Source organism: Mycobacterium sp. DL99 (assembly GCF_004762045.1).
In the GTDB taxonomy this organism is placed as follows: domain Bacteria; phylum Actinomycetota; class Actinomycetes; order Mycobacteriales; family Mycobacteriaceae; genus Mycobacterium.
In genome coordinates this window covers 598832-655016 of the sequence record NZ_SJOM01000007.1, presented here as the reverse complement: position 1 = coordinate 655016, position 56185 = coordinate 598832, and the positions used below count along the sequence as shown (strand labels likewise).

General features: G+C 65.4%; 59 protein-coding genes (2 of these 59 cut by a window edge). 30 read left to right on the top strand and 29 right to left on the bottom strand.

Going from position 1 to position 56185, the window contains the following annotated elements:
* The 3 genes from EYZ64_RS03295 to EYZ64_RS03285 form a co-directional block, all read left to right on the top strand.
* Positions 1–718, top strand: the 3' portion of a protein-coding gene (locus tag EYZ64_RS03295) for an AraC family transcriptional regulator (protein WP_135459782.1). The gene continues 293 nt to the left of window position 1, outside the view; only the last 718 of its 1011 coding nucleotides appear in the window; its start codon lies off the left edge, out of view; the stop codon is at positions 716–718.
* A gap of 154 nt (positions 719–872) precedes the next feature.
* Entirely contained in the window at positions 873–1241 is a 369-nt protein-coding gene (locus EYZ64_RS03290; RefSeq protein WP_286175251.1) for a heme-binding protein, read from the top strand.
* The gene (locus EYZ64_RS03285) at positions 1241–1552 is read left to right on the top strand and encodes a hypothetical protein (RefSeq protein WP_135451842.1); all 312 of its coding nucleotides are present in this window, start codon (positions 1241–1243) and stop codon (positions 1550–1552) included. The genes EYZ64_RS03290 and EYZ64_RS03285 overlap by 1 nt, the downstream gene beginning before the upstream one ends.
* A gap of 94 nt (positions 1553–1646) precedes the next feature.
* On the opposite strand, the gene EYZ64_RS03280 is transcribed toward EYZ64_RS03285, so the two are convergent.
* Positions 1647–2861, bottom strand: coding sequence for a CaiB/BaiF CoA transferase family protein (locus tag EYZ64_RS03280; RefSeq protein WP_135459780.1), 1215 nt, complete (start codon positions 2859–2861; stop codon positions 1647–1649).
* A 208-nt stretch (positions 2862–3069) separates the two neighbouring features.
* Here EYZ64_RS03280 and EYZ64_RS03275 point away from each other — a divergent pair, with 208 nt between their 5' ends.
* Both EYZ64_RS03275 and EYZ64_RS03270 read left to right on the top strand, forming a co-directional pair.
* On the top strand, positions 3070–4959 hold the full coding sequence (locus EYZ64_RS03275; protein WP_135451841.1) for an acyl-CoA dehydrogenase family protein: 1890 nt from the start codon (positions 3070–3072) through the stop codon (positions 4957–4959).
* Positions 4960–5135: 176 nt separating this feature from the next.
* Complete coding sequence (locus tag EYZ64_RS03270; RefSeq protein WP_286174596.1) at positions 5136–5417, top strand: hypothetical protein; 282 nt, start codon at positions 5136–5138, stop codon at positions 5415–5417.
* Positions 5418–5426: 9 nt separating this feature from the next.
* Here EYZ64_RS03270 and EYZ64_RS03265 read toward each other — a convergent pair whose 3' ends face one another.
* Together EYZ64_RS03265 and gabT are read right to left on the bottom strand one after the other, a co-directional pair.
* Positions 5427–6881 carry an NAD-dependent succinate-semialdehyde dehydrogenase gene (locus tag EYZ64_RS03265; RefSeq protein WP_135451839.1) on the bottom strand — a complete coding sequence of 485 codons (1455 nt, stop codon included), beginning with the start codon at positions 6879–6881 and terminating at the stop codon, positions 5427–5429.
* 34 nt (positions 6882–6915) lie between these two features.
* Positions 6916–8262 carry a 4-aminobutyrate--2-oxoglutarate transaminase gene (gene gabT, locus EYZ64_RS03260; RefSeq protein WP_135451838.1) on the bottom strand — a complete coding sequence of 449 codons (1347 nt, stop codon included), beginning with the start codon at positions 8260–8262 and terminating at the stop codon, positions 6916–6918.
* A 112-nt stretch (positions 8263–8374) separates the two neighbouring features.
* On the opposite strand from gabT, the gene EYZ64_RS03255 reads away from it, so the two are divergent.
* Positions 8375–9853, top strand: coding sequence for a PucR family transcriptional regulator (locus tag EYZ64_RS03255; RefSeq protein ID WP_135451837.1), 1479 nt, complete (start codon positions 8375–8377; stop codon positions 9851–9853).
* Here the strand turns inward: EYZ64_RS03255 and EYZ64_RS03250 are convergent.
* Positions 9843–10649, bottom strand: coding sequence for an acyl-CoA thioesterase (locus EYZ64_RS03250; protein WP_135451836.1), 807 nt, complete (start codon positions 10647–10649; stop codon positions 9843–9845). The genes EYZ64_RS03255 and EYZ64_RS03250 overlap by 11 nt on opposite strands.
* A gap of 134 nt (positions 10650–10783) precedes the next feature.
* Positions 10784–11944, bottom strand: a complete 1161-nt coding sequence (locus EYZ64_RS03245; RefSeq protein ID WP_135451835.1) for an acyl-CoA dehydrogenase family protein — start codon at positions 11942–11944, stop codon at positions 10784–10786.
* A 78-nt stretch (positions 11945–12022) separates the two neighbouring features.
* On the opposite strand from EYZ64_RS03245, the gene EYZ64_RS03240 reads away from it, so the two are divergent.
* From EYZ64_RS03240 to EYZ64_RS03225, 4 genes are read left to right on the top strand one after another with little or no spacing between them, the layout of a single operon-like run.
* Positions 12023–12577, top strand: a complete 555-nt coding sequence (locus tag EYZ64_RS03240; RefSeq protein WP_135451834.1) for an RNA polymerase sigma factor — start codon at positions 12023–12025, stop codon at positions 12575–12577.
* Positions 12570–13184 (top strand): methylated-DNA--[protein]-cysteine S-methyltransferase, encoded by a 615-nt coding sequence (locus tag EYZ64_RS03235; protein WP_135451833.1) that lies wholly within the window; start codon positions 12570–12572, stop codon positions 13182–13184. The genes EYZ64_RS03240 and EYZ64_RS03235 overlap by 8 nt, the downstream gene beginning before the upstream one ends.
* Positions 13181–13900: a 2OG-Fe(II) oxygenase gene (locus EYZ64_RS03230; RefSeq protein ID WP_135451832.1), complete on the top strand. Its 720-nt coding sequence runs from the start codon at positions 13181–13183 to the stop codon at positions 13898–13900. Before EYZ64_RS03235 ends, EYZ64_RS03230 begins: the two co-directional genes overlap by 4 nt.
* Positions 13897–14160 carry an Ada metal-binding domain-containing protein gene (locus tag EYZ64_RS03225; RefSeq protein WP_135451831.1) on the top strand — a complete coding sequence of 88 codons (264 nt, stop codon included), beginning with the start codon at positions 13897–13899 and terminating at the stop codon, positions 14158–14160. Before EYZ64_RS03230 ends, EYZ64_RS03225 begins: the two co-directional genes overlap by 4 nt.
* On the opposite strand, the gene EYZ64_RS03220 is transcribed toward EYZ64_RS03225, so the two are convergent.
* Together EYZ64_RS03220 and EYZ64_RS03215 are read right to left on the bottom strand one after the other, a co-directional pair.
* Entirely contained in the window at positions 14150–17059 is a 2910-nt protein-coding gene (locus tag EYZ64_RS03220; protein ID WP_167857690.1) for an MMPL/RND family transporter, read from the bottom strand. The genes EYZ64_RS03225 and EYZ64_RS03220 overlap by 11 nt on opposite strands.
* A complete protein-coding gene (locus tag EYZ64_RS03215) occupies positions 17056–17472 on the bottom strand; it encodes an MmpS family transport accessory protein (protein ID WP_135451830.1) in 417 nt (138 codons plus the stop codon). Before EYZ64_RS03215 ends, EYZ64_RS03220 begins: the two co-directional genes overlap by 4 nt.
* A gap of 322 nt (positions 17473–17794) precedes the next feature.
* Between EYZ64_RS03215 and EYZ64_RS03210 the strand changes: the two genes are divergently transcribed.
* Entirely contained in the window at positions 17795–18421 is a 627-nt protein-coding gene (locus EYZ64_RS03210; protein WP_286174593.1) for a sigma-70 family RNA polymerase sigma factor, read from the top strand.
* 24 nt (positions 18422–18445) lie between these two features.
* Here the strand turns inward: EYZ64_RS03210 and EYZ64_RS03205 are convergent, their stop codons facing one another.
* On the bottom strand, positions 18446–19060 hold the full coding sequence (locus tag EYZ64_RS03205) for a sigma-70 family RNA polymerase sigma factor (protein ID WP_286174592.1): 615 nt from the start codon (positions 19058–19060) through the stop codon (positions 18446–18448).
* Positions 19061–19222: 162 nt separating this feature from the next.
* Positions 19223–19393, bottom strand: coding sequence for a hypothetical protein (locus EYZ64_RS31940; protein WP_167857689.1), 171 nt, complete (start codon positions 19391–19393; stop codon positions 19223–19225).
* A 49-nt stretch (positions 19394–19442) separates the two neighbouring features.
* Here EYZ64_RS31940 and EYZ64_RS03200 point away from each other — a divergent pair, with 49 nt between their 5' ends.
* The 3 genes from EYZ64_RS03200 (at position 19443) to EYZ64_RS03190 (ending at position 22405) form a co-directional block, all read left to right on the top strand.
* A complete protein-coding gene (locus tag EYZ64_RS03200; protein WP_135451829.1) occupies positions 19443–20855 on the top strand; it encodes an NCS2 family permease in 1413 nt (470 codons plus the stop codon).
* 68 nt (positions 20856–20923) lie between these two features.
* Complete coding sequence (locus EYZ64_RS03195) at positions 20924–21886, top strand: DUF808 domain-containing protein (protein ID WP_135451828.1); 963 nt, start codon at positions 20924–20926, stop codon at positions 21884–21886.
* Between the two features lie 315 nt (positions 21887–22201).
* A complete protein-coding gene (locus EYZ64_RS03190) occupies positions 22202–22405 on the top strand; it encodes a cold-shock protein (RefSeq protein WP_029106149.1) in 204 nt (67 codons plus the stop codon).
* Positions 22406–22468: 63 nt separating this feature from the next.
* On the opposite strand, the gene EYZ64_RS03185 is transcribed toward EYZ64_RS03190, so the two are convergent.
* The 5 genes from EYZ64_RS03185 to EYZ64_RS03165 form a co-directional block, all read right to left on the bottom strand.
* Entirely contained in the window at positions 22469–22960 is a 492-nt protein-coding gene (locus EYZ64_RS03185) for a DUF5994 family protein (protein ID WP_135451827.1), read from the bottom strand.
* Positions 22961–23295: 335 nt separating this feature from the next.
* Positions 23296–23922 carry a TetR/AcrR family transcriptional regulator gene (locus EYZ64_RS03180; RefSeq protein WP_286174590.1) on the bottom strand — a complete coding sequence of 209 codons (627 nt, stop codon included), beginning with the start codon at positions 23920–23922 and terminating at the stop codon, positions 23296–23298.
* Positions 23923–23936: 14 nt separating this feature from the next.
* Positions 23937–26828 (bottom strand): MMPL/RND family transporter, encoded by a 2892-nt coding sequence (locus EYZ64_RS03175; RefSeq protein ID WP_135451825.1) that lies wholly within the window; start codon positions 26826–26828, stop codon positions 23937–23939.
* Positions 26825–27253, bottom strand: a complete 429-nt coding sequence (locus EYZ64_RS03170; RefSeq protein ID WP_135459776.1) for an MmpS family transport accessory protein — start codon at positions 27251–27253, stop codon at positions 26825–26827. Before EYZ64_RS03170 ends, EYZ64_RS03175 begins: the two co-directional genes overlap by 4 nt.
* Positions 27254–27364: 111 nt before the next feature.
* A complete protein-coding gene (locus EYZ64_RS03165; RefSeq protein ID WP_135451824.1) occupies positions 27365–28033 on the bottom strand; it encodes a TetR/AcrR family transcriptional regulator in 669 nt (222 codons plus the stop codon).
* Positions 28034–28134: 101 nt separating this feature from the next.
* On the opposite strand from EYZ64_RS03165, the gene EYZ64_RS03160 reads away from it, so the two are divergent.
* Positions 28135–29205 (top strand): NAD(P)H-dependent amine dehydrogenase family protein, encoded by a 1071-nt coding sequence (locus tag EYZ64_RS03160; RefSeq protein ID WP_135451823.1) that lies wholly within the window; start codon positions 28135–28137, stop codon positions 29203–29205.
* 295 nt (positions 29206–29500) lie between these two features.
* Complete coding sequence (locus EYZ64_RS03155; protein WP_502703004.1) at positions 29501–32782, top strand: NAD-glutamate dehydrogenase domain-containing protein; 3282 nt, start codon at positions 29501–29503, stop codon at positions 32780–32782.
* 7 nt (positions 32783–32789) lie between these two features.
* Here EYZ64_RS03155 and EYZ64_RS03150 read toward each other — a convergent pair whose 3' ends face one another.
* Genes EYZ64_RS03150 through EYZ64_RS03140 form a run of 3 tightly spaced genes read right to left on the bottom strand, consistent with a single transcriptional unit; the run spans position 32790 to position 34788 of the window.
* Positions 32790–33269, bottom strand: a complete 480-nt coding sequence (locus EYZ64_RS03150) for an OsmC family protein (RefSeq protein WP_135451822.1) — start codon at positions 33267–33269, stop codon at positions 32790–32792.
* Between the two features lie 34 nt (positions 33270–33303).
* Positions 33304–34170, bottom strand: a complete 867-nt coding sequence (locus EYZ64_RS03145) for a LysR family transcriptional regulator ArgP (protein ID WP_135451821.1) — start codon at positions 34168–34170, stop codon at positions 33304–33306.
* Between the two features lie 9 nt (positions 34171–34179).
* On the bottom strand, positions 34180–34788 hold the full coding sequence (locus EYZ64_RS03140; RefSeq protein ID WP_167857687.1) for a TetR/AcrR family transcriptional regulator: 609 nt from the start codon (positions 34786–34788) through the stop codon (positions 34180–34182).
* Positions 34789–35016: 228 nt separating this feature from the next.
* Here EYZ64_RS03140 and EYZ64_RS03135 point away from each other — a divergent pair, with 228 nt between their 5' ends.
* The 3 genes from EYZ64_RS03135 (at position 35017) to EYZ64_RS03125 (ending at position 37211) form a co-directional block, all read left to right on the top strand.
* A complete protein-coding gene (locus EYZ64_RS03135) occupies positions 35017–35259 on the top strand; it encodes a hypothetical protein (RefSeq protein ID WP_135451819.1) in 243 nt (80 codons plus the stop codon).
* 75 nt (positions 35260–35334) lie between these two features.
* The gene (locus EYZ64_RS03130; protein WP_135451818.1) at positions 35335–36552 is read left to right on the top strand and encodes a sensor histidine kinase; all 1218 of its coding nucleotides are present in this window, start codon (positions 35335–35337) and stop codon (positions 36550–36552) included.
* Positions 36549–37211 (top strand): response regulator transcription factor, encoded by a 663-nt coding sequence (locus tag EYZ64_RS03125; RefSeq protein ID WP_135451817.1) that lies wholly within the window; start codon positions 36549–36551, stop codon positions 37209–37211. The genes EYZ64_RS03130 and EYZ64_RS03125 overlap by 4 nt, the downstream gene beginning before the upstream one ends.
* A gap of 27 nt (positions 37212–37238) precedes the next feature.
* Here the strand turns inward: EYZ64_RS03125 and EYZ64_RS03120 are convergent, their stop codons facing one another.
* Together EYZ64_RS03120 and ctaD are read right to left on the bottom strand one after the other, a co-directional pair.
* The gene (locus EYZ64_RS03120) at positions 37239–37487 is read right to left on the bottom strand and encodes a WhiB family transcriptional regulator (protein ID WP_353653701.1); all 249 of its coding nucleotides are present in this window, start codon (positions 37485–37487) and stop codon (positions 37239–37241) included.
* Positions 37488–37609: 122 nt separating this feature from the next.
* Entirely contained in the window at positions 37610–39331 is a 1722-nt protein-coding gene (gene ctaD, locus EYZ64_RS03115; protein WP_135451816.1) for an aa3-type cytochrome oxidase subunit I, read from the bottom strand.
* A 256-nt stretch (positions 39332–39587) separates the two neighbouring features.
* Here ctaD and EYZ64_RS03110 point away from each other — a divergent pair, with 256 nt between their 5' ends.
* The 6 genes from EYZ64_RS03110 (at position 39588) to EYZ64_RS03085 (ending at position 44896) form a co-directional block, all read left to right on the top strand.
* Positions 39588–41087: a bifunctional aminoglycoside phosphotransferase/ATP-binding protein gene (locus EYZ64_RS03110; protein ID WP_135451815.1), complete on the top strand. Its 1500-nt coding sequence runs from the start codon at positions 39588–39590 to the stop codon at positions 41085–41087.
* 175 nt (positions 41088–41262) lie between these two features.
* Complete coding sequence (gene crp, locus EYZ64_RS03105; RefSeq protein ID WP_135451814.1) at positions 41263–41937, top strand: cAMP-activated global transcriptional regulator CRP; 675 nt, start codon at positions 41263–41265, stop codon at positions 41935–41937.
* 61 nt (positions 41938–41998) lie between these two features.
* Positions 41999–42499: a MarR family winged helix-turn-helix transcriptional regulator gene (locus EYZ64_RS03100; RefSeq protein WP_135451813.1), complete on the top strand. Its 501-nt coding sequence runs from the start codon at positions 41999–42001 to the stop codon at positions 42497–42499.
* 14 nt (positions 42500–42513) lie between these two features.
* A complete protein-coding gene (locus EYZ64_RS03095) occupies positions 42514–42930 on the top strand; it encodes a DUF5313 domain-containing protein (RefSeq protein ID WP_135451812.1) in 417 nt (138 codons plus the stop codon).
* A gap of 62 nt (positions 42931–42992) precedes the next feature.
* On the top strand, positions 42993–43640 hold the full coding sequence (locus EYZ64_RS03090; RefSeq protein WP_286174588.1) for a GntR family transcriptional regulator: 648 nt from the start codon (positions 42993–42995) through the stop codon (positions 43638–43640).
* The gene (locus tag EYZ64_RS03085; protein ID WP_135451810.1) at positions 43637–44896 is read left to right on the top strand and encodes an MFS transporter; all 1260 of its coding nucleotides are present in this window, start codon (positions 43637–43639) and stop codon (positions 44894–44896) included. Before EYZ64_RS03090 ends, EYZ64_RS03085 begins: the two co-directional genes overlap by 4 nt.
* Before the next feature lie 187 nt (positions 44897–45083).
* On the opposite strand, the gene EYZ64_RS03080 is transcribed toward EYZ64_RS03085, so the two are convergent.
* Positions 45084–45755 (bottom strand): DUF4262 domain-containing protein, encoded by a 672-nt coding sequence (locus EYZ64_RS03080; RefSeq protein ID WP_463740669.1) that lies wholly within the window; start codon positions 45753–45755, stop codon positions 45084–45086.
* Between EYZ64_RS03080 and EYZ64_RS03075 the strand changes: the two genes are divergently transcribed.
* Positions 45637–47163: a serine hydrolase domain-containing protein gene (locus tag EYZ64_RS03075; protein WP_502703003.1), complete on the top strand. Its 1527-nt coding sequence runs from the start codon at positions 45637–45639 to the stop codon at positions 47161–47163. The genes EYZ64_RS03080 and EYZ64_RS03075 overlap by 119 nt on opposite strands.
* Here EYZ64_RS03075 and EYZ64_RS03070 read toward each other — a convergent pair.
* From EYZ64_RS03070 to EYZ64_RS03055, 4 genes are read right to left on the bottom strand one after another with little or no spacing between them, the layout of a single operon-like run.
* Positions 47160–47456 (bottom strand): cytochrome C oxidase subunit IV family protein, encoded by a 297-nt coding sequence (locus EYZ64_RS03070; protein ID WP_210115455.1) that lies wholly within the window; start codon positions 47454–47456, stop codon positions 47160–47162. The two genes, EYZ64_RS03075 and EYZ64_RS03070, sit on opposite strands and share 4 nt — an antisense overlap.
* 3 nt (positions 47457–47459) lie before the next feature.
* Entirely contained in the window at positions 47460–48035 is a 576-nt protein-coding gene (locus tag EYZ64_RS03065; protein WP_135451807.1) for a cytochrome c oxidase subunit 3, read from the bottom strand.
* Positions 48032–48829 carry a hypothetical protein gene (locus EYZ64_RS03060; protein ID WP_135451806.1) on the bottom strand — a complete coding sequence of 266 codons (798 nt, stop codon included), beginning with the start codon at positions 48827–48829 and terminating at the stop codon, positions 48032–48034. The genes EYZ64_RS03065 and EYZ64_RS03060 overlap by 4 nt, the downstream gene beginning before the upstream one ends.
* Entirely contained in the window at positions 48826–49533 is a 708-nt protein-coding gene (locus EYZ64_RS03055; protein ID WP_135451805.1) for a hypothetical protein, read from the bottom strand. Before EYZ64_RS03055 ends, EYZ64_RS03060 begins: the two co-directional genes overlap by 4 nt.
* Before the next feature lie 165 nt (positions 49534–49698).
* Here EYZ64_RS03055 and EYZ64_RS03050 point away from each other — a divergent pair, with 165 nt between their 5' ends.
* On the top strand, positions 49699–50217 hold the full coding sequence (locus EYZ64_RS03050) for a TetR/AcrR family transcriptional regulator (protein WP_286175250.1): 519 nt from the start codon (positions 49699–49701) through the stop codon (positions 50215–50217).
* Positions 50218–50246: 29 nt separating this feature from the next.
* On the opposite strand, the gene EYZ64_RS03045 is transcribed toward EYZ64_RS03050, so the two are convergent.
* Positions 50247–50615 (bottom strand): DUF2834 domain-containing protein, encoded by a 369-nt coding sequence (locus tag EYZ64_RS03045; RefSeq protein ID WP_210115454.1) that lies wholly within the window; start codon positions 50613–50615, stop codon positions 50247–50249.
* Between the two features lie 105 nt (positions 50616–50720).
* On the opposite strand from EYZ64_RS03045, the gene EYZ64_RS03040 reads away from it, so the two are divergent.
* The gene (locus EYZ64_RS03040; RefSeq protein ID WP_135451803.1) at positions 50721–51326 is read left to right on the top strand and encodes a TetR/AcrR family transcriptional regulator; all 606 of its coding nucleotides are present in this window, start codon (positions 50721–50723) and stop codon (positions 51324–51326) included.
* A gap of 26 nt (positions 51327–51352) precedes the next feature.
* Positions 51353–52564, top strand: a complete 1212-nt coding sequence (locus tag EYZ64_RS03035; protein ID WP_135451802.1) for an acyl-CoA dehydrogenase family protein — start codon at positions 51353–51355, stop codon at positions 52562–52564.
* A gap of 12 nt (positions 52565–52576) precedes the next feature.
* On the opposite strand, the gene EYZ64_RS03030 is transcribed toward EYZ64_RS03035, so the two are convergent.
* Positions 52577–52843: a YdeI/OmpD-associated family protein gene (locus EYZ64_RS03030; RefSeq protein WP_135451801.1), complete on the bottom strand. Its 267-nt coding sequence runs from the start codon at positions 52841–52843 to the stop codon at positions 52577–52579.
* Positions 52844–53041: 198 nt separating this feature from the next.
* Here EYZ64_RS03030 and EYZ64_RS03025 point away from each other — a divergent pair, with 198 nt between their 5' ends.
* Positions 53042–53710, top strand: coding sequence for an SDR family oxidoreductase (locus EYZ64_RS03025; RefSeq protein WP_135451800.1), 669 nt, complete (start codon positions 53042–53044; stop codon positions 53708–53710).
* 73 nt (positions 53711–53783) lie between these two features.
* On the opposite strand, the gene EYZ64_RS03020 is transcribed toward EYZ64_RS03025, so the two are convergent.
* The 3 genes from EYZ64_RS03020 to EYZ64_RS03010 all read right to left on the bottom strand — a co-directional run.
* Complete coding sequence (locus EYZ64_RS03020) at positions 53784–53966, bottom strand: hypothetical protein (RefSeq protein WP_135451799.1); 183 nt, start codon at positions 53964–53966, stop codon at positions 53784–53786.
* Between the two features lie 164 nt (positions 53967–54130).
* A complete protein-coding gene (locus tag EYZ64_RS03015) occupies positions 54131–54985 on the bottom strand; it encodes a thioesterase family protein (protein ID WP_135451798.1) in 855 nt (284 codons plus the stop codon).
* A protein-coding gene (locus EYZ64_RS03010) for an MMPL/RND family transporter (protein WP_135451797.1) crosses the window boundary here: on the bottom strand, positions 54982–56185 show its 3' portion. Its footprint extends 1709 nt past the window's final position; 1204 of the gene's 2913 nt are visible here — the last part of the coding sequence; its start codon lies beyond the right edge, outside the window — the gene reads right to left on this strand; the stop codon is at positions 54982–54984. Before EYZ64_RS03010 ends, EYZ64_RS03015 begins: the two co-directional genes overlap by 4 nt.

The window sequence follows — 56185 nt, the reverse complement described above, 5'->3', positions numbered from 1 at the left end:
ATTCATGGCGGCCTACAGCCCTTCGATCACCGCACGGGTCACCACACATCTCGACCCGCAACTACCGCGCTTCGAATTCGAATTCCACCTCGACCCGTCACCCCCGCAAGCCCAAGCGATCGAACTGTCACTGGGAGTCACGCTGCGGGTACTGCGGCTGTTTCTCGGCGCCGCTTACCGGCCCATCGCGGTGCACCTACCCCGCCCCGCGTTGACCCCCACCGACGACTATCAGAGCTACTTCGGCTGCCCGCCCAGTTTTTTCGAACCGGTCGCAGGCTTCACCCTGCGCACCGCCGATCTGCAACGGCCACTGCCCGCCGATCAACTCGCCCAACAGACCGCGGTCGACTACCTCGCCCAGCTCATGGGCGACTTCGACCCCGCGACCAGCCAACGGGTGCGCAGCCTGGTGCGCCCACTCCTGCCCACCGGGGCCATCGGCCCGTCCGACATCGCCGGTCACATCGGCCTGCACCCGAAGGCGCTGCAACGGCGACTGCGCGCCGAGAACGCCACGTTCGCCGACCTGGTCGACCAGACACGCCGCGACGTCGCTCAACGCCTGCTGCTCGACACCGATGTCGGCCTCGACCAACTCTGCCGCCAACTCGGCTATGCCGAGCAGAGCGTCCTCACCCGCTCCTGCAAACGCTGGTTCGGCGCGACTCCCACGACCTACCGCAACGCACGGGTCGGGTCGCCGCCGCGGCCATAAACGCCGGGCTACCAAGCCAAGCCACGTCCTTGCCGAGCGAAGGATTCGTCGCCCATACCCCGCCCCACCTGCTACAGTTCGGCCCGCCGGGCGATGCAATCGGCACCTGCCCGCCTCGGGAAGGAGTCCCGCTGTGTCCCGCACACTGTCCAACATGCGCTACGCATTGGTCCCGGCTTTCGCCGCCGGTGCCGTCGGGGTCGCCGTCGGTCTGTTCAGCCCCATGACCGCTGCGGCCGATCCGCCGCCGCCGCGCCCGCCCGACTGCACGGCTGCCGACCTCGCCAACATTGCCTCGGGCGTCGCCGCATCGACGTCGACGTACCTGTTCACCCACCCGGACGTGAACGACTTCTATACGAGCCTGCGGGGCCGTCCGGAGGAAGAGGTGCCGGACGCCACACGGGCTTACTTCGACGGCAATCCCCAGGCCCACGCTGACCTCGCCGGGATCCGTCAACCGCTGACCGATTTCCGCAATCGTTGCGGAATCAAGCAGCCCGACCAGCCGTTAGGACAATGATGCACAAGACAACGTCGCGATCATCGTGGCTTCGCGCGGCCACGGTGGTGCTCTCATTCACGGCGCTGCCCGGCGCCATCGTCCTGGCCGCCCCGGCCGGGACGGCCAACGCCGACGTATGCGCCAGCGCCGGCCGCCGGATTTCTGTCGGCGGTTGCGTCAACATCGCCGACGCGGTCGCCCCTTACGTTCCCCCGCCCACGTACTACGCCCCGCTGCCGGAGGACCCGCCACCGCCGCCGCCCGGATCGAACATCAACGGCTGCATCGGCTGGAACGGCCGGTGGGTCAACGCGAGCGGCTGCAACTAGCTCAGGAACACACCACCGCCACCGCTTTTCTACGCGGGGGTGTGATCGCGGCCGGTCAATAGCCCTCACGTAGAAAACGGTGCCCGCAACCAGCTCAGGCGATCGAGCCTGAGTCCTTGAGCTCGCTGATCCGGTCCCAGTCGATGCCGAGTTCCATCAGCACGATCTCGGTGTGCTCGGAGGCCTGGGGTGCGCGCGTGGTCTCCAGCGGTTCGTGATTGAACTGCACGGGCCCGCGCACCACCTTGAACGGCTTGCCGCCGTCGGTGGCCTCCACCTCGACGATCATGTCGTTGGCGACGGCCTGGTCGTCACTCGCGAGCTCAACCAGGCTCTGGAACGGCGCCCACTGGCCCTTCATGGTCTTGAGGTGCTGACGCCAATACTCGAACGGCTTGCTGCGGATCGATTCGGAAATCAGTTCGGCTGCCGCTTCGGCATTTTCGATCAGCGGAAGGACATCGGAGAACCTCGGGTCGTCGGCCAGCTCGGGCAGGCCGAGGTGCTCAAACGCGTCGCGAATGTATCCGGTCGGGCTGACGATGCACAGATTGATGGTGCCGCCGTCGGAGGTGAGGTAGTTACCGAGGAACGGGTTCACCGTGGGGCCGATGGAATCGGGCATCACCGAACGCATCGTCTCCCCGGTCTCCATGCCCTGGGTGACACTGGCTCCGGCCGCCCACCACGCGGTGCTCAGCAGTGACACGTCGACCTCGAGCGCTTCCCCGGTCCGGTCGCGGTGGAACAATGCCGCCGAGATACCGCCGGCGATGTTCATCCCGCCGATCGAATCGCCGAACGCCGGAATGCCCTGGGACAGTGCCCCGCCCAACTCCTCGGGGGTGAGGGCATGTCCGACCCCGCTGCGGGTCCAGAACGCGGTGCCGTCGAAACCGCCGACCAACCGCTCGGGCCCCTTGTCGCCGTAGGCGCTACCGCGGGCGTAGATGATGTTCGGGTTCACCGCGCGGATGTGCTCGACATCGAACTTGTTCTTCTGCCGGGCCTGGGGCATGTAGTTGGTCAGGAACACGTCGGCCGTCTTGGCGATCTCGTACAGGATCTCCTGGCCACCAGGGGTCGAGACGTCGATGCCGACGCTGCGCTTTCCGCGGTTGGGATGCTCGATGAGCGGATGCCGATTCGGGTCGAGTTCGAATCCGCCCATATTGATGAAGCCGCGCTGGGTATCGCCGCGCACCGGGTGCTCCACCTTGATGACGTCGGCACCCCAGTCGGCGAGGATGGCGCCGGCCGCGGGCACGAACGTGAACTGTGCGACCTCCAGCACCCGGATACCCTGCATTACCTTGATCAACGCGGCCCCTAACCGTTGTACTTACGGTAAGTGTAGCGAGACCGTTTCCGGCTCACCGATCCCCGCCGAAACCGCATTCCGGCAGAAGAAGTTCGAGAGCCGGCCTGCTGGAATACCGTTTCGCCGAAATATTGCGGGGTATGCCACCACCGAATGGGGTTACCGTCGAGTAGGGCCCGACGTATGGAGGCCGGTGATGACCGCTACCGGAGAAGTCAACGAACGACAGGCCAGGCAGGTCGCCGAGCAGGCGCGGGAAGCGCAGTGGCGCCAGCCCAGCTTCGGTAAGGAACTGTTCCTCGGCAGATTGCGATTGGATCTGGTCCATCCGTACCCACGGGGTTCGGCCGAGGCGACGGAGCGGGGCAAGGCATTCCTGGCCAAGCTGCGGGCGTTCTGCGAGACGCAGATCGACGCCGCGGTCATCGAACGCGACGCGCAGATCCCGGACAAAGTGATCCGGGGATTGAAGGAACTCGGCGCGTTCGGCATGAAGATCTCCGCCGAGTACGACGGACTCGGCCTGTCGCAGGTGTACTACAACAAGGCGCTCACCCTGGTGGGTTCGGTACACCCCGCGCTCGGGGCCTTGCTGTCGGCACACCAGTCGATCGGGGTACCGCAGCCGGTGTCGATGTTCGGGACAGCCGAGCAGAAGCGCACCTGGCTGCCCCGGTGCACGCGGGAGATCAGCGCGTTCCTGCTGACCGAGCCGGATGTCGGCAGTGACCCGGCCCGACTGCACGCCACCGCCACGCCGGACGGCGACGACTACCTGCTCAACGGCGTCAAACTGTGGACTACCAACGGTGTCATCGCCGACCTGCTCGTGGTGATGGCCCAGGTGCCGCCAAGTGACGGGCATCGCGGCGGTATCACCGCATTCGTCGTCGAGGCGGATACGCCCGGCATCGTCGTCACGAACCGCAACGCATTCATGGGGTTACGCGGAATCGAGAACGGTCTGACCAAGCTGACCGACGTGCGGGTGCCGGCCGCGAACCGCATCGGCCGCGAGGGAGAAGGCCTCAAGATCGCCCTGACCACGCTCAACGTGGGCCGCCTGTCGCTGCCGGCGGTGTGTACCGGATCGGCGAAGTGGAGTCTGAAGATCGCCAGGGAATGGTCGAAGGAACGCGTGCAGTGGGGCCGGCCGGTCGGTGAGCACGACGCGGTGGCCGGCAAGGTGGCGTTCATCGCGGCCAGCGCCTACGGCATCGAGTCGATGGTCGAGCTCGCCGGCGAACTGGCCGACGCCGGGCGCACCGACATCCGGATCGAGGCCGCGCTGGCCAAGCTCTACGGCTCCGAGATGGCATGGCTGATCGCCGACGAGCTGGTGCAGATTCGTGGCGGCCGCGGCTTCGAAACCGCCGAGTCGCTGGCCGCCCGCGGGGAACGCGGCGTGCCCGTCGAGCAGGTCCTGCGCGATATGCGGATCAACCGGATCTTCGAAGGTTCCACCGAGATCATGCATCTGATGCTGGCCCGCGAGGCGGTGGACGCGCACCTCTCGGTGGCCGGCGACATCATCGACCCCGAGGCCGACCTCAGACACAAGGCGAAGGCCGCCGCGCAGGCCGGCAGGTTCTACGCGCGCTGGCTGCCCACCCTGGTCACCGGAAGAGGCCAGCTGCCAACGTCATTCACCGAGTTCGGGCCGCTGGCCGAGCACCTGCGGTATGTCGAACGGGCCAGCCGCAAGCTCGCCCGCAGCACCTTCTACGCGATGTCACGGTGGCAGGGCAGGTTGGAACACAAGCAACGCTTCCTCGGCCGGATCGTCGACATCGGGGCAGAACTGTTCGCGATGACGGCGGCCTGCGTCCGGGCCCGCAGCGGCGCACCAGACTCCGCTGTCGACCTCGCCGACGCGTTCTGTCGCCAATCCCGAGCACGGGCCGAGCGGCTGTTCACCGAACTCTGGGACAACAGCGACGACTCTGACCGCACGCTGGCGCACGAGGTGCTCGCCGGTAGCTACACGTGGCTGGAGGACGGAATCATCGATCCGTCGATCGAAGGGCCGTGGATCGCCCAGGAGGGCGGCGACGTGACGGAGGACGTGCACCGGGTCATCCGGTGAACAAGTACTTGCAGACGTGAACAATCCACGGGCGCAGACTTCCTCACGACCAGGGACGCTCGTAGACTCAATAGGTTATGACGACCCCGTCGAACGCGCACGGCCGCGGATGGGGACAGCGGCCGCATTCGTTGGATGCGCTCGATCACCGCCTCTCCCGAAGACAGGCACGTCAGATGAGTCGGCGATTCGCCGGGGTCGGCGTCGGCATCGCCGCCGCGCGCCTTCGCGAAATATCCTGCGGCGCACCCGCCGCCGACGCTGAATTGGAACGTGTCGAATTCGCGGTCGTCGCAGATGAACTCATGCACGACGAGCGGATCGCGAAACTGGCGCGCGGCAAGCAGCGCTGCGCGTCATGGTTCGTAATCGTCGTCATGGGGCTGATCATGTTCAGCTCGCTGTTGTGCATGGTCGTGCTGATGTTGAGCCTGATGCAGCACTCGGCGCCGTTCTGAGCGGACCGCTCAGTCGAACGCCACGCTGAAGTACTGCGTCTCCTGGAACTCGTGCAGACCTTCCCGGGCACCTTCGCGACCGAGCCCGCTCTGCTTCATCCCACCGAACGGGGTCGACGGGTCGGAGACGATGCCCCGGTTGATGCCGACCATGCCGGCGTCGAAGGACTCGGCGAGCCGTAGCGCATCCTGCAGCCGACCGGCGTAAATGTAAGCCGCCAAACCATATTCGGTGTCGTTGACCCAACGCAGAAGGTCGTCCTCGTCCTCCCACACCACGACCGGGGCGACGGGCCCGAAGATCTCGTCGGCCAGGATCGCGGCATCCGGGGCGACACCCGTCAGCACCGTGGGAGCGACGAACCAGCCCTCGGCGGGCGCCTGCGCCTGCGCGGCGATCACGGCACCGTCGGCCACCGCGGCATCGACCGCGGCAGCCACTCGCTGCGCTGCGCGCTCGCTCACCAGCGGACCGATCTGGGACGCCGGATCCGACGCAGGCCCCACGCGCAGTGCCGCGACCTCGGCGCCCAAACCGGCGACGAACTGATCGGCGACCGAAGCGTGCACATAGAACCGGTTGGCCGCGGTGCAGGCCTGGCCCCCACCCCGGAACTTCGCCACCATCGCGCCGGCGATGGCCGCCTCGACATCGGCGTCGGCGGTGACGACGAACGGAGCGTTGCCGCCCAGTTCCATGCTTGCGTTGACGATCCGGTCTGCAGCCTGCTTGAGCAGCACGCGGCCGACACCGGTGGAGCCCGTGAACGACACCTTGCGGACCCGGTCGTCGCTCAACCAGTTCTCGACCACGGCGGCGGCATCGGTGGTGGGCACCATGTTGACCACACCATCAGGAACGCCTGCGGCCGAAAGGATTCCGGCGATCGCCAGGGCGGTCAGCGGCGTCTCGGCCGCCGGCTTGAGGACCACGGTGCAGCCCGCGGCCAGCGCCGGCGCAATCTTGCGGGTCGCCATCGCGGCCGGGAAGTTCCACGGCGTCACCAGTGCAGCGACCCCGACCGGCTTGTGCGTGACCACCGTCCGGGTGCCACCGGCAGGGCTGACACCGTAGGCGCCGTCGGTGCGCACCGCCTCCTCGGAGAACCAGCGGAAGAACTCGGCGGCATAGCCCACCTCGGCGCGGGCATCGGCCTGCGACTTGCCGTTCTCCGCACAGATCAGGGCCGCCAGCCGCTCGGTGTCGGCGACCATCAGGTCGAACACCCGGCGCAGGATGTCGCTGCGCTGCCGGGGGCTGGTCCTGGCCCAGCCACCGAAGGCCCGGTGCGCGGCATCGACGGCCGAGCGGGCGTCAGCCACCGTGCCATCGGCGACCTCGGCGATGGTCAGGCCGGTAGCCGGGTCGTGCACCTCGAACGTCGAAGCGCCACCGCGGGCTTGCCCGTCGATGAGGATGCCGTGCTTGGCGTCCAGTTCGGCGATCGCATTCTGCGTGTTCACTCAACGTCTCCCAGGGATCTAGGCGGTTCGGCGGTCAGCGGGTCTCGGCGAAGATGGCGGCCAGGATGTCCAGCCCCTCCTCGAGCAGGTGATCAGGCATCGACAGCGGCGGCAGGAACCGCAGCACGTTGCCGTAGGTCCCGCAGGTCAGCACCACCAGGCCCTGGGCATGTGCAGCGGCCGAGACCTGCTTGGCCAGGTCGGCGTCGGGCTCGCTGGTGCCCGCCTTGACCAGTTCAATGGCGATCATGGCGCCGCGGCCGCGGACCTCGCCGATCCGGGAATCCTCGGCAGCGATCGCGTTCAGGCGGCCGACCATCGTCTTCTCGATCTCCACGGCGCGGGCCAGCAGTCCCTCACGCTCGATGGTGTCGATGACCGCGAGCGCGGCGGCGCAGGCGATCGGGTTGCCGCCGTAAGTGCCACCGAGGCCGCCGGCGTGCGGCGCGTCCATGATCTCGGCGCGGCCGGTGACCGCCGACAGCGGCAGGCCACCCGCGATGCCCTTGGCGGTGACGATGAGATCGGGCACGACGTCGTCGTGCTCGATCGCGAACATCGCGCCGGTGCGGGCAAAGCCCGACTGCACCTCGTCGGCGACGAACACCGCACCGTTGTCGGTACACCAGTTCTGCAGGGCGCGCAGGAATCCCGGTGCGGGGACGATGAACCCGCCCTCGCCCTGAATGGGTTCGATCACCACGGCGGCGACGTTGTCGGCACCGACCTGCTTATCGATCAGATCGAGGGCGCGGGCGGCCGCAGCCGCACCGTCGGTCTCGCCGTCACGGAACGGGAACGAGGTCGGCACCCGGTACACCTCACCGGCGAACGGCCCGAACCCGTTCTTGTACGGCTGGTTCTTGGCGGTCATGGCCATGGTGAGGTTGGTGCGGCCGTGGTAGGCGTGGTCGAAAACCACGACGGCCTGCCTGCGGGTGTGAGCGCGGGCGATCTTGACGGCGTTCTCGACGGCTTCCGCACCGGAGTTGAACAGCACGCTGCGCTTCTCGTGGTCACCGGGAGTGAGCCGGTTGAGCTCCTCGGCCACCCGCACATAGCCCTCGTACGGGGTGACCATGAAGCACGTGTGGGTGAACGCGGCGACCTGCTCGGTAACGGCCTCGACGACAGCCGGTGCACTGTTGCCCACGGTGGTCACGGCGATGCCGGAGCCGAAGTCGATGAGCTGGTTGCCGTCGGCGTCCACGAGGATTCCACCGCCTGCCGCGACCACGTAGACGGGCAGTGTGGTCCCGACGCCGCCGGCCACCGCAGCGGTCTTCCGTGCCTGAATCTCCTGCGAGATCGGGCCGGGAATGGCGGTGACGAGCCGGCGTTCCTGGGCGATGGCCGTACCCGCGATCTCAGCGATGGTCACGTGTTCCTCCTGCTGCTGGCGGTTGTTTGTCGTAACGCTAGGGAACCGCGGGCATCGTCGGCAGGTCATAAATGCACAAATATGTTGCTTGAATTGTGCGAAACTGGCACCCATGGTTCTGGTCGGCGATGTCCTGGCTGTGCGGGCGCTCAGGTTGGTCGCCGTCGAGGTCTGCCGCCGCGACGCACCGGTCCGCTGGGTGGCCACGAGCGAACTCGCCGATCCGGGGCCGTTCCTGGAAGGCGGGGAGATCCTGCTGACCACCGGTCTGGAAACCGGTGACTGGCACGACCAATGGGACGGCTACGTGCGCAGGCTTGCCGACGCCGGTGTGGCCGCGGTGGGGTTCGCCGTCGGCCTCACCCACGCCGAGACTCCGGCAGCACTCGCAGCTGCCTGCCGACGACACCAGGTGAATCTGTTCGAGGTGCCACGCCGCACCACCTTCGTCGCGATCAGCCGACACGTCGCGCATCTGCTGGAGGAACAGGAGTCCACCGCGACACGCGAGTCCCTCCAGACACAGCGCAAGCTCATCTCGGCTGCGGCCAAACCGGATCCTGCCGTTGCGGTCATCACCGCGCTGGCCGCAGCGCTCGACGGCGCGACATGTCTGATGAATCCCGACGGCCGGGTCGTGACAGGCCCGGTCGGCGCCCGCCGCAACGAGTTCCCGCTCGACGAGGTCGCCCACGACGTCAAACGGTTGCAGGCCCACGGATTGCGTTCGGCTGCAGCACAGTCCAATCCGACGCTCTCCGTGTCGGTCCATCCCATCGGGCTACGCGGCCGGGCGTCGGCCTACCTGGCGGCATTGGCGCCGGCCAGGGCATCGGAAGGACAGCGCCAGGCGGTGACGACCGCGGTGGCCCTGCTGGGACTCATCGACGAACAGGTCCGTAGCCGCGCCACGACCCGGCAGCACCTGCGCAGCCGAGCGCTGGAGCTGCTCGCCGAAAGCGACGACCGCACCGCGCAATTGGTGTTGGAGGTGGACCAGCCGGCGGCCGAACTTCCGAGACACATCCGATTCCTGCGGGCCACGGGGGACGAATCCGCGATCGAGAACGCCGTGGCTTCCCTGGAGCGGCGGGGCATCCTCGCCGGGGTATATGCCGGCGAGTTGTGCGCGGTCGTCGCACCCGCACAGGCAAAAGCAACCGGTTCACAGTTGGCCGAGGGTGGACTCCACGTCGGCGTCGGGAATGCGGTGGCACCCGGCGACGGCGCGACCGGTTATCGCACGGCCGGACTGGCACTCGCCCAGGCCACCGAGGTGTCCGGCGTGGTGCTGTGGGACAAAGTAATCGACAATGGCCCCCTGAGTCTGATCGATCCCGAGAAAGCCGCGGCGTTCGCCGAATCCTGGTTGCACGGGCTCGATTCCGAGCAGTTGGAGATCCTGCGTTGCTTCCTGCGCCATCACGGATCGCGACTGAAGGTCGCCGAGGAACTCGGCCTGCACCGCAACACCGTGCGCAACCGTCTCGCTGCCATCGAGGCGGCGCTGCCCGGCAAGCTCGATGATCCGCAGACCCGGGTGAGCGCGTGGATCGCCCTGCAGTCGGCTCCCGACGACCTCAGGCCTTGAAGTAGACGAACTGGTGACTGGTCGCCAGCAGTGCGCCGGTGCGGCCGAACAGATGCGCGCTCTGATCGAAGTATCCGCCGGAATACCGGTGTGCCCGTGCCGTTCCCAGAACGAAGTCGTCACCCTGAGTCGCGAGTTGCTCCTCATCGGCGTGGAAATACACGGAGATCGACACCGTGCCCGCCGGCACGAACTGACCGTGACGCAGGAAGACCCGCGGATAGAAGATGTCGCTCACCGAGGTCAGCGCGGCGAAATCCATCGGCCTGGAAGGTTTGTTGCGCACCCACAGGGTCGTGGTGGAACTTGCCGACTCGGTCGGTTCCCCGCCGATGTCGGGCATCCCTCCGTCGACGAACCGCATGTCGTAGTTGTCGAACCACGCCACACCGAACGGCGGGACCGACGGCACGATGCCCTCGGGCGCCGGGGCCTGCGGCGCGGTGATCTCGGTGTCCGACCACCCTTGGCGTCGCAATCCGAACACCGCGGTGGCGGTGGTCTTGACCTCGCCGTCCTGGCTGAGTTCGACGATCCAGTGCTGATTGGACCGGTTGGTCTTGACGGCCCTGGTCACGATGTCGAACTCGCCGTCGACGATCGGCGCCGCATAGTTCACCGTCAGGGCGATGGGCTGACCGTGCCGTTTCGGGTGCAACTCGACGGCACGCACCAGGGTCGCAGCCGTGATACCGCCGAACGGGCCGACCATGTTGGCCCACTCCGGCACCGTCCGCCCGCGCCACCGACCGTCACCGGACGGCGAGAGTTCAAGGGCCTTGTCCAAGGGATGCACCCGGCCACAGTACCCAGGCCGCCTCGCGTTGCTCGGCGCCGCCGATGCCACCTTGCAGACCGCACCACCCGGAGGAACACCGTCAAGAAATTTGACGGCAGCCTGGCCAGGTACGGCCAGGAAGACCCTGACGGTCAGCCAGTTCGCTTGGCCGGTGCGTAGTTCGGCCGCCCCAGCCCGAGTGCCTGCTGCGCGATCATGTTCCGGAACACTTCAAGGGTGCCGCCGTAGATACCGGTCGGACCGGCCAGCCGGAAGATGTACTCGGCGGCGCCGTCGGCGGCCGCGCCCCGCGTCCCCACGGGCAATGCGCCCGCCGATCCGACGATGTCCATGAGATCCGGGGATACCTCGCGCATGGTCTGGGCGATCGCGACGCGCCCGTACATGTCGGGGCTGCTCAGCGCCGCTTCCAGCCGGGCGATGCCCCGGCCCAGCCGATAGCGCGACGCCGCGTCGTCAGGGGCGACGGCGGCCACGCGATCGACCGCCTCGGCCATGAGGTTGATGTGCTCGGTCATGGTGGCGAGCTTCTGCAGGCCGCGGGTCTCGCGTTCGAACGTGCCGTGCTCGAGCTCGAGGGCACCGCGCAGCACCGTCCAGCCGCCGTTCACCTCACCGACGCGGTACCGGTCGCTGACCCGGACGTCGCTGTAGTAGGTGATGTTGGTGCGGTCTCCGTCGACGGTGCGCAGCGGCTGGATCTCGACGCCGGCGGATTCCAGCGGCACCAGGAACATCGTGAGGCTCTTGTGCTTCGCCGCGGCCGGGTCGGTGTTGGTCAACAGGAACACGTACTGAGCGTTGTGCGCATTCGAGGTGAACATCTTTGAGCCATTGATAATCCAGCTCTCGCCATCCCGCACCGCCCGGGTCTTGCAGGTCGCGACGTCAGACCCGCCCTCGGGTTCGGTGTAGCCCAGGCACAGCCGCAAGCTCCCGTCGAGGACACCCGGCAGCACCTCGTCCAAAAGCTCGGCGGAGGCGAACTTCTCCACCGTGTTGGCGACCATCGCGGTGGTTCCCCAGTGGAACCACGGGGTGTGGGCCCGGCCGATCTCCAGTTCCCAGATCCGGCGCCGGACCGCGCTGAACCCGCCGTCGGCCTCGGCCTGGTAATCACCGGCCAGGTACCCGGCCGCACCTAGGGCCAGATGCACTGTCTCGTCGAAGTTCTCACCTGTCTCGCGGTCACGCTCGATCACCTCGTCGGTGACGACCCGGGCCAGAAACGCCCGTAGCTCATCGCGGAAGGCCAGGTCCTCCTCGGACAGCTCGACATGGGAGAAATCCACCAGCACACCGTGACACTTCTAGACTCATTTGTAAATGAGGTCTCGCCACTTCGACGCCGCCGGCAGAAATCATTCACGATGGAGACCTCACAAATCTCGGCCAGGGAGCGTCTACAGGGTGTGACAGCCAAACCGCCTTTCGAGACCGTGGTTCGCGACCACGGCCCCACCGTCTATCGGGTGTGCTGCGCCATCGTCGGCGCGCACGACGCCGACGACGCCTGGTCGGAAACGTTCCTGGCGGCGTTGAAGGCCTACCCCGACCTCCCCGCCGATGCCAATTTCGAGGCCTGGCTGGTCACCGTCGCGCACCACAAAGCCATCGACATCACCCGGACCCGAACGCGCCAACCCATCCCGACCGACGTCGTCCCCGAAACATCGAGCCCCCGCACGGCCGAGAACTTCGACGACCTGGCCGCCGCGGTCGACAGGCTTCCCCACAAACAGAAACACGCGGTCGCCTACCACTACCTGGCCGGCCTGCCCTACGACGAAATCGCCGAAATCCTCGGCGGCAGCGCTGCGGCCGCACGCCGCGCCTCCAGCGACGGGATCGCCACGCTACGACGCACCTACCTCACCGAACTCACCGAGGTCGACGCGCCCAGGAAAGGAGAGACCAATGAGTAACGACGACGGCATCGTTCGCGAGCTGGCCCGAATCACCCAACCCGGCCCCGGCAAGCTGGCCGAGTTGCACCACCGACTCGCGGCCGCCGCCCAGCGCGACGATCTCCTCGACATCGCCTACCGCACCGTCGACACCCCCGTCGGGCCGCTGCTGCTGGCGGCCACCGAGCAGGGCCTGGTCCGCGTCGCCTACGCCCGCGAAGACCACGACACCGTGCTGCAGCACCTCGCCGACGAGGTGAGCCCGCGCATCCTGCAAGCACCCGCCCGCCTCGACACGGCGGCCCGCGAACTCGACGAGTACTTCGCCCGCGCGCGACGCACCTTCGACCTGCCGCTGGACTGGCGGCTCGCCGCCGGATTCCGCAGCACAGTGCTGCATCACCTGCCCGAGATCGACTACGGGCAGACCGCCAGCTACGCCACCGTCGCGGCCCTGGCCGGCAGCCCCAAAGCGGTACGCGCTGTGGGGACGGCCTGCGCGAAAAACCCACTGCCCGTTGTCATCCCCTGCCATCGCGTCGTCCGCAGCGACGGTGCGATGGGCGGCTACCTCGGCGGCCCGGAGGCCAAGCGCCTGCTGCTCGACCTGGAGGCGGCGGCATGAACGGCACGAATGCCTGGCAGCAGCGGGTAGATCTCATCGACTGGAGCCGTGTCGGCGATGAACTCGACAACACGGGATGTGCGCTGACCGGGGCACTGCTGACTCCGGCGGATGCCGCCGACATCGTCGCGCTCTACCCCGAGGTGGCCCGGTTCCGATCGACGATCGACATGGTCCGCTACCGGTTCGGCGAGGGCCAGTACCGCTATTTCCGGCAGCCCTATCCGCCGGCCGTGACAGCACTGAAGAAGGCGCTGTATCCCCACCTGCTGCCGATCGCCCGCACGTGGTGGGCTCGGCTCGGCCGCGAGGCACCGTGGCCGGATGACTTCGACGACTGGCTGCGGATGTGTCATGAGGCCGGTCAGACCAAGACGACGGCGATCCTGCTGAAATACGGTGCCGGGGACTGGAATGCGCTGCACCGCGACCTCTACGGCGAGTTGATCTTCCCCCTACAGGTCGTGGTCAATCTGACCGACCCGGACGTCGACTACACCGGCGGCGAGTTCCTGCTTTACGAACAACGACCCCGCGCACAATCGCGCGGTACCGCCACTGTCATCCCCCATGGGCACGGCTTGGTATTCACCACCCGCGACCGACCGGCCAAGTCGGTACGGGGCTGGTCGGCGGCACCCATCCGGCACGGTGTCTCGACGGTCCGTTCCGGGACCAGGTTCACCCTGGGCCTGGTCTTCCATGACGCGGCATGAGTCTGTACACCCTGATCGGCGCCGACGGTCATCCCCATCGCAGCAACACACCGGGAACCGTTGGGGGACACCGCGGTAGCAAGATCTACGGCTGCCTCGACTGCCCGTCGGCCCTGCGCGCCATCGCTGCCGGCGGCTACGTCAGACACAGGGTGTTCTTCGCCGACGCGCAGGCCGCTGTATCGGCGGGGTACCGCCCGTGCGCCGTGTGCCTGCCCGACGCCTACCGGCAGTGGAAGGCCGCGGGGTCTAGCTCGTAGGCACCGGGATCGCCGCCGTGTCGTCATCATCCGCACGGGGCACCTGTCGCGGCGCCGGCTTGCGGAAGTGGTTGTCCCCGCGGGGATACACCACCTGCGGCCACCAGAACCAGCGGCCCAGCAACGTGGCGATCGACGGCATCAGCAGCGACCGCACGATCAACGTGTCCAGCAGCAGGCCGATCGCGATCGTCGACCCCATCTGGGCCAGCACGACGAGGTCACTACCCAGCATGGCCGCCATGGTCGCCGCGAACACCATGCCCGCCGAGGTCACCACGCCGCCGGTGCCACCCATCGACCGAATGATGCCGGTCTTGAGCCCCGCGTGGATCTCCTCTTTGAACCGGGAGACGAGCAGCAGGTTGTAGTCCGATCCGACCGCCAACAGGATGATCACCGACATCAACATGACCAGCCAGTGGACATGGATCCCGAACAGATACTGCCACAACAACACTGAGATGCCGAATGACGCCGCGATCGAACTGGCTGCCGTTCCCACGATCACCAGGGCCGCCACGGCGCTGCGAGTCAGGATGAGCATGATGATGAAGATCAGCGTCAACGCCGACACCACGGCGATCATCAGGTCGTAGCGGGCTCCGTCGCTCATGTCCTTGTAGGTGGCCGCGACGCCGCCGAGGTAGATCTTGGCGTCCGACAGCGAGGACATCTTCAGGCCCTCCTGCGCAGCGGTGCGCTCGGCATTGACCCGCGCGATACCCTCCGGCGTCGCCGGGTCGGTCTGGTGGGTGATGAACATCCGCGCCGACTTGCCGTCGGGCGAGAGGAACATCTTCAGGCCACGCTCGAAGTCCGGGTTCGTGAACGCCTCCGGCGGCAGATAGAACAGGTCGTCGTTCTTGGCCTGATCGAAGCTCTCCCCCATCGCCAGCGCGGTGTCGTTCATCGCCTGCATCTGGTCCAGCAGCGCTTTCTGCGAGTTGTACGACGCCAGCGACAGGTCCCTGCTGGTTTTCATCGACGCGATCGTCTGAGGAAGCAGCGCAGTCAGTTTCGGAGCGAGGTCCGCCAGTTGATCGGTGTTGAGCTGCACCGACGAGGTCTTGTCGGTCAGCTCATCGATCCCGTCGAGGGCATCGAAGACCGACCGTGCCGCCGAGCACATCGGGATGTCGAAGCAGTGCGGTTCCCAGTAGAAGTAGTTGCGCATGGGCCGGAACTGGTCATCGAAATTCGCGATGTTGTCCCGCATCTTCTTGGTGACCTCGAGTAGCTCCTGCGACTTGGCCGCCGAGTCCTGCGTGAGCTTGGTCTGTTGAAGGGACAGCTGGTACTGCTGCTCCAGAATCGAGATCGAGACGTTCGTCGCGTCGATCATCTTGAGCTGGTTGTCCAATTGATCCCGCTGGAACGGCAGGTTCAAATTGCTGGTCTGGCCCTGGATGGCGGTCTGGAACGGAATCGAGCTGTGCTGGATCGGGATACCCAGGGGGCGGGTGATGCTCTGCACCATCGCGATGCCCTCGGTACGCAGCACGTTCTTCGCGACGCGGTCCAGCACCAGCATGTCGGCGGGATTGCGCATGTCATGCGTCGATTCGACCATCAGGATGTCAGGATTCATCCGGGCCTGGCTGAAATGCCGGTCGGCAGCGGTGAATCCAACGTTCGCCGGCGCATCGGCCGGCAGATACCAGCGGTCGTTGTAGGCGGGTTTGTAGCCGGGGACGGCCACCACACCGATCAGCACCACGAACGCGCTGGCCACCAGGACCGGTGCGGGCCAACGGACCACCGTGGTGCCGACCTTGTACCAGAACCGGCCCTTGGCCACCTTTTTCGGCTCGTACAGGCCAACTTTGCTGCCCAGGTACAGGACCGCGGGGCCCATCGTGACAGCGGACGCCACGACGACGATCATGCCGATGGCGACGGGGGCGCCCATGGTGCTGAAGTAGGGAAGCCGCGCGAAGCTGAGGCAGTAGGTGGCCCCGGCGATAGTCAGGCCCGACCCGATGATGACCGGGGCGACGGACTTGAACGTGGCGTAGTAGGCGTCTTCTCGGTCCAGCCCCTGGCTACGGTCCTCACGGTAGCGGCCGAAGATGAAGATGCCGTAGTCGGTCGCGGCGGCGATGGCCAGCATCGTGAGGATGTTGCCGGCGAAGGTTGTCAGCCCGAACACGTCATGGCTGGCCAGAACCGAGACCAAGCCGCGCGACGACAACAGCCCCACACCGGTCAACAGCAACTGCACCAACGTGGTACGGATCGACCGGTAGACGATCAGCAGCATCACCGCGATAGCGATCAGCGTGTAGAGGGTAATCGTGGCCAAGCTCGCGTTGCCGATGACGTGCAGATCATCGGTCAGCGCCGCCGGACCCGCGACGTAAGCCTGCACGCCCGGCGGGGCCGGGGTTTCCTTGATGACCTCGCGGACCTTCTCCACGCCTTCGTTGGCGAGGGTCTGCCCCTGCTCGCCTGCGAGGTTCAACATCACGTAGGACGCTTTGCCATCGGCGCTCTGCGCCCCGGCCGCGGTGAGCGTGTCACCCCAGAAGTCTTGGATGTGCTGGATGTGCTCGGGATCCTCACGCAGCTTGCGGATGATCTCGTCGTAGTACTTGTGCGCGTCGGGGCCCAGCGCCCGGTCGCCCTCCACCACGATCATGACCGTGCTGTTGGAATCGAACTCCTGGAAGTTCGCGCCCATGCGCTTCATGGCGATCATCGACGGCGCATCCTCGGGCGCCATCGGCGCCGAGTGGAGTTCGCCGACCACCTCGAGCTGCGGCGCGATGACGTTCACGACGACGGCGAAGGCGATCCAGAACAGCACCACCGGAATGGACAGGATTCGCAGCATGTGGGCGAAGTAGGGGCGGTGACCCCGATCGTTCTTGGCGTGGGCAGCTGTGGAAGACGTCATGCGGACTTCACCAGGCAGTAGGTCTGGGGTTTGATCCCATTGGCTGATTGCTCCTCCCGGACAGCGCCGTTCACGGTGACGCGGCAACCGATTTCGCTACCGTCGCCCAGGGCCATGAGGTTGGCACTCACGGTGGGCAACGTGGTCGACAAGGTCACCGACCACGGCAGCGACGTAGTCACGGAATGCACCTTGGCGTCCGGGTCGAAATAGCTGATCTGAGCGGTCGACCCGGGCGGCCCGTACACGTCGTACACCAGGACCTTCGGATTGAACTGAACGATCTCGATGCCGGCGCCGGCGTTCGCGTTGAGGTCTTCGGAGCCAAACATCCGATGCAGGCGCGAGACCACGAGACCCGACACCGCAAGCACGACGACCAGAACCAACGGAATCCACGCGTGTTTCAACACACGACGAGCTCCCCGACCAGGACTCACCGATACCTCCCGACGATTACCCGAACCCGCCGAAGGCGATGACCCGCCCCGGCGATCGGCGAATTAGTTCGAATAACTATGTACAGCGGAGACAAACGTTACACCGGTCCACAACCCGTCGCAGCAGTGACCTATTTCCTGTGAACTTGCTGAAAGAAAGCTTGGTGCACCAGCTTTGGTCATGCGGCCCAACATTTGTCGGCATCCCTGCCCGCCGGCCATTTGGTATCAGCTACCTAGATCGACTATTATTATTCATAGATATTCTATGTATTAGTTGGGAGGTTGTCTGAGGTTGGACAACGACACGGACCCACGGTCCGACAGTCAAGACGCCACTCGGTTCGTCAACACGGTACTGCCCTGCATCGAGCAGATCCGGGGTCGTGCGCGGCGACTGACCCACAACACGTTTGACGCCGAGGACCTGATACAAGAGACAATGCTCAAGGCCTACAGCGGATTTCACACCTTTCAGCCGGAGTCGAACGCCCGCGCCTGGCTCTTCCGGATCATGTACAACAACTGGGTCAACGCTTACCGCACGCGTCAACGGGGCGTGGCCGAGCAGCTCTGTGAGGATTTCACCGATTGGCAGATGTCCGCCGAGGCCCGCCACACCTCTTCAGGCCTGCGGTCAGCCGAAGTGGAAGCCCTCGAGTCCATACGCGATGACGAGGTCGCCGATGCGCTTTGCGCCATACCGGCAGTCAACCGCGTGACGGTATATCTCGCCGATGTGGAAGGCTATCCCTACCGCGAAATCGCCTCTCTGATGGGAACTCCCATCGGAACCGTGATGTCGCGGCTAGCACGTGGCCGCCGCCGATTGCGCGAGCTACTCAGTGACGTCGCCAAGGACCGGGGCATCATCCGTCTCCCAGCAAACGGCGCTGGCCCGTTGCCGCAATCGACCCGATAGCCAAGGCCAAGCTTTGTACGCGAATCAGGCTGCGGTGCAGGGCAGTCGATCGCAGTCGAACCCGCCGGCCACGCCGGCGTCAATGAGCCGGGCACGGAGATTTCGCCGCCCCCGATGCAATCGCGACATCACCGTCCCCACCGGAATCTGCAGGATCTCGGCGATCTCCTTGTACCGGAATCCTGCAACGTCGGCGTAGTAGACGACGATGCCCTGCGATTCCGGCAACGCCCGCATGGCCTCACGCACGTCGTTATCGCCCAGCGATTCCAGCGCCGCCAGTTCGGCCGAGACCACGCCCAACGGGAACCGTAGGGCCACCTCCGCGAGTTGCGCGTCCGTGAGTTCGTCGGCGAAGACCTCCTGCGGGCGCCGCTGCGCAGTCCGGTACGAGTTGATCCACGTGTTCGTCAGAATCCGGAACAGCCAGGCGCGGATGTTGGTGCCGTCCCGGTACGTGTGAAAACTGCTGTACGCCTTGACCATCGTCTCCTGAACCAGGTCTTCGGCGTCGGGCACGTTGCGCGTGTAACGACGCGCGGCCGCGAAAAGCTGGTCCACCAACGGCAGTGCATCGCGCTCGAACCGCTCCGCACGACAATCGTCAACACTCATGTGCACGCCCGTGCTCATCGGCATGGCCCCCGCTCCCGCCACTGCTCATATCGCTGGCCTCAAACACTTCGCCACTCGAAACTATTCGGCGCCGCAGCCGACCCCCAGGGGGATTACCCCCAGGTTCGGGGCGGTTTTCCACACCCCAGCGGTCGTGCCGAACTCTCATGCACGCAGCATGACACCTCAACCCAAGTTGAGGTCAAACGATTTTTCGTCGCCAATCTCTTTGCGGCTGTTGCACTTCAGCGCCCCGATATTGACTCCACGGCAGATTGTTCCGACGGCGGTGTGCTCAGCAGGTTTCCTGCCCGGCGGGATCGAACCGGCCGTCACGCACGCGTCCACGTCGTTCATCGGCGATACGCCGGGAAACCCGGCGGCTCCCGCTTTAGGCTCATCGCTTATGAATCGAGTCGATCGCTTCTTCGAGATCTCAAGCCGTGGTTCAACGGTCCTTTCCGAGATCCGCGGAGGCCTGGTCACCTTCATCGCGATGGCCTACATCATCGTGCTGAACCCGGTCGTCCTCTCCGGCTCCGCCGACGTCGCGGGCAACAAGCTGCAGTTCGCACAAGTCTCGGCCACCACCTGCCTGGCGGCGGGCGTGATGACCATCCTGTTCGGGATCATCGCGCGGCTGCCGTTCGCGTTCGCCGCGGGACTGGGCATCAACTCATTTCTCGCCACGACCGTGGTGGGCACGGTCACCTGGCCCGAAGCAATGGGCCTGGTGGTCATCGACGGCCTGATCATCGTGGCGCTGGCGGCCAGCGGGTTCCGCCGTCTGGTGTTCGACGCCGTCCCGATGCAGCTCAAACTCGCGATCACCGCGGGCATCGGCCTGTTCATCTTGTTCATCGGACTGGTCGACGCCGGATTCGTCGGCTCGACCGGCCTGCCCTCTCCCCCGGTCGGGCTCGGCACCGGTGGCGTCGGCTCCATCAACACCGTGCCCACGGTCGTGTTCGTATTCACCCTGCTGGTCACCGGCATCCTGGTGGCCCGGAAAGTTCGCGGCGGCATCCTGATCGGCCTCGTCACCGGCACCGTGGTGGCCGTGATCGTCGAGGCGATCTGGCACCTCGGCTCGGCACAGGACAAGACCGGCGGTTGGGGTCTGTCGGTACCGAGCCTGTCCGGCTCACCGTTCGCACTGCCCGACTTGTCTCTCGTCGGCGACGTCAGCCTCGGTGCCTTCAGTCGGATCGGCGCACTCGCCGCGATCATGCTCGTGTTCACGCTGGTGTTCGCCAATTTCTTCGACGCCATGGGAACCATGACGGGGCTGTCCCGGGAGGCCGGCCTGTCCGACGCCCAGGGCAACTTCCCGCGGCTGAAATCAGCCCTGATCGTCGAAGGCGCCGGTGCCGTCGTCGGCGGCTCCTCATCGGCATCGTCGAACACCGTCTTCATCGAATCCGGCGCGGGCATCGAGGAGGGCTCCCGCACCGGGTTCGCCAACCTCATCACCGGTGCGCTGTTCCTTGCGGCCATGTTCGTTGCCCCGCTGGCCTCGATCGTGCCCACCGAGGTCGCGGCCGCGGCCCTGGTGATCGTCGGCGCCATGATGGTGTCGCAGCTGCGTCACATCGATCTGTCGGAGTTCTCGGTGGCCCTGCCAGTGGTGCTCACCGTGGCCACCATGGCCTTCAGTTATTCGATCGCCAACGGCATCGGTGTCGGCTTCGTGGCCTGGGCGGTATTGCGGTCAGCCGCGGGCAAGGCCCGCGAGGTCAGCCCGCTGCTGTGGATCGTGGCGGCCGGCTTCATCCTCTACTTCGCCCGCGGCTGGATCGAGTCGCTCATCGGCATGTAGGGGCCGGTAGCCTTCACGGTCATGGGGATGACGTCGCCGATCAGTCACTTGCCCGAAGAGAGTCAGCAGTGAGCGCCGGCTTGTTCGGATTGCTCGACGACATTGCCGCGCTGGCGCGGCTGGCGGCGGCTTCGATCGACGACATCGGTGCAGCCACGGGCAAGGCGACCGCCAAGGCCGCCGGCGTGGTGATCGACGACACCGCGGTGACGCCGCAGTACGTACACGGCATCTCCGCTGACCGTGAGCTGCCGGTCATCAAGCGCATCGCGATCGGCTCGCTGCGCAACAAAATCCTGTTCATCCTGCCCGCGGCGCTGCTGCTCAGCCAGTTCGCGCCGTTTTTGCTGACGCCGATCCTGATGCTGGGCGCGACGTACCTCTGTTTCGAAGGCGCCGAGAAGGTCTGGGGACGGTTCATCGGCCACGGCGGACACGACGCCGACGGCCAGCCCGCCACGGCGGTCGGTGGCGACGCCGAGAAGTACATGATCACCGGCGCGATCCGCACCGACTTCATCCTGTCCGCCGAGATCATGGTGATCGCACTCAACGAGGTCGCCGATCAGACCTTCTGGCCTCGACTGATCATTCTGGTGATCGTCGCGCTGGTGATCACCGCCGCGGTCTATGGCGTGGTGGCCGGCATCGTCAAGATGGACGACATCGGCCTGCTCCTGGCTCAACGCTCGTCGCGGATAGCGCAGAAGATCGGGCGCGGCCTGGTCGCCGGGATGCCCAAGCTGCTGTCGGCCCTGTCGACGATCGGCACAGTCGCGATGCTCTGGGTCGGTGGACACATCCTCCTGGCCGGCACCGACACCCTGGGCTGGCACACGATCTACGGCCTGGTCCACCATGCCGAGGAAGCGGTGCGGCATGCGACCGGCAGTACCTTCGGCGGTCTGCTGGCCTGGCTGACCAACACCGCCGCGTCGGCCGTGATCGGCCTGGTGGTCGGCACCGTGGTCGTGGGGATCATGCACGTGCTGCCGTTCGGCAAGAAGGACAAGCACGACGCTTCTGCGTGATGCTCTACGCGTCGATTTCTACCGCAGGACGGCTATCCAAGTGAGTCCGGCAGCCGTGGCGTATAGAAGGACGCCGCGCAGGTGCGAAAGTCAGCGCATCGCATAACCGCAGAACGTGAAAATGACTGCCGCAGAGCCGATTTGGCAGTTCCACTGGGTTGCCGGGCGGCGGCTGCGGTTCGTCGGCCATCCGGTGACCGCTTCGCGGAGAAGATTCACCGGACAAATATTTTTTGGGTCAATGCGTTTCGACGTGCCATACTGGACACGGACGTGCAACGTACGTCCAGTTTGAACAATGAGAGAAGCAAAAATATGGCACAGGGAACTGTGAAATGGTTCAACGGCGAAAAGGGCTTCGGCTTCATCGCTCCTGACGGCGGCGCACCCGATGTCTTCGTCCACTACTCCGAGATCACCGGCGGTGGTTTCCGGTCGCTCGAAGAGAACCAGCGCGTTGAGTTCGAGATCACTCAGGGAGCCAAGGGCCCCCAGGCAGTGGGAGTTACTGCGGTCTAAACCGCTCTAAGACCTGACTATGGGCTGGTACGGATTAATTTCCGTACCAGCTCATTTTGCATTTCACACCGGTGCGTCCTGGATCCGCCCCAACCAACTGGCAGATTCGGTCTGGGCCGCGCGCAGTACGCAATCCGCGGTCTCGAACAACGGCGTGCGCCTCACCGTTTCCTCCACAGACATCGCCGCTGCACAGCGCATCACCAGCGCTCCGAGCGCAGCCGACGTCTTGCACGGGACGACAAGGAGTTTCACGCATTCGCTCCGGCCTGTCACCAACATCAACCGGGGACGACTCAGCGTCATCCCTTGCGCCCACCGATTGCCGGTGACGATCGTGTTGAGGTCCAACTGCCCCTCAGCGGCTGACCAGTTGATGCGGATGTCGACGACTTCCCCGATCGATCGATGAAGGGCGCCAACAAGTTCGGGCAATTCAGCGGCGACGGAGGCGGTGTGCGGCCACCACGCTCCGTCAATGTCGGCGCCCAATTGCCTGGCGAGCGCAAGCCGGACGGGACTGGCCAGTCGCCGTGTCCCGTTCAGGCCGTTCACGATGACTGCGCATCTGCACGGGGCGTGGGCCGATCCGAGGGCTGGTCCGAGAAAACCAACTCGGGCGGCGGTTCAACCGCGCCCTCGACATCCGGCATCGGTTGTTGCTGCTCCGGGTGCGAAAACAGTGCGGACGATTCCATAAGAGTGTCCTTGAAAGGTGCGGGACGACCGCACTGGTATTGGATAGCAAGCGATGGTTAATCACCGGCTGACGGTTCAACATCGAAGTCGTGACTGTCATTCGCCACGGCTGACCAACTGATGTATCCGGCCTAATCACAACCTACACCCGACGAGTGATGTCCTCGCTGCCCAGTGCCCGGATGCCACCGCTACCGGTCGCGTACGGCGGGCAGGATCAGGGTGTCGATGACGTCCCGGATGAACTTCGCGTCGATGCTCTGACCGCTGATCACCCGCATCAGGCACATGCCGGTCATCACGTCGGCAACCAGAGACCAGTCCCGGTCGGGTGCCACCTCACCACGGGCAGCAGCCTGTTGCAGGATGGCCGTCACCACGCGCCGGCCTTTGAGCAGCATCAGATCGTCGAGGGCCGAGGCGAGGTGCGGATCATGGCTGGCCTCAACCGCGGCCCGCAGTACCAGATCGTAGGAGAAGTGCTCCTCGTCGTTGCGCACCGCACGGCGCACGATCTCGTCGAAATCACCTTCCAGACTGCCGGTGTCGGGCGCATCGTTGCTCATCAGGTCAGGCCGCCAATAGACGAGCGCATCTGTGATCAATGCGGCCTTCGATGACCAGCGACGGTAGATCGCCGCCTTGCCGACACCGGCTCGCGCGGCGATGTCGTTCATGTTGGTGTTGACGTAGCCGTTCTCGGCCAAGGCGGCCAATGCGGCATTGAGAATCGCGGGATCACGCGATCGGTCGAGCCGACCATCGGTGCGCCGGCGCAGTTTCGACTCCGCATCGCGCGCGCTGTCCGTGTCACTCACGACACTCACTTCCCTCACACTGTGGTTACCGGGATCGCAGCGGTCTTGTCGTCGTCGGGGTCGCCCGCCGGTGTCGGTTCGGCGGCGCTGCGGCCCTGCCTGGTGATCTCAAAGGTGTTGAGCGGCCACCAGAACCAACGCCCCAGCGCCGCGGCGATCGAGGGGGTCATGAACGAGCGCACGATCAGCGTATCGACGACCAGGCCGATACCGATCGTCGTACCCAGCTGGCCGATCACTCGCAGATCGCTGACGATCATCGACGCCATGGTGAAGGCGAACACCAGCCCCGCCGCGGTGACGACCCGTCCGGTGGCCCCCACCGCACGGATGATGCCCGTGTTGAGCCCGGCATGTATCTCCTCCCGGAGACGGGAGACCACAAGCAGGTTGTAGTCCGAACCCACCGCCAGCAGGATCACCATAGACAACGGGATCACGATCCACTGCACGCCCAGCCCGAGGATGTCCTGCCACAGCAGCACAGACAAGCCGCATGCGGTGCCCAGAGACGCGGCCACGGTGCCGACGATCACCAAGGCGGCCACCACACTTCGGGTGATGATCAGCATGATGGCGAAGATCAGGATCATCGACGCGATGATCGCGATCATCAGGTCGGTTTTGACGCCGTCCTGCATATCGGCGTACATCGACGCGGTGCCGGCCAGCGACACCTTCGCATTGGCCAGCGGAGTGCCCTTGACCGCGTCGGCGACAACGTCTTTAAGGTCGCGGACGTGGGCGATGCCCTCGACCGAAGCCGGGTCACCCTGATGGGTGATGATGTAGCGGACCGCTTTGCCGTCCGGCGATACGAACATCTTCAACCCCCGCTCGAAGTCGGGGTTCTGGAACACATCCGGTGGCAGGTAGAAGAAGTCGTCGTTCTTGGCCTGATCGAAGTACAGGCCGATCTCCGTGGCACCCTTGGCCAGTTCTTGTTGCTGAGCCTGGGTACCAGCCATCACGCTGTGGGTCGCGATCATGAAGTCGCGCATCCGCGACATCGAGTCGATGGTGGTCCTCAGCACCGGCAACATCTGCGGCATCAGCTGATCCATGCGGTCCATATCGGCGGTCAGACCCTGCATTTCGTCAGTGAGCTTGTCGATGCCGTCCAAGGTGTCGAAGATCGACCTCATCGACTGGCAGATCGGGATGTCGAAGCAGTGCGGCTCCCAGTACAGGTAATTACGGAGTGGCCGGAAGAAATCGTCAAAATTGGCGAGGTTGTCGCGCATCTCTTGGGTCGCTGCCAACATGTCGTGGGTCTTGCCGACCATGCTGTGCGTGGTCGCCACAAGCTCGGATGTGATCGCGTACATGCGTTCCATGCTGGCGACGGTCCGGCCCATCTCGTCGGCCTGCTCGAGCATCTGCGCCGAGTTGTCGTTGTTGAACTTCGCGCCCTGCAGAGTTCCGGCGTTCTGAGCACCGAGCAGGAACGGGATGGAGCTGTGCTCGATGGGTGAGCCCAGCGGACGGGTGATGGTCTGCACCCGCTCGATACCGCGCATGTGGACAACGCCCTTGGCGACCCGGTCGATCACCAGCATGTCGGCCGGGTTGCGCAGGTCATGGTCGGCCTCGAGCATCAGCAGTTCGGGGTTCATCCGGGCCTGCGAGAAGTGCCGATCGGCCACCCCCATAGCGAGGTTGGCCGGCATGTCGGCCGGGGTGAACTTCTGGTCGTTGTACTGCGGCACGTAGGTCAGCAGGCTGACGAAGCCGATGATGGCGATCAGGCTGGTGACAAAGATGATCGGGATGGGCCAACGCACCACGGACGTACCGACTTTGCGCCAACCCTTGGTGGACAGCTCCCGCTTGGGATCGAGCAGACCGAACTTCGAAGCGATGGTCAAGACTGCCGGGGCCAGCGTCAGGGCGGCCGCGATGATCACCAGGATCGCGATGGCGCAAGGCAGACCCATCGTCTGGAAGTACGGCAGCGTGGTCATGGTGAGGCACATGCACGCACCCGCGATGGTCAACCCCGAACCCAGGATGACGTGCGAGACACCGTGATACGCGACGTAGAACGCGTCTTCTTTCCCGAGGCCTTTCGATCGCTCCTCGTGATATCGACCGAGGAGGAAGATCACGTAATCCGTTCCCGCAGCCAGGGACAACATGGTCACCATACTCACCGCATACGGGGTCAGGCCGATGATGTTCACATATCCCGCAGCCGCGGTAACGCCCTGTGCGGCAAAGAGTTCCAGGCCGATGATGACCATCGAGACGAGCATCGTCACGATGGATCGATAGATGAACAGCAGCATCACGATGATGACGGCGACCGACACCAACTCCATGGTCGCCATACTTTGATGCCCGGCGACCTGGGTGTCGGCGTTGAGCACGGTGTTGCCCGCGACGTGGGCTTTGATGCCCGGCGGTGCGGGTACCGAGGCGACGATGTCGCGCACCGCGGCCACCGACTCGTGGCTGGCGCTGGTGCCCTGGGAACCGTTCAGGAAGATCTGCACATAGGCCGACTTGCCGTCGACGCTCTGTGAGCCCGCCGCCGTCAGCGGGTCGCTCCAGAAATCCTGGACGTTCTGCACATGCTCGCGATCAGCCTCGAGCTTGGCGACGATCTCGTCATAGAACTTGTGGGCTTCATCGCCGAGTTTGTCGTCGCCCTCCAACACGACCATCGCCGAAGAGTCGGAGTCGTATTGCTGAAACACCTTGCCGATGTTCAGCATCCCTTGATAGGACGCTGAATTCGTCGGGCTGAGCGGCACCTGCCGGGCTTCCGCGACTTTGTCGAGCGACGGGACGAGTGTGCCCAGTGCGACCACCACAAGCACCCAGAACACGACGATGGGCAGCGAGAAGATCCGGACCATGTGGCCGATGAACGGCCGATGGGGCTTCGAGTGCGAGTTGCTCATACGGATTTCACCAAGCAGTAGATGAACGGTTTGACGGTGTCGTTGCTCGCCCGGTCGTCGCGGACCTCGCCGTCGACCGTCACCCGGCACCGAAGATCGCTGACGTCACGGTCTCCCTGGGCCATGATGTTGGCCGACATCGACGGCAGCGTCGTCACAATCGTGAACGACCACGGCAACGGGGTGTTTTCGATGAGGTGGGGTTGGCCGTTCTCATCGAGGTAGTTGAGATTCGCGGTTCCGCCGGAACCGGTGACCTCGTAGGTGATGTGCTTCGGATTGAAGTTCGCGGTGATACCGGAGCCGTCTGCCGCCCTCGGATCGTGATGGTTGGACTCACGAATTCGAAGGATCGCGTACGCGCCCAGAGCGACGACGACCACCAGCACCAGCGGTATCCACGCTTTCTTGAGCAATCGGTACACCGTTGCGCCTCCCCGACGTGTCATCTGCCAGTTCACCTAGACGGAACTCAAGTTCCGCCTAAGAAGATGCTGAGTACTGTACTCGAGCCAAGCCCCGTGGACGACCGGTGCCTATCTGGCCAGGAACTGCTCGAGCCCGGCGATCACGATGTCGAGGTTGAAGTCGAAGTCCCCGGCGGCAGTCGCGTCGACGCCACGATCGGCCACCACACCACTGAGCAGCGGGAAGTCACTGGACGGCAGATCTTTCAGGGCGCGAACCACCTCGGGCGTCTGGTGGTGCAGCCGCGACTCCGCCGAGCCCAGCACGTCGTGCGCGGCTGACATCGCGAGCCCGGACACCAGAGTGAGCACGCGCCCGGCGTCGTCGGTACCGAATCCACCGTCGGCCAGGGCCCGCAGCACCTGCTCGGCCAGCGCGAGACTGGCCGCCCCACTCGGCCCCCGCAGCCGGAAACTCGTCGCCGTCACACCGAGTTTGAGCACGCCCTGGCGGATGGCATTGCCGTAGGCCCGCAGGACCTCCTGCCAGCTCGCGCCCTCGGGCAACCTGATCGAGCGCAACTCGGTCTCGAACAGATCGGCCACCACCAACTCGAGCAGGCCGTCACGGTCACCGACGTAGTAGTGCAGCGTGGTGCGGTCCACCCCGAGCGCATCGGCCACCGCCTGCATCGTCAACGCGCCCGGCGTAATGGCGCGCGCCGCGGCCACGATCTGCTGCTGATCGATACGGGGTGGACGGCCCCGCCCCCGGCGCGGCGCGTTTCCGGTGGTCACACCCCGAATTCTAGTTGTTTCGCCGCCCGTGTTCGGACCACTCTTCCTTTTTTCTCACGGTAGTGGAAAACTGCCCGAAACCGAGGAAGGAAGCCGCTGCGATGTCACAAACTTCTCCATACCGGGTTGTCCAGTGGACGACGGGAAACGTCGGCAAGAGTTCGGTGGCGGCCATCGCCCGCAACCCGACCCTGGAACTGGTCGGCTGCTACGCATGGTCGGCGGACAAGGCCGGCAAGGACGTCGGAGAGCTCGTCGGCATCGAGCCCCTCGGGGTGGCCGCCACGAATGACGTGCAGGCGCTACTCGCCCTGAAACCGGATGTCGTGGTCTACAACCCGATGTGGATCGACGTCGACGAACTCGTCGAAATCCTTTCCGCCGGGGTCAATGTCGTTGCGACCGCCTCATTCATCACCGGACACAATCAGGGCCAGGGCCGGGACCGGATCGTCGAGGCCTGCCGCAAGGGCGGCGCGACCATGTTCGGATCGGGCATCAGCCCGGGCTACGTCAACCAGCTGGCGATCGTGGCTGCCGGCATCTGCGACCGCGTGGACAAGATCACCGTCCACGAGGCCGCCGACACCACGTTCTACGATTCGCCGGAAACCGAGAAGCCGGTCGGGTTCGGCCTGCCCATCGATCATCCCGATCTACAGGCCTTGACCGCTCACGGCACCGGAGTCTTCGGCGAGGCGGTCCGGATGATCGGTGATGCACTCGGTATCGAATTCGACGAGGTCCGCTGCGATGCCGAATATGCCCAGACCACAGAGGATCTCGACCTCGGCTCGTGGACGATTCCGGCAGGGGGTGTGGCGGGCGTCTTCGTCAGCTGGAAGGGGATCGTCGGCGACACCACGCGCGTCGAGCTGACCCTGCGGTGGCGCAAAGGACAGACGCTGCAACCGGATTGGCAGATCGATCAGGACGGCTGGGTGATCGAGGTGGCCGGTCGCCCGACTGTGACGATGAAGGTCGGCTTCCTACCGCCGCCGGACTTCGAGGCGACCACGCTGGAGGAGTTCATGGTGCTGGGGCACATCATGACCGCCACTCCCCCGATCAACGCGATTCCCGCCGTGGTCAACGCCGCACCCGGCATCGTCACCTACAACGATCTCCCGTTGATCCTTCCGCGCGGAGTGGTGCCGGCGAGTCAGGGCTGACGCGCCCGGGCCGATGCCCGGCAGCCGACCTCTACGAGGTAGCCGTCGGGCATCCGGCAGATTACCGCTGGCCAGCCCGAGTCGTTTTGTAATACTAAACCAGAAGCCGGCATTGAACCCGGCCTACACAATGTAAGCACGCCCCCGATATCGCTGACACTTTGCAGCCTCCTCTGCACTCCGAGACACCACAGGATTGGCCCATCCGTCGAGAACGCAACCGACGGCATCGATCAACGACGATTGAGGAGAGCCAACCGTGGACTCGTTGCGCGCCAATCACATTGCGCCCGACATGCAAGATCAGCAGGCCGGGGTTGTGGTACCCGACCGGCTACTGGAGGTCACGGCGCTCAACGATCTGATGGGCGATGCGGTCACGGTGAACCTCGACTGGGCCGGCACCGATGACGGGCGGCTGAACTTCGCTCTCGCCGCCCTCGAGCCGGTTCCGCTGCGGCGGATGCTGCCCGCGCTGCAGAGCATGGACCTGGAGGTTCTCGAGGAACAGGCCGGCACCTGGACCCGCGCGGACGGCCGGGTGTGCCACGTGTATCAGCTGGTGTTGCACCCCGGTCCGGATGCGGTCGACGCGCTGGCCAAGCCACAGGACGGCATCACCGAGCGCATCCGCGAGACCTTCCAGGCGATGTGGGCCGGCCGGGTCGAATCGGACGGATTCAACGCGCTGATCCTGCGAGCCTCATTGAACTGGCGTCAGGTCAGTGTCCTGCGCAGCTACAGCCGCTACCTGAGGCAGCTGCCGTTGCCATACGGTCAGGCCCGCATCCAGCGGGTGCTCCTGGACAACCCGGACGCTGCCCGCGCCCTGCTGGCGCTGTTCGAGGCGCGGTTCGGCCAGACCGAGCAACCAGCCGACAGCCCCCACCGCGCCGCCCGTATCACCGAGGCCGAGCAGCGCGTGGCCGCCGAGATCGACCAGGTGCTGCACATCGATGCCGACCGGATCCTGCGCGCGTACCACAATCTGATGGGCGCCACCGTGCGCACCAACGCGTTCGCGCCCGACGCCCTCACGGTCTGGGCACCCTATCTGGTCCACAAGCTCGACGCCCAGTCCATCGACGAGCTGCCACAGCCGCGTCCCCTATCCGAGATCTTCGTCTACTCACCGGAATTCGAAGGTCTGCATCTTCGCTTCGGGCTGGTCGCCCGCGGCGGCCTGCGCTGGTCGGACCGCCACGACGACTACCGCACCGAGGTCCTGGGACTGGTAAAGGCACAGGCGGTCAAGAACGCGATGATCGTGCCGGCCGGCGCCAAGGGCGTGTTCGTCGTCAAGGCCCGGCCCGTCGCGGGTGAATCAGCCCGTGTGCAGGGCCTGCGGAGCTACCGACAGTTCATCGCCGCATTGCTCGACGTAGTCGACAAGAACGCCGACTCCGGCTCGGGCAGCGATCAGCGGCCCCGTTTCGGCGGCGTGGTGTGCCACGACGGACCCGACCCGTACCTGGTGGTGGCCGCGGACAAGGGCACCGCCTCGTTCTCGGATTCCGCCAACGCGGTGGCACTCGACCGCGGTTACTGGATGGGCGACGCCTTCGCCTCCGGCGGCTCAGCCGGCTACGACCACAAGGCCATGGGGATCACCGCCCGTGGCGCCTGGGTCAGTGGCGACACCCACCTCGCCGAACTCGGCATCGACTCCGAGGCCGACGAGTTCACCGCCGTCGGCGTCGGCGACATGAGCGGTGACGTCTTCGGCAACGGCATGCTGTTGCGCCCGGGTCTGCGACTGGTGGCCGCATTCGACCACCGGCACATCTTCGTCGATCCGCAGCCTGACACCGCGCGAGCCCGCAAGGAACGGCAACGACTGTTCGAACTGCCCCAATCATCGTGGGACGACTACGATCGCGCCGCGATCAGCCCGGGCGGCGGGGTGTGGCCGCGGACCGCCAAGACCATCGCCACCACACCGGAAATGCGTGCGGCACTCGGCATCGCCGACGATGAGACCCGCCTGTCTCCCACCCAATTGATCAGCCATATCCTGCGCGCGCCGGTGGACCTGTGGTTCAACGGCGGAATCGGCACCTACATCAAGGCCGGCGACGAACAGCACTCCGACATCGCCGACAAGGTGAATGATCCGGTGCGGGTGGACGCCGGGGACGTCCGGGCCCGGGTGATCGTCGAGGGCGGAAACCTCGGGCTCTCCCAGCGCGCCCGCATCGAGTACGCCCGTCGCGGCGGCTTGGTCAACACCGATGCCATCGACAACGCGGCCGGAGTGGACTGCTCCGACCACGAGGTCAACATCAAGATCCTGCTGGACGCCGCCGCGCGGTCCGGCCTGATCAACGGCAGCGCCCGCAACCGACTGCTGGTCGATATGACCGACGAAGTGGCACAGCTCGTCCTGGCCAACAACCAGGCGCACAATCGTCTGCTCAGCGACGCCCGCTCGAACGCGGCCCAGATGGTCGACGTGCACGCCAGGATAACGGCAGATCTCGAGACGCGGCGCGGGTTGCACCGTTCCCGCGAGAACATGCCCAGCCCAGCGCAATTCGCTGACCTGGCCAAGGATGGTCGGGGCCTCACCGCTCCGCAACTGGCCACCTTGATGGCGCACGTCAAGCTCGACCTCAAGGCCGAACTGCTCAGTGGCGAGATGTTCGACGACCCATATTTCGTCGCGCTACTGAACCGGTACTTCCCGCCGACGTTGCGGCGCCAACTCGGTGAGCCACTGCCCGAGCATCCGCTGCGCCGGGAGATCATCACCACCTCGATCGTCAACCGCGTACTGGCCACCTCGGGGCTGACCTTCGCGTTCCGGCTCTCCGAGGAAACCGGCGCTGCCCCAGCCGATATCGTGCGGGCTCACGCCGTGGCGTCCGAGGTTTTCGACCTCGACACACTCTGGTCGGATATCTATGCCGCCGATCTCTCGCCCGCACTGACGAATGCCATGATCATCGAAGGCCGTCGCCTCCTCGACCGGGCCGCCCGATGGATTGTGCTCAACCGGCCGCAACCGCTCGACGTCGACGCCGAGATCACCCGATTCAGCAACCAGGTCGCGATGCTGCGCGGGCAACTCGGATCGATGCTGCGGGGCCAGGAGCGCGATGCCGTCTTGGCGGCGCACGACGACCTGGTGGCCCGCGACGTCCCGGCCGACATCGCCCGTCGGATCAGCGAATCCCTCTATGCGTTCAGCCTTCTGGACATCATCGAGGTCGCCCATGTCCACGGTGAGGACTCGGCTCAACTGGCCAGGATCTACTTCGAACTGTCGGACCGGCTGGGCGTGGACCGGCTGTTGCTGGCGGTGTCGTCGCTTCCCCGAGGTGGCCGCTGGCATGCACAGGCGCGGCTTGCCCTTCGGGAGGACCTGTACCGCTCATTGCGTGATCTCACCATCGACGTCACCAAGCACGGGGTCGAGGGGGACCAGGTCGCGAGCAGCATCCGCGACTTCGAGGCCTACAACCGGCCGCGGCTGGACCGGGCCAAGCGCACGCTGGACGAGTTCCTCGATTCCGACGCGCCCGATCTGGCGGTGTTGTCGGTGGCCTCGGCCCAGTTGCGCCGGCTCCATCGATGAACTGGGCTCAGCTCACTTTGATGATGGGATCGGCAGTCACGGGAAAGTTGACCGAGTTGGCGATGAAGCACATCCGGTGGGCTTCGTGATGTAGTTCGGTGGCATCACCGGCCCGCTCCGGGTCGGTGATGGTCACCTGCGGCCGTAGCGTGACGTCGGTGAAAACGCCGCTGCCCTCGGCGTTCTCACTCATGGTGCCCGCCGGCCGATCGCTGTAGGCGGTGACGATGATGCCCGCTTTGGCGCACAGGGCGAGATACCAGAGCATGTGGCACTGGGACAGGCTGGCCACGAGCAGCTCTTCGGGGTTCCAGCGCTGCGGGTCCCCCCGGAAGGCGGGATCGGCGCTGCCCGGGATCACCGGTTTGCCGGGCGTCTCGACACCGGACAAGTCGTGATCGCGGGCGTAGTCGCGGTAGCCGCTGGTGCCCGAACCGGTGTTGCCGGTCCACGTCACCTCGACCTCGTATCGGTGTGTCCTACTCATCGCCACCTCTCACTCCGTTGAATTCGCGCCAACCTCAACCGGCCCGTCCGCGCAGGGCCCCCGCCGCACCGCGAACCGCAGCCGTGATGGCCTCGACGGTGCGGCTGTCGAGCTTCCAGCACTGCCAGTACAACGGCACGTCCAGGTGTTGCTCGGTGATGCGGACGAAGTCGTCGTCGACCAGTTCCTCGGGGTACATCCCCCAGCCCAACCCGGCCCGCACCGCGGCGCCGAATCCCTCGGCGGTCGGGATGTAATGGATAGGCCTGAGGACATCCTTGCGGAACGCCTTGCGCACCAATTGATCCTGCAGCGCGTCATCGCGGTTCCAGGACAGCGAGGGCGCCGCCTCCGCGGCGTCGCAGGTGAATCCGTCGGGCAGGTAGTTCTGCACGTACTCCGCGCTGGCCACCGGCACGTAGCGCATCGCCCCCAACGGGTGCACTCGGCAACCCGGGACCGGGCGCCGCTCGGTGGTCACCGCTCCCATCACCACGCCTTCACGCAGCAGCCGCGCCGAGAGGTCTTGATCCTCGATCCTGATGTCGAACAAGAACTCGGCGGCCTGGGCGAATACGCCGGTGAACCAGGTCGCCATCGAATCGGCATTGACCGCCAGCGCGATCCTGGTGCGGTGCGCTGAGCCGCCACCCATCTCCGCAAGCGTCTCGGATTCCAACAGTGCCGTCTGAGCCGCCAGCCTCAGCAGTGGAATACCGGCAGCTGTTGCTGTGCAGGGTTTTTCGCGGACCACGAGCACCTGGCCGACACGTTGCTCCAGCGCCTTGATGCGCTGGCTGATCGCCGACGGGGTCACATGCAGACGCTGCGCGGCCGCGTCGAAGCTCCCCAGCTCGACCACCGCGGCGAAGGCAGCGAGCTGCTGGCCGTCGATCTGCACGCAACGATCCTAGTCGAGCAGGGCCTCGTCGCCGCGCAAACCGCCGCCCGTGAACCGGACGAGCTGGGCGACCCAACCCCGGTCGAGGCCGCCGGGCCCGAGGGGGCGTCCGTAAAGGGCCAGATCAGAACTGGCGAGCGCACCGATCATCGAAAAGATGGCAATTGTGCTGCGCTGCTGACCTTCTCTGGTCTGAATGTCCGGCACCGCACGACCTGCCGCGGCAAAGAACAACTCCGGCAGACTCGGCGCCCCCGCCAACTGGTCGAGCCAGATCTGGTCTTCATCCAAGGCCAGCTGATTCATCACCTTGAGCCAGCGCAATCCGCCAACCGGATCCTCGTCGAGCAGCCTGACGTAGGGCGCGATCAGCGCCTCCACGACGTCGTAGACACCAATCTCGTTCCCCGACTGAGCCACCCGCACGAGTTCCTGGACGACAGCATCGAACACGGTCAGGGCGCGCCGCCGGGCCACCTCCAGCACCAGGTCCCGCTTGGCGGGGAAATGGTAGGCCACTGCGCGACTGGCCACGCCGGCCTCGCGGGCCACCGCGCGCGACGCCACCGCGCCGATCGACGTCTCGGCGAACATTCGCTCGGCGGTGTCGATGATCAATGCGCGGGTGTCGACGTCACGCCGCGGACCACGTCTGCGGGTCGAACTCGGGACCACAGCACGAGCGTAATCACTTGCGGCCTGATCGTCCTGTGGTCGGTGCAGATCTCCTACTACGGTCGTAGGTCAAGATCGGCCGGCAGCGCGATGCGGGCTGACCTGCATTCTTCATAGCGTCGAGGCATGACACGAGCACAGCGTTCCCCAGCTATCTCGATAGCGAATTCCATGACAGGTGTCGCCCGTGGATGGACGGCGAAAGACGCCGTTTTCGCCCCGCCGGCGACAACCCCAGCGATCCCGGTCGGCCCGTATCGTCGGGAGGGCGGCCGCTGGCGGCGCGCCCTGGCCGCGGTGCGCGCGGCACTGGCCACCGTGCCCCGACCCGACCTCCAGCAGCCGTACTACCCGCCGCTGCGGGAAGGCTTCGTCGAAGACGCCGCGATGGCACGCGAGATGTGGCGACTCTGAGTGCTGAAATCCGACCCCAGAAAATCCGACCCCAGTAGGAGGCGCGGCGGCATGCTCACCTTCTACGATCGGAACATGCTCGGCACCATCGCGCGCGGCATCCGTGCGCACGTGCGCCGGCGGGGGTACGCCCTCCCGGTGGGCTACAACTGGGCCTTCGTGTTGGCGTTCGACGCCACGGTGATCGGTGCCGGCGCGGTGGCCGTGTTGCAGCGCCCCACGGCCGACCTTCCGGCGGGCCTGCTCGCGCTCGTCGTCTGCGTTGCCCCCTTCGCGTTGTTCTACCTGTCCGGCGTCGATTTCAAGGCTCCGATCGTCTGGGCGACCTGGACCACCGCGACCGCGGTGCTGCTGTTCGCGACGGCCACACCCATCGCCAATGATTTCGCCCCGCTGATCGCGGTGCTGATGGTCGGCGAGGTCGCCTCGCTGGCCGGGGTGTGGGGTGGATTCCTGGCGTCGCTGACCGCGGCCGCACTGCTGCTGACCGCCGCCTCGCAACACCGGCTCGACGCCCTGCCGTTGTATGTGGGGATCCTCGGGATGGGTTGGCTGGTGGGCTATCTCGTGCACACCCAGCAGCAACTCATGCGTCAGCAACAGGAGGCACAGGCCGCGCAGGCACTCCACGCCGCAGCCGATGAGCGGCGGCGTATCGCCCGCGAGGTGCACGACGTGATCGCGCATTCGCTGAGCGTGACCCTGCTGCACGTGACCGGGGCGCGCCGCGGACTGCAGCAGGACCGCGACGTCGACGACGCCGTCGAGGCACTGGAGCAGGCCGAACGGCTGGGCCGTCAGGCCATGGCCGACATCCGGCGCACGGTCGGACTACTCGACGGCGCCCCGATGAGCACGGCTCCCGAACCAGGAGTCGACGACATCAGTTGCCTGGTGGACGATTTCGTCCGCGCCGGGCTGAACGTGCACTTCGATGCCAGTGGCCGCACCGATGTCGTCTCAGCGGCGGTGGGTTTGGCGCTGTACCGCATCGCCCAGGAGTCCTTGGCGAACATCGCCAAACACGCGCCCGACGCAGAATCAACTGTGTTACTGAGGATTTCCAGGACATCGGCGACATTGACGATCGACAACCGACTTCCGGTCGCCGCGCTGGCGGGCCGGAGCGGCCGGCGCGCCGAGGGCCGCGGCGTGAGCGGCATGCGGCAACGCGTCGAACTGCTCGGCGGGATCATCAGCGTCGGCCCGGCCGACGACCGATGGTCGGTCCGCACGAATATTCCGTTGGAAGACACCGACCGGGCACCCCGATGGTGCCCCGTGGTGTCATGACCAACGCCATAGCCGAGGTCGCCGTCCTCCTGGTCGACGATCAGGATCTGGTGCGTTCCGGGCTGCGACGGATTCTGCGACGCAAGGACGGCTTCACGATCGTCGCCGAATGCGCCGACGGCGATGAGGTGCCCGACGCCGTCACCCGGTACCGCCCCGATGTGGTGGTGATGGACCTCCGAATGAAGCGGGTCGACGGGATCGAGGCCACCCGTCAGGTAACTGCGGTGGACGGGCCTCCGGTGCTGGCACTGACCACATTCAACGACGACGAGTTGCTCTCGGGTGCGCTGCGCGCGGGCGCCAGCGGGTTCGTGCTCAAGGATTCCTCGGCCGAGGAGCTGATCCGGGCCGTGCGCGCGGTGGCGCAGGGCGACAGCTATCTCGACCCGGCGGTGACCTCACGGGTGCTCACCACCTACCGCAAGTCGGCAGCGCCGCGTCGTGCGGTCGCCGTCGGTGACCTCACGGCCCGAGAGCTCGATGTGCTGACGCTGATCGCCAAAGGGCATTCCAACGCCGAGATCGCCGATGAACTCAGCATTTCCGGACTCACCGTCAAGAGCCACATCGGCCACATCTTCATCAAGCTCGACCTGCGTGACCGCGCCGCCGCGATCATCCACGCATACGACACCGGGCTGGTCTCTCCCCAGTGATCCGGGGTTTGCATGCGACGCCGTCGTTCACGGTTCTGTCCTTTCGGGTGACTGCATCGCGTCACTGCGCTCATCGGCTGTCAGCCCGCCCCAGATCCCGTGTTGTTCAGGGAATCTCAGGGATTGCTCGCGGCACGCGCGTTTCACAGGGCAGGTACGGCATATCGCCTTGGCCCTGAATACACGCTGTTCTCGCGCCTTCGCCCTTTCGCGGTCGGGGCCGAAGAACACCAACGGGTCGACGTCGCGGCAGTTTCCAAGTGCTCGCCATTCCAAGGATGACAACTCGAGTACCCCCGCTCGCAGTGGTGTCCGACGGTCTGGGGCGTGCCCCGCCTCAGGGGGATGGGAGGAGGCGGGGCACGCGGCTTTTCGGTGAACTCATCCGAGGACTCTCGTCATCGCGTGCTGTCCTCCAGTTCTCTGGCATGGCTGCGGCCGACATGTGCCTCGGCGCGCATCCGCTCGACCATGTGCGGGTAGTGCAGCTCGAACGCCGGTCGCTCCGAACGGATCCGGGGCAGCTCGGTGAAGTTGTGTCGCGGCGGCGGGCAGGAGGTCGCCCACTCCAGCGAGTTGCCGTAACCCCAGGGGTCATCTACCGTCACCGGCTCGCCGTAACGCCAGCTCTTGAACACGTTCCACACGAACGGCAGGAGCGAGACACCGAGGATGAACGATCCGATCGTGGAGATCACGTTGAGCGTGGTGAAGCCGTCGCTGGGCAGGTAGTCGGCGTAGCGACGCGGCATGCCCTCGTCACCGGCCCAGTGCTGCACCAGGAACGTGGTGTGGAAGCCGATGAAGGTCAGCCAGAAGTGCAGCTTGCCCAGGCGTTCATCGAGCAGACGTCCGGTCATCTTCGGGAACCAGAAGTAGACGCCCGCGTAGGTGGCGAACACGATGGTGCCGAACAGCGTGTAGTGGAAGTGCGCGACGACGAAATACGAGTCGGTGACATGGAAGTCGATCGGCGGGCTGGCCAGCAGCACGCCCGACAACCCACCCAGCAGGAAGGTGACCAGGAAGCCGACCGAGAACAGCATCGGCGTCTCGAACGTCAACTGACCCTTCCACATCGTTCCGATCCAGTTGAAGAACTTGATACCGGTCGGCACCGCGATCAGGAACGTCATGAAGGAGAAGAACGGAAGAAGTACGGCACCCGTCGCGTACATGTGGTGTGCCCACACCGCGACCGACAGCGCCGCGATGCTGATGGTCGCGTAGACCAGCGTGGTGTAACCGAAGATCGGCTTGCGGCTGAAAACGGGAATGATCTCCGAAACCACACCGAAGAACGGCAGCGCGAGAACATAGACCTCGGGGTGGCCGAAGAACCAGAACAGGTGCTGGAACAGCAGCACACCGCCGTTGGACGGGTCGTAGATGTGCGCGCCGAGGTGGCGGTCGGCCGCCAGGCCCAACAGCGCGGCGGTCAGCAGCGGGAACACCATGACCACCAGCATCGAGGTCACCAGGATGTTCCAGGTGAAGATCGGCATCCGGAACATCGTCATGCCCGGTGCACGCATGCACACGACGGTGGTGATCATGTTGACGCCACCGAGGATGGTGCCCAGACCACCGACGGCCAGCCCCAGGATCCACAGGTCAGCGCCGGCTCCGGGCGAGTGGATAGCGTCGGTCAGCGGGGTGTAGGCGGTCCAGCCGAAGTCGGCGGCGCCGCCCGGGGTGATGAAGCCGCCCAGGGCGATCAGGGCGCCGAACAGGAACAGCCAGAACGACAGCGCGTTGAGGCGGGGGAACGCCACATCGGGCGCGCCGATCTGCAGCGGCAGCACCAGGTTGGCGAACCCGAACACGATCGGGGTGGCATAGAACAGCAGCATCACCGTGCCGTGCATGGTGAACAGCTGGTTGAACTGTTCGTTGGACAGGAACTGCAAGCCGGGTTCGGCCAGTTCGGTACGCATGAACAGCGCCATCAGGCCGCCGATGCCGAAGAACGTGAAGCAGGTGACGCAGTACATGATGCCGATCAGCTTGTGATCGGTCGTCGTGATGAGCTTGTAGATCAGGTTGCCCTTGGGGCCCATCCGTTCCGGAAAAGGACGACGTGCCTCGAGTTCTCCGATTGGCGGCGCTTCGGCAGTCACCACAGCTCTCCATTTCTATCCCCCTGCGTGAGCATGTTCGCTCCGAGAACACTGGCGTGTTCGCGCAGTCAGGAGAAGGGCCATTAGTCCTCAACCTCAGACCCGCCGAGTTGTTTGGAATCTCCCAAGATCAGCTGTGCTGCAATGTGACTCACATGGCATGCATTGGACAGCGTGCGCCGTGCCACGGTTCCCGGACGCCGGATAGGGTCGAACGGCACTACCGAGACATGCCCGCGTTGAGTGAACATGGGTTATGGACACATCAGCTTTGCCGACTTCGTCGCAGACCGCTGAGTCCGCGGCCGGCAGCGTCGCAGCGGAGATTCACGAGACACACACCGGGATCGTCGCCTTGGTCGGCGACAGGGCTTACAAAGTCAAAAAGCCCGTCGTCACGGACTTTCTCGATTTCCGCTCGGTCGAGCGCCGCGATGAGGTGTGCCTCCGTGAGGTTTTTCTGAACCAGCGATTGGCGCCGGACAGTTACCTCGGGGTTGCCCACTTCACCGACCCACAGGGCGGCCCACCTGAGCCGGTGATCGTGATGCGGAGATACCCCGACGCGCGCCGGCTGACGTCGATCGTTGTCGGTGGCGAGCCCGCGCTACAGCATCTGTCGGCGATCGCCCAAGCCATAGCGCGCTTCCATGCCAAGGCTGATCGGTCAGAAGACATCGATACCGCTGCCAAGATTCCCGCGATTACCCGCCGTTGGCGGGACAACCTCGCCGAACTGCGCCGATACGAAGGAACCACACTGCCCGCGGAATCGCTGGCCGAGGTCAGCCGGCTGGTTGAGCAGTTCATCGACGGCCGCGACGCGTTGTTCGCCGACCGGATCAGCGATCGCCGAATCATCGACGGCCACGGCGACCTGCTGACCGGCGACATATTCTGCATGCCGGACGGTCCGGCGATCCTTGACTGTCTTGAGTTCGATGACGGGCTGCGCCACGTCGATTGCACGGACGACGTGGCATTCCTGGCGATGGACCTGGAATTCCTGGGTCGCAACGACCTGGCCGACTTCTTCATCGCTGAGTACCGACGGATCTCCGGGGACACCGCACCGACCGCGCTGGTGGACTTCTACATCGCCTACCGCGCCGGGGTCCGCGCCAAGGTCGACTGCATCAGAATCGATCAGGGCAACGAGAGCGCCGCCACCGACGCGCGGCATCATCTCGACATTGCTCTCGATCACCTCCGTAAGGGGGCGGTGCGACTGATCCTCGTCGGCGGCGGTCCGGGCACCGGAAAGACGACACTCGCGCACGCGCTCGCTCAACAGCTGTCCGCGCAGGTCATCTCCACCGACGATGTGCGCCGCCAATTGCAGGCGGATGGCCTGCTCGGCGGCGCTGCGGGCATCTTGAACGAGGGCCTCTACAGCAGCGACAACGTCGCCGCCGTCTACGACGCCGTACTTCAGCGGGCCCAGCAGGCTCTGGCCGGGGGCAGATCGGTGATCCTCGACGGCACCTGGCGCGATCCGGATCTCCGCCGACGCGCGCGGCAGGTAGCGGCCGAACAGCACTGCCCCACAGTGGAATTGGCCTGCACGGTGCCCATCGACGAAGCCAAGGAACGCATCGTGCAACGGCAGGTCACCAACTCAGATGCCACACCACAGATCGCGGACGGGCTGGCCGCCGGCGGCGCCGAATGGCCCGACGCCCACGTGATCAACACGCGCCAGACCCTGGCCGACTCTGTCAGCGAAGCCCAGCGGATCTGCTGCTCGGCCATCTGATGTCGATCGAATCAACGGGATGGCCGAACCCACGCCGATCCCGGTACCCGGAGTCCGCACAGGCCCCACATGACGTAGCGCACATTCCTTGTAAGGTGGAATCGCGGTCGCATTTTCAGCGTGACCTGCGTAAACGTTGCGAGCAGCCGATTTCGGCACTTATCGAGGGGTAAACATGAACGAAGTGCTGGCGCGCGCCGGCATCTTCCAGGGTGTGTCACCCGATGCTGTGGCTGCGCTGGTCCAGCATCTGGAGCCGGTGACCTTCCGCCGCGGCGAGGTGGTTTTCGCCGAGGGCGAGCCCGGCGACACGCTGTACATCATCACCGCCGGCAAGGTGAAGATCGGTCGCAAGTCGGTGGACGGGCGCGACAGCCTGATCACGCTGATGGGCCCGTCGGACATGTTCGGCGAGCTCGCCATCTTCGATCCGGGTCCGCGAACCTCGACGGTGACCGCGCTGACCGAGGTGAAAACGGTCGTGATGAGCCGCAGTGTGTTGCGGAGCTGGATTGCCGATCGGCCTGAGATCGCCGAACAACTCCTGCGCGTGCTGGCCCGCCGGCTGCGCCGCACCAACGACAATCTGTCCGACCTGATCTTCACCGATGTGCCGGGCCGGGTGGCCAAGCAGCTGCTCTACCTGGCGCAACGGTTCGGCAGCCGCGACGGCACCGCGCTGCGCGTCGACCACGAGCTGACTCAGGAAGAGATCGCCCAGCTCGTGGGGTCCTCGCGGGAGACGGTCAACAAGGCGCTGTCGGACTTCGCGCAACGCGGCTGGATCCGCGTGCAGGGCCGGAGCATCCTGATCGACAACGCCGAGCGATTGGCCAAACGCGCGCACTGAACGTGAGCGTGTGATCACCCAGACATTGTTAGTGCCCTAACTATTAGGGTACTTTCAGTTTGTGTCCGTAGTATCCGAAGCGCCGGAGCTCAGCTCCGATCCGTTGGCCCTCGAACGGCAGGTCTGTTTCGCGCTGGCCGTCAGCAACCGCGCCGTGCTCGCCGTGTATCGCCCGCTGCTCGAGCCGCTGGGTCTGACCCACCCGCAGTACCTCGTGATGCTGGCGCTGTGGGATCACCAACGGTCCGTCTCGGGAGGCACACCCCCGCTCTCGGTCAAGGAGATCGCCGCCGCGCTGCAACTCGATTCGGCGACGCTCTCGCCCATGCTCAAGCGACTGGAAGCCCTGGGCCTGTTGACCCGCAGCCGCCGGGCCGGCGATGAGCGCGCGACCGACGTCGAGCTGACCGAGGCCGGGATCGCCCTGCGTGAGCGGGCACTGGCCATCCCACCCGCGGTGGTGGAGCGCCTGGGCGTCGACATCGCCGAACTCGAAGAGCTGCATCGGGTGTTGACCCGCATCAACGTGGCTGCACTGGCGGCCAATTCACTCACCGATTGACACCAGGAGCCCCCATGGCCAAGGACCGTCCCAACTTCTTTCAGTACATCGCCTACTGCTACGGCAAGCGACTGCCCGATTCCATGCGCGAATGGGTGGCCCATGACCTGGCCGACCATGGCGCGGTGCGCCGGCATCTGATCCGGATGGCGATCCCGCCGCTGTTCGTACTGGCGCCACTGTGGCTCCTGCCCGCCTCGCTGTACGTGCACATCGAGATGACCGTGCCGATCTACATCTGGGCCATCTTGATGGCGCTCGCGCTCAACAAGATCTGGCGCCGGCACCGGCTGGCGCAGCATGGCCTCGACCCCAACCTGGTCGACGAGATCCAGTACAAGAAGGACCAGCGGAAGCACGAGGAGTACATCCGCCGGTTCGGACCGCGTCCGGAATCGTCCAAGTACCAGGCCAACAGCAGCCCCTTCTAGGCGTTTCCCCTGGATAGACCCCTTGCATGCAAGCTTGCATGCAAGGGGTACCCTGGTCTTTCGTGGACCCGGACGAGAAGTCGAGCAACAGCCAACGCGTCTACCGGATGACCAAGGACCAGATCCTCTCCGGTGAGTTTCGAGGCGGGCAGCTGCTCAGCGAGGTAGAGGTGGCGACGCAGCTCGGCGTCAGCCGCACACCCGTGCACGAGGCGTTTCTGCGCCTGGCCGCCGAGGACTTCCTGGATCTCGTGCCGCGGCGCGGCGCCGTCGTCGTACCGGTGTCCGCGCAGGAGGCCACCGATCTGCTGGAGATGCGCCTGGCGCTCGAGACCGCGGCGGTGCGTCGGTTGTGCCGGTCACCGGAGTCCATCGACACCTTGTTCGGTGAGCTGACCGAGTTGGTGGAGCGGCAGCGCCACGGCGCGGCGATCGGCGACGCCGATCAGTTCGCGGCCGCCGACGACGCGTTTCACCGGCGGATCGTGGAGGTCGCCGGGAACACGATCGCCGGCCGCTTCTACGGGTCGCTCAGCGACCGGCAGCGTCGCATGATGGCCGACGCGGCCCGTTCGGACTCGGCCCGGTTGACCGAGTTGATCGGCGAGCACGCGGACTTGGCCGACGCCATCGGGCGGCGCGATGTGGCCGGTTTCGAGGGCGCATTGCTGGCGCATCTGGAGGCTACCTACCGGGTGGCGCTGGCATGACCGCTGTCGCTTTCGACTCCCGTGAGGCACCGGATCAGATCCGGCATCGCCTTCAGCCCTGGCTCGCCGTGGCCATCGCGATCTTCTGCATCGGTTGGGGCGGAAACCAATTCACCCCGCTGCTGATCGCGTATGCCCAGCACTCCGGCTACACCCGGGTGGACGTGGACATCCTGTTGGGCGCCTACGTACTCGGCCTGATCCCGGGCCTGCTGATCGCCTCGACGTTGTCGGACCGCCACGGTCGACGCAACGTGATGGCCGCCGGTGTCATCAGTGCGGCGCTCGGCAGCCTCGTGCTGGCCATCGGCGACTACTGGGGCTTCCCAGCCCTGTTCGTCGGCCGGCTGTTCAGCGGAGCGGCGGTCGGTATCGCGATGGCGGTCGGATCAGCCTGGATCGCTGAGCTGTCCAGGCCGCCGTTCGACGACGCCCCGGCCGGGGCCGGTGCGCGACGTGCCTCGATCTGCCTGTCATTGGGCTTCGGGGTCGGGCCATTGTTCGCCGGGCTGCTCACCGTCTACGCTCCGCTGCCGCTGGTGTTGACGTACCTGGTCCATGTGGCCCTGTGCGTGCCGGTGCTGTGGGCGGTGTGGAATCGCACCGTCGAGACCCGTGAGCGCATGGCCTCGCGGCCCTTCCTGGACGGATTGAAGGTGCCCGCCGCCGGACACCGCCGGTTCCTTCATGTCGTTGTTCCCATGGCGCCGTGGATCTTTGGTTCGGCAGCCATCGCGTATGCGGTGGTGCCGGCACTCGTCGCCGACCAACTCGGATCATGGGCCCTGCTCTATACCGTGGGGTTGACCGTGCTGACGCTGGGCTGCGGTGTGGCGATCCAGCCGGTCGCGCGCCGACTCGACGACGTGTCCAGCTCCCGTGCCGTGGTGGTGTCGATGGCATTGATGGCGTTGGGTATCTTCGCCGCCGTGGCCACTGCCGTCACACGCTCGGCGCTCGTCGCCCCGCTGGTCGCGATGCTGCTCGGCAGCGCGTACGGAATCGCGATCGTGTCAGGTCTCCTTGAGATCCAACGCATTGCGCCGCCTGATGAGCTCGCCGGGATCTCCGGGGTCTACTACTCCCTGGCCTATCTCGGGTTCCTGCTGCCCGCGGTGCTGGCTGCGCTGGCGCACTGGTTCAGCTATCCGGTGATGCTGAGCGCGGTGGGACTGTTGGCGATTGTCTGCACGGCAGTGTGCGCGTCAGGGTGGGCGAAGCATCTGGAGCCGCGGACACCGGCTGTCAATCGTTGACATAGCAGGATTCCACGTTTGCCGTGCGGAATGGCGAAACTCATTGCGCGCGACCACTACACCTAGGATTACTGCTCGATATTGACCGCAATCCTAGGTACAACACCTCGAAGTTCATGTCGACCTTGTTCACTTCGGCACACTGTCATGCTCGGTGCACCTCGCTGCCGTGTGGACAGATCGCACCCTATTCCGGCAACAGCTTACGAACGCCTAGTACCGGTTGCCGACATCGACCGTGACTCCATCCACGGTCCCATGGCCAACGACCACGATCGTCCGTCCACACGAGTTGGAACGCACGAATACGCGGACTGCAGAGCTCGACGGCGAATTTGAGATGGACATCCGGATGCTCAACCTCAACCACCTCGAAGAGAAACTCGTCCTGATAATCGATGTGCATCGCCGGTTGCAGGAACGTGCCGTCCTCGGTGATCTGATGGGCAAGTGAGTTCAGCACGCGCGCAGAAGCCTGCGCGGGCATGCCCGTGATCAATAGCTCCGGCAAGCCCATGTCGTGCAGGCCTACGGTGTAGGCATACGGGCGTTTGTCGTTCTCAACAAACTGGACTGCCCACCCGTGGTCCTTGATGATGTCCCGCAGGATGTCCAAGTAGTCATCGGTAGTGCCGTTGGGATTGTCGCACTGCCAGCACATGGCCGCCCCTTCCGTGGTCGATAGGAGCCACTGTGCTCCCGTCCACCGACAACGCTCGCGGGGCACGACTACCGTCGATCTGGTGACGGTGTCGCGATCGCGTCTTACCCAGCTCTTCGCCGTCGGCACCATCATGTTCACGATCGCCGCAACGACTTCGTGCGGACGTCCGACACCCCCACCGCCAGCCAGTTCCACGTCGACCACGACCGCACCAACGACCACCGCGCCAACGCCCACCTTGGCCGCCGTCGTTCCTACAGGTGACTTCACCCCGGTCTCGAAACTCGTCAACGACAACATCACGGCCCATCGCCTGCCCGGAGCCGTGGTGCAGGTCGGGCACGGCGGCAACGTCGTCTTCCGCCAGGCGTACGGCTCGCGCAAGCTTGACGGCGAACCGGGACTGGACGGAGTACCTGCCCCCGCCGAGCCGATGACCGAGGACACGATCTTCGACCTCGCCTCGTTGTCGAAGAGCATCGCGACGACGACGGCCTTCATGCAGCTCTACGAACAGGGCAAGGTCAAGTTCGACGACCAGGTACAGACCTACCTGCCGGACTTCAACCCCACCAACGACCCACGCCGCGCGCAGGTGACCGTTCGCATGCTGCTCACCCACACGTCGGGCATCGCCGGCGATCTGAGCCTGGACGGTCCGTGGGGGCTCGACAAGGCCGACAAGACCGAAGGCATTCACCGTGCGCTCGGCGCATGGGTCGTGTACGAACCCGGCGCGCTCTTTCACTACTCCGACATCAACTTCATTCTGGTGGGCACGATCATCGAGCGGATCACCGGCCAGCCCTTGGATACGTATGTGCAGGACAATGTCTTTGCACCGCTTGGGTTGTCAGAAACGCACTACCTTCCGGCCACCAAAGCCTGTGGCCCGCACCAGGTCCGGGGCACCGCCGTCGCCTTCGATCCAAGCGCACCCAAAGTGAGCGACTGCCCGGAGGGTACGTGGAGTACCGACCTCCTGCCCCGCATCGCACCGACAGCGCTTGACGAGGACACCCCGGGCATCAACCCCGACTACGGCCACCCGTTGCGCGGGACCGTGCACGACCCGACGGCACGCCGCATGGGTGGGGTGGCCGGCAGCGCCGGGGTGTTCTCGACGGTGAACGACATCGGCCGGTTCGCGCAGGCCCTGCTCGATCGTCTCGCCGGCCGCCCGAGCACCTTTCCGCTGAAGCAATCGACCGTGGAGTTGATGACGACTCCGCAGCAGCCCGGACACACCGCCGAACAAGTCGAAGCGGCCAACACCGCCACTCGGCAAGCCATCGAAAACGCCCCCAACACAACCGATCCCCTGCTGGCGCCGCACTATCCGGCAATCGACGGGCAGGACCTCCGCGGCTTCGGCTGGGATATCGATACCGCCCACTCCCGACCGCGCGGGCTGATCTTTCCCGTCGGCAGCTTCGGCCACACCGGATTCACCGGCGTGACGCTCTGGATGGATCCCGGATCAGACACCTACGTCGCCGTCCTGGCGAACGTCATCCATCAACGCGGTGGTCCGCCGATCACGAAGCTGAGTGGCGACGTCGCCACCGAAACCGCCCGGGCGCTCCATCTGTACGGCACCTAGCCGGCGACCGCTGACCCGACGAAGTAGCTGCCCAGCAGGAAGATTCCGATGAGGACAACCCATCCGTCGGTGACGCGGCAGAGCAACGCCGGAGCGTGCCGCACCTCCATGAATTCCCGGAAGATGATGCGCACCTTGATCAGTGCGATGGCGATCGCGCTGACGGTGACGATGGTGCTGGCCCGCAGCGTCCCGTCCTGGTCGACGGCTTCGTCGAGCCACACGTAGACGAGTGTCATCGCCGTCAGGATCGCCCAGACGATCAGCAGTCTTGTGTTGCTCTTGGTGCGCACCACTCACCTCACGACGTAGATCAACGCGAAAATCAGGACCCAGAGGAAATCGACGGTGTGCCAGTAGGTGGCGCCGGTTTCGACGAGCTGCTGGGATCGCCGCTGCGGGCTCCACAACTGGTAGACGACGACACCGAGCACCACGAAGCCGATCAGGACGTGGATGCAGTGGATCGACGTCAGGAAGAAGTAATGCTGAAAGAACTCATCGCTGGTGAACGTATTCCCCATGCGAATCTGGGTGACCCACTCGACGATCTTGCCTGCCAGGAAGACGACGCCGAACGTGATCGTCAGAAACACGTTCGTCAACGCGGATCGGTAGTTGCCCTCGCGGGAGGCCTGGACGCACCGGGCGATGGACCACGAACTCAGCAGCAGCGCAATGGTATTGACCACTCCGATCCGCAGGTCCAGATGGGATTGCGACTGCAGGAAGAGCTCGGGATTCTGGGTGCGTGACACCAGGTACACCGAGAAGTACGCGGTGAACAGCAGCGATTCGAACAGCACGAACATCCAAATGTCGGGCTGCCCGGGCACCGACCGTGTGCGGGCACCGTCGACTTGTTCGGTCATCGCACGGCCTCCGCTGCCACCTGCGGCTCGCCGGTCTGTTTGCCCGGAAGGTCCGGGAGCGGACCGGTGCCGAAGTCCTCACGTTCGATCATCCTGCGCAGCAGCACGATGAAAACACCGGTGTACGTGACGAACACGACCATGTTGACCCACCAGGCGATCGCTCCGTTCCAGGCGAACGCGCCGCGCTGGAAAATCCAGGCCGGGGCAACGACCACTTCGGTCAGGGCGTTGCAGAGATTGAGATAGCCGAACCACTTCGGGAACACGCGGTTCTTGTCGAGCAGGATCGCGGCCATCCACACCAGCGAGCCGATCAGGAACACACCCATGGTCCCGCTGAACGACAGGAAGGCGAATTCATAGAGCCAGTGGATGATCTCGGGGTCGCGGTCGGGCCGCAGCGCCGCGGTGGTCATTGCGATGGCCATGACGAGCATGCCCGGAATGGCGCTCAGCGAGTACATGATCAGATACGAGTACGCGAAGACGGGGCTGACCGACATCCGTCGCATCGAGTAGGCGAGAAGGGCGTTCATCGGCGCACACATGCCGGTGATGAGGAAGACGACACCGAAGCCGGCGAGAACACCGAACCGGTGGTCGGTCACCCAGTGCACGACCGTCGGGGTGTCCCAGGCCGGGCTCGGCGGAGGCTGCACGCGGGTGACGAAGAAGAACAGCACACCGTAGAGCTGGTAGAAGAACACCATCACATACCACGCGAACCACAGTTCACGCTTGGGGTGATAGCGCAGGTTCCACATGAATCTGCTCAATCGCGAACCGCTCATGCGGGCACCTTGTCCTGCGCCCGCTGCTGCTTGATCGCCTGGGCGAGAACGACTCCCATCACCAGGATCCAGACGGCGATGGCGATGTTCTTGAGCCAGAAGGACAACATCCCGTCCCACGCAAAAGGTCCGTCGAACGACAACGCGGTGAACGTGGCGGGGATCAGCGCCGCGGCGACGGCAAGGTTGAAGTACGCCACCCACGGTTTGAACACCGGCCGCTCCTGCTGATCCCAGTAGATCGCCAACGCCAGCAGCAGGCACTGCGCGATGAGATACGGCACCAGCAGCGTGAAGGTCAGCCAGGCGAGATCGTTGAGCACCTGGGTCAACTCCGGGGCGCGGTCCGGCCGGAATGAGCCGAGCAGCCAGAACATGTTGGCGATGAGGAACAGCGCCGGTGGACCTCCGGCCGCCGCGATCAGGCTGTAGGACAAGATCGGCGTGCGGTGGGCCATCCGCCGGACCTGCATCGCCAGCAGGATCACGATGGGGATGAGGCCGACGCCGAACCAGTTGAACAGGATCATGCTGTACCGGATCCGCGCGGTTTCGTCCTGATAGAAACTCGCGACCTGCTCGGCAGACATGTTGGGGGACATCGGGTGTACGAACCCGGGGAACAGGAAGAACGCGGAGATCCAGATGATTGCCACTACGGGCAACGTCCCCAGGAGGATCAACTCACCGTCAGGTCGTCTCATCGTCGGACTCTCTTCATGCGTAACGCTAGTTGCCGATCGGCAACTTGGACGGTAGCCGATCGGCTACTCAACGGTCAATCGTCGGTTACCGTTGACGCTGTGACGTCCACACAGGAGGCCCGCACCTTCGGTGCGATCACGCGTACCGCCGCTCAAACGCGGGTAATGGACGCGGCACTGAAACTCATTGCCAATCACGGGGTCAGCGGGACGTCGCTGCAGATGATCGCCGACGAAATGGGTGTCACGAAGGCCGCCGTGTATCGGCAGTTCAAGACCAAGGAAGAGATCGTCATCGCGATCACCGAACGGGAGATGAGCCGACTCGAAGAGGCACTCGTGGCGGTCGAGGCGCAGGGGTCTCCCCGGCAGGCCCGTGAGGAGCTGCTGGACCGGATGATCGAGCAGGCCATCGACCGCCGCGGTGCCTTCAGCATTCCGATGTTCGACCCCGTCATCATTCGCCTGCAGGCCGAGTACGAGCCGTTTCAGCGGTTCGTCGAACGCCTCTATGCCGCACTCCTGGGCACCGAAGCCGGCGTCGAGGCCCGGCTTCACGCGGCGATGCTCTCAAGTGCGATCAGCGTCGCCGTCATGCATCCGCTGCTCGCCGACATCGACGGCGAGACCCTCCGGGTCCAGCTGAACCAGATGACCCGCCGGATGCTCGGGCTCGCTGATTAGCGGGCAGTTAAACAACGAATGGCGTTTCGCTAATTTGCGTTGCCTCCCGACACCCGCTGCTCAGCCAGCACCAATTGCCGCCTGATCATGAACAGCGGGAACGCCACACTCACGGCAATGACCGCACTGAGCACGATGTAGATCCACACCTTCGGGATGCCGATCCGCCGGGCCTCGACAACCATGAATACGAATGCCGCCAGCCCGAACAGCAGCAGATCATTGGTGAGTGAGGACGTCGCGTAGTTGGTGTAGCCGCTCTTGAAGAAGTCGATCAGGCTCGTGCTTTCAGTGGTGATGTAGCCGATGTTGTTCCACCAGGTCCCGACCAGCGCCACCACGGCGATCACGGCGTAGACGCCGCACAAGATCTTGTCGTTTCGACTCAGCTCTGCCATCGTCTTGCCTCCCCGTCAGACCGACACAGTCCAGGTCAACCTATCGATCCGCCGGACGCGTGGGGCCCGTTTGGCGCCAATCAGGTGAGTGAGTACTCTCTCACCATGTCATCCGGACGGGACCGGCTCTTGGCCACGGCACTCAAGCTGTTCGCCGCCAAGGGGTATGCCGCGACGTCGGTGGCCCACATCCAGCAGGCGGCCGGCCTGGCACCGGGGTCGGGTGCGCTCTACAAACACTTCGGCTCAAAGCGGGAACTGCTCGAGGCCGCGGTCTCGCACCGCATCGACGCCATCGTGAGCGCCCGTGAGCAGTACGACGCCGGCAATCCGAAATCCGTCGAGGAGGCGGTTCGCAGTGCCGGTCAATTGATCTGGACCAACCTCACCCAGAGTGAGGAACTGCTGCGGGTCATGCTGCGCGAACCCGATGAGCTCGGCGAGCTCGACGAGAAGACGTGGCAGGTCATCACCGACAACGCCTATCAGCGGTTCGCCGATGAGCTGGCCGCATCCAATCGCTCGGGCCGCACCCAGATCCCCGATCCCGAGGCCACCGCGGCGGTCGCCATCGCCGGGCTGTCCTACGCCGCGACCCTGCAGGCGCTGACCGGGCGCTTGCCGGGCAACGTCGACCACGAACGCTTCTTCGAGGCCTGGGTCATCCAGACCGTCAGCGTGATCAAACAACACCGCACTCAAACCAACTGATTCCCAACCTATTTCAGGAGGAAACCGTGACGTTCTCCCTGCAACTGAGCGACGACGTGATCGAGGTCCGCGACTGGGTCCACCAGTTCGCCGCCGAGGTGGTGCGTCCCGCGGCCGCGGAATGGGATGAGCGGGAGGAAACCCCGTGGCCGGTCATCCAGGAGGCCGCGAAGGTGGGGCTGTACTCCCCCGAGTTGTTCGCCCAGCAGGCCGCCGAACCTACCGGGCTGGGCATGCTGACCGTGTTCGAGGAACTGTTCTGGGGTGACGCCGGCATCGCGCTGTCGATCCTGGGCACCGGTCTGGCCGCAGCGGCGCTGGCGGGCAACGGAACTCCCGAACAGCTGGGCCTCTGGCTGCCGGAGATGTTCGGCACGGCCGACGAACCCAAGCTCGGCGCGTTCTGCTCCTCGGAGCCCGACGCCGGCTCCGACGTCGGCGCCATCCGCACCCGCGCCCGCTTCGACGAGGCGACCCGCGAGTGGGTGCTCAACGGCACCAAGACCTGGGCCACCAACGGCGGGATCGCCAACGTCCACATCGTGGTCGCCTCGGTCTACCCCGAACTCGGCTCACGTGGACAGGCCACGTTCATCATCCCGCCGGACACCCACGGCTTCACCCAGGGCCAGAAGTTCAAGAAGCACGGCATCCGCGCCTCGCACACCGCCGAGGTGGTGCTGGACAACGTCCGGCTGTCCGAGGATCTGATCCTGGGCGGGCGGGAGAAGTTCGAGGACCGCATCGCGCGCGTGAAGTCCGGCGCATCGGCCGGCGGCCAGGCTGCCATGAAGACCTTCGAGCGCACCCGGCCCACCGTCGGGGCGATGGCGGTCGGCGTAGCCCGCGCAGCCTACGAGTACGCCCTCGACTATGCCTGCCAGCGTGAGCAATTCGGCCGCAAGATCGGCGAGTTCCAGGCCGTCGCATTCAAGCTCGCCGACATGAAGAGCCGTATCGACGCCGCCCGGTTGCTGGTGTGGCGAGCCGGCTGGATGGCGCGCAACAACAAGGCGTTCGACAACGCCGAGGGCTCGATGGCCAAGCTCGTGGCCAGCGAGACCGCGGTGTACGTGACCGATGAGGCCATCCAGATCCTCGGCGGCAACGGCTACACCCGCGACTACCCGGTCGAGCGGATGCACCGCGACGCCAAGATCTTCACGATCTTCGAGGGCACCAGCGAGATTCAGCGACTGGTGATCTCCCGGGCCATCACCGGCCTGTCGATCCGGTAAGAGGCAGAGCGGCTACTTGCCGGTGCGCTCGCGGTGCTTGCACCCGGGCCAGCAGCACGGCCGCCGCTGACCTTCCTCCAACTCCTCCCGCGTGCGGCGTATCCGCCGCTCGCGCGTCACCTGCTGCTTGGCGTCCTCGACCCAGCAGATGAACTCGTTGCGCGCGAGCGGCGTGATGTCGCACCAGGCACCCAGTGCCGTGGCATTGCCGATCAAGGCTTCGCGCAGGTCCGCCGGCAACTTGTGCACCACTCCGCCGGGCACCCGCTGGCCAGTCATGTAGCCAGGTTAAGCCGCGGTCCGCAGCAACCCACTTGCGACACGACATTGCCCTTACCGTGACCTTAGAAGGGTCTTATTTTTCTTAGAGTTGGTGTACGGTGGGTGCTCAGGGCGGTTGTGAGCACGGGCACATCACCGTGTTACCGCAGGCCACACATAGGGCCGGCCGCCTCGGCAGGACGGAAGGAACCCGACATGCAGCCTGCAGCAGCCACCCGGATCGCACTTATTACCGGCGCGTCGCGGGGTATCGGCGCCGACGTCGCCCAGCAGCTCGCCAGTCCGGAGACCCACGTCGTCGTCAACTACCGCGAGAAGGCCAAACGCGCCAACACGGTCGTCGACGCCATCCGCCGCGCGGGCGGACGCGCCTCCACGCTCGGAGCCGACATTTCCGACGAAGCGGCCGCCGCCGCGATGATCGAACGGGTGGGCCGCGAGTTCGGCCGCCTGGACGTCCTGGTGCTCAACGCTTCGACCGGCCTGGAGCTGGGAACCGATCCCGGCTACGCGATGCGGCTGAACCGCGATGCACAGCGCCGGCTGGCCAAGCTGGCCTTGCCGCTGATGCCGGTGGGCGGTCAGATCGTGTTCGTCACCAGCCATCAGGCGCACTTCTTCCCGAACAAGGCCGTGCCGAAGGGCTACGGACCGATCGCCGCGAGCAAGCGGGCCGGTGAGACCGCGCTGTACGCGATGCGTTCCGAGTTCGACCGGCGGGGAATTGATTTCACCGTGGTGTCCGGCGAGATGATGTCGGACCGGGAGTTGGCGACGACGATCGCCCACGCCGCGTCCGCACCGTACCCGTCGGGGATCGTGTACGTCGGCGGGCATGATCGCCTGAGCCGGATGTCGGCCTGACGCACAGTGGATCGCTCGAGACAAAGCGAGGGGCGCCCGGTACGGGCGCCCCTCGCTTGGCTTGCGTCGTGGGTCAGCGGCCGTTGCCGAATGTCGATGTGACGACGCCGGTGCTCGCCTGCTGCTGGATGTCGTGCACCCACTGGTGATGGGTGATGTCAGCTTGCGCCGGGGCGGCCAGGCCGACGATGGCGGCGGCGAAACCTGTGGCGATCATGCTCGCAAAACCAAACTTCTTCATGTCGAAGCCCTTCACTCTGGGCGTTCGAGCCGTGGCGTGTGAGTCGCGGTTCGGACGTCTTGTCCACCGGTTCGGGGATTCCTACCCGGTCTGACTTCCACAACACGCTGCTCAAGGCGGTTAATTCCGCTGGCAGAAATTGACCGGCCGTTGGCAGCAATCACGCGACTCCGCTGCGTTCAGGCGTCCTTCGGGATCATCGCCAGCTGACGGCTCTGCACAACGACCGCCCCGGTCGCGTCGAGGATCAGGTGGTCCTCTTCGAACCAGGTCGTGCCCATGACCGTCGAATTCGCCATCACCCGCAGCCAACCCGGCGACGGTCGCCGGCGCAGATAGGTCGTGAGCTGGACCGTCGGCGCCCAGCCGAACATTCCCCGGTTCATCGTCACCGGCGCACTGATGTCGCCGGCCATCAGCGCGAACAGCAGCGCCGTGTCGGTGTCGGCCTCGTCGGCGGCGAAGGGCCGCAACCACATCCGGTTGATCGGGTCACCCTGCCGGCCGGTCAGGAACAGTGCGGCCGAGGGGTCGACCCGCAGATCGCAACCCTGCGCGACGTGCACGATCTGTCCCATCGGATGGTCCGGTGTCACGTGCACGGCATCGGCCGACGGTTCGGCCGGCATCTGGGTCAGCTCCAGCGGTTCCTGATGCCGCGGGTCGCCGTCGTCGAGCATGCCGAGGGTGACCGCCGCCGTCACCGCGACCCGATCCCCCTGCGACAGCTGCACATCCACCGCGCACACCTGTCGGCCCAGCTTGCGCAGGGTCGTGCTCACCTGCGCCTCACCCGGATCCGGTGCGGCCAGGTAGTTGGCACTCACCGCGACCGGCTGCAGCTCGGCGCTGCCGCCGGCGGCGAGGACGGACCGGCGCGCGGCGGCCGCGCAGATCGCCATCATGCAGCCGCCGTGCACCTTGGGCCCGATGGTCCACATCGGATCAACGGTCGCACCGAAGCGGTCCGGCCCGAGCTCGCGCAGCGCGGTGAGCGCAGCGAATGGGCTGGTGCGGGTGAGGATCTCGGTCATGGGGTTCCTTTCGGGATCTCCACAGTCGGCTCGTCGTTCGAAGGGCCGGCGGCGGCGAGAGCGGGAACCGGTTGCGGTGCAGCCGGGGTGGGACGCGCCGGGCGGCTTCGAACCTTGAGCGGCCACCAGAACCAACGCCCGAGCAGCGCCGCGATCGACGGTGTGATCAGTGAGCGGACGATGAAGGTGTCGAACAGCAGCCCCAGGCCGATGGTCGTGCCGATCTGACCGACCGAACGCAGGTCGCTGGCGATCATCGAGATCATGGTGAAGGCGAACACCATGCCGGCCGCGGTGACCACCCCACCGGTGGCGCCCATGGCCCGGATCAGCCCGGTCTTGATGCCGCCGCCGAGTTCCTCCTTCATCCGGGAGACCACCAGCAGGTTGTAGTCCGAGCCGACCGCCAGCAGGATGATCACCGACATCGCGATCACCAGCCACTGCAGTTCGATGCCCAGGATGTGCTGCCAGATCAGCACCGACATGCCGAACGAGGCGGCGAGCGAGAGCACCACGGTTCCCACGATGACCATCGACGCCACCAGGGCCCGGGTGATCAACAACATCACCACGAAGATCAGGATGATCGCCGCGAGCGCCGCGATGAACAGATCGTAATGCGCGCCTTCCTGGATGTCCTTGTAGGTGGCCGCGGTACCGCCGAGGTAGAACTTCGCGTTGGCCAACGGCGTGCCCTTGACGGCTTCCTTGGCTGCCAGCAGCTCGGCGTCCACATGCGAAATACCTTCCAGCGTGGCCGGATCCACGTCGTGGGTGATGAGGATCCGCGCCGCCTTCCCGTCCGGTGAGAGCATCAGCTCCATACCGCGCAGGAAGTCCGGGCTGGTGAACGCCTCGGGCGGCAGATAGAACATGTCGTCGTTCTTGGCGTCGTCGAACGTCTGGCCCATGGCCGACGCGGTGTCGGTCATCTGCTCCATCTGGATGAGCATCCCGCTGAACGTGCTGTGCAGCGTCAGCATCAAATCCCGCACCTGGGTGGAGATCCCGATCATCGGCGGGATCTGCGCGGCGATCTGTGGGGTCAGCCCGTCGACCTTGTCCATCTCGGTGGCCAGGGCCCTGGTGTTGTCGGCCAGCTTGTCGAAACCGTCCGTCGCATCGAACACCGACCGCAGGGCGTGACACACCGGGATGTTGAAGCAGTGCGGTTCCCAGTAGAAGTAGTTGCGCACC

Bases quoted from the DNA above. Each gene is read 5' to 3' on its own strand.
- EYZ64_RS03290 (WP_286175251.1), top strand. From the start codon at position 873: ATGCGCTACGCATTGGTCCCGGCTTTCGCCGCCGGTGCCGTCGGGGTC.
- EYZ64_RS03285 (WP_135451842.1), top strand. From the start codon at position 1,241: ATGCACAAGACAACGTCGCGATCATCGTGGCTTCGCGCGGCCACGGTG.
- EYZ64_RS03280 (WP_135459780.1), bottom strand. From the start codon at position 2,861: ATGCAGGGTATCCGGGTGCTGGAGGTCGCACAGTTCACGTTCGTGCCC.
- EYZ64_RS03275 (WP_135451841.1), top strand. From the start codon at position 3,070: ATGACCGCTACCGGAGAAGTCAACGAACGACAGGCCAGGCAGGTCGCC.
- EYZ64_RS03270 (WP_286174596.1), top strand. From the start codon at position 5,136: ATGAGTCGGCGATTCGCCGGGGTCGGCGTCGGCATCGCCGCCGCGCGC.
- EYZ64_RS03255 (WP_135451837.1), top strand. From the start codon at position 8,375: ATGGTTCTGGTCGGCGATGTCCTGGCTGTGCGGGCGCTCAGGTTGGTC.
- EYZ64_RS03240 (WP_135451834.1), top strand. From the start codon at position 12,023: ATGGAGACCTCACAAATCTCGGCCAGGGAGCGTCTACAGGGTGTGACA.
- EYZ64_RS03235 (WP_135451833.1), top strand. From the start codon at position 12,570: ATGAGTAACGACGACGGCATCGTTCGCGAGCTGGCCCGAATCACCCAA.
- EYZ64_RS03230 (WP_135451832.1), top strand. From the start codon at position 13,181: ATGAACGGCACGAATGCCTGGCAGCAGCGGGTAGATCTCATCGACTGG.
- EYZ64_RS03225 (WP_135451831.1), top strand. From the start codon at position 13,897: ATGAGTCTGTACACCCTGATCGGCGCCGACGGTCATCCCCATCGCAGC.
- EYZ64_RS03220 (WP_167857690.1), bottom strand. From the start codon at position 17,059: ATGACGTCTTCCACAGCTGCCCACGCCAAGAACGATCGGGGTCACCGC.
- EYZ64_RS03205 (WP_286174592.1), bottom strand. From the start codon at position 19,060: ATGCCGATGAGCACGGGCGTGCACATGAGTGTTGACGATTGTCGTGCG.
- EYZ64_RS31940 (WP_167857689.1), bottom strand. From the start codon at position 19,393: ATGAACGACGTGGACGCGTGCGTGACGGCCGGTTCGATCCCGCCGGGC.
- EYZ64_RS03200 (WP_135451829.1), top strand. From the start codon at position 19,443: ATGAATCGAGTCGATCGCTTCTTCGAGATCTCAAGCCGTGGTTCAACG.
- EYZ64_RS03190 (WP_029106149.1), top strand. From the start codon at position 22,202: ATGGCACAGGGAACTGTGAAATGGTTCAACGGCGAAAAGGGCTTCGGC.
- EYZ64_RS03175 (WP_135451825.1), bottom strand. From the start codon at position 26,828: ATGAGCAACTCGCACTCGAAGCCCCATCGGCCGTTCATCGGCCACATG.
- EYZ64_RS03160 (WP_135451823.1), top strand. From the start codon at position 28,135: ATGTCACAAACTTCTCCATACCGGGTTGTCCAGTGGACGACGGGAAAC.
- EYZ64_RS03155 (WP_502703004.1), top strand. From the start codon at position 29,501: ATGCAAGATCAGCAGGCCGGGGTTGTGGTACCCGACCGGCTACTGGAG.
- EYZ64_RS03150 (WP_135451822.1), bottom strand. From the start codon at position 33,269: ATGAGTAGGACACACCGATACGAGGTCGAGGTGACGTGGACCGGCAAC.
- EYZ64_RS03135 (WP_135451819.1), top strand. From the start codon at position 35,017: ATGACAGGTGTCGCCCGTGGATGGACGGCGAAAGACGCCGTTTTCGCC.
- EYZ64_RS03130 (WP_135451818.1), top strand. From the start codon at position 35,335: ATGCTCGGCACCATCGCGCGCGGCATCCGTGCGCACGTGCGCCGGCGG.
- EYZ64_RS03125 (WP_135451817.1), top strand. From the start codon at position 36,549: ATGACCAACGCCATAGCCGAGGTCGCCGTCCTCCTGGTCGACGATCAG.
- EYZ64_RS03110 (WP_135451815.1), top strand. From the start codon at position 39,588: ATGGACACATCAGCTTTGCCGACTTCGTCGCAGACCGCTGAGTCCGCG.
- crp (WP_135451814.1), top strand. From the start codon at position 41,263: ATGAACGAAGTGCTGGCGCGCGCCGGCATCTTCCAGGGTGTGTCACCC.
- EYZ64_RS03095 (WP_135451812.1), top strand. From the start codon at position 42,514: ATGGCCAAGGACCGTCCCAACTTCTTTCAGTACATCGCCTACTGCTAC.
- EYZ64_RS03085 (WP_135451810.1), top strand. From the start codon at position 43,637: ATGACCGCTGTCGCTTTCGACTCCCGTGAGGCACCGGATCAGATCCGG.
- EYZ64_RS03065 (WP_135451807.1), bottom strand. From the start codon at position 48,035: ATGACCGAACAAGTCGACGGTGCCCGCACACGGTCGGTGCCCGGGCAG.
- EYZ64_RS03060 (WP_135451806.1), bottom strand. From the start codon at position 48,829: ATGAGCGGTTCGCGATTGAGCAGATTCATGTGGAACCTGCGCTATCAC.
- EYZ64_RS03055 (WP_135451805.1), bottom strand. From the start codon at position 49,533: ATGAGACGACCTGACGGTGAGTTGATCCTCCTGGGGACGTTGCCCGTA.
- EYZ64_RS03050 (WP_286175250.1), top strand. From the start codon at position 49,699: ATGGACGCGGCACTGAAACTCATTGCCAATCACGGGGTCAGCGGGACG.
- EYZ64_RS03045 (WP_210115454.1), bottom strand. From the start codon at position 50,615: ATGGCAGAGCTGAGTCGAAACGACAAGATCTTGTGCGGCGTCTACGCC.
- EYZ64_RS03040 (WP_135451803.1), top strand. From the start codon at position 50,721: ATGTCATCCGGACGGGACCGGCTCTTGGCCACGGCACTCAAGCTGTTC.
- EYZ64_RS03030 (WP_135451801.1), bottom strand. From the start codon at position 52,843: ATGACTGGCCAGCGGGTGCCCGGCGGAGTGGTGCACAAGTTGCCGGCG.
- EYZ64_RS03025 (WP_135451800.1), top strand. From the start codon at position 53,042: ATGCAGCCTGCAGCAGCCACCCGGATCGCACTTATTACCGGCGCGTCG.
- EYZ64_RS03015 (WP_135451798.1), bottom strand. From the start codon at position 54,985: ATGACCGAGATCCTCACCCGCACCAGCCCATTCGCTGCGCTCACCGCG.